Source organism: Pseudomonas sp. SJZ077 (assembly GCF_007993905.1).
Lineage (GTDB): Bacteria > Pseudomonadota > Gammaproteobacteria > Pseudomonadales > Pseudomonadaceae > Aquipseudomonas > Aquipseudomonas mandelii.
This window is the reverse complement of the sequence record NZ_VIUJ01000024.1, coordinates 1-57,671: the sequence shown is the minus strand read 5'-3', so window position 1 is coordinate 57,671 and position 57,671 is coordinate 1. Positions and strand designations below refer to the sequence as shown.

Below are 57,671 nucleotides of genomic sequence, written 5' to 3'. Positions count from 1 at the left end.
AGGCTGTCCCGGTGGAAAACAGCTTTCCGAGAATTCGACAAAGTTGCGCTTCAGATGCACATAGGGCGATTCAAACCGGTAACGGCACGCTTCCAGTAAATCTGTAGAAAGCGGCTGACTGCTATAGGTCAGCGCATTGCGGGTTTCTTCCCACGCGGGGGATTGATTGAAATCCAGCGTTGGCCGGGCCAGCACCTCGACCGTAAGCCGGGCGTTGACCAGCAATTCATCATGCGGCCGCTCAAACGCCAACCGGGTGAGCGGATTGCCAAACACATCCAATTCATCCCGGCGTGAGGTCGGGTCGGGACTGATCTGCAAGTGTTGTTCGGTGCAGCGCTGCCAGGCACAGGCCCGTGGCCACAGGTGCGCGAGTTGCTGTGCCAGGGACACCGGGCTGTCGTAGTGATAATGGGTGTCGTGGAGAATCTGGTAACGGGCGCTCATCAGACGGACACCGTGCGCTGGCTGACATCATCGACATGGGCGAAATGGCGCAAGGCCAGACGATCCGACACTTGCCCGCTGGCATCGGCGATCTCTTGCAGCAGATCGGCCAGACCGTTGATGGCGGCGCGAACGCTGGCTTCGCCGAACAACGAATTCTCCAGGCAACCCAGATCGAACCGCGTCAGACGCTCTACCAGTTGCGGCAGACCGGCTTCGCGAGGCACGCCAAAATCATCGTTCAAGCGTTTCAGGGTGCGGGTCACCAGTTTTAACTGGAACAGCACCGCATGAGGGTTTTGCTCGTCGAGTAGCAAAAGGTCGAGCACCGGAATCAACTGCGCCACCGCCAGGTACCGCGAGCGGTATGTGATGCTGCTGTTGCCCAGTTCCAGCAGCCATTCCAGCCCAGCCTGATCGAAGGCACCGGCACCGCGCAGAAACGCCGCCAGGCTGGCGCTGAGAAATTGCAGACGCTCGATCCGCCGACCGATCATCAGAAAACGCCAGCCTTCATCTCGGGTCATGTCGTCCAGGGCAAAACCGGACAGTGCCGCCAGGGACATCACCAGCCGGTTGAGGAAGTCCAGCAACTCACCGAAATCCGGCTCTTCGGTTTCCAGCTCCATGGCTTCGCGCTGCAATTCCACCAGCGCCTGCCAGTTTTCCCGCGAGAGCTTGCCGCGCACTTGCGAGGCGGCCCACTGCAAGCGCTGCAAATTGGAGCGCAGGCTGAAGGGCCAATCATCGCCGAGTAACGCCGCCAACAACCGCTCGGGCAACTCACCTTCGTCTGGCAACAGATTGAGGCGCTCGCCGAGGTCGACCGCCGCTTCCAGGGCCTGCGGGTCATCGCCATCGACGTAGCGCGCCAGCATGATCCGCAGCAATCGCGCGCTGTCATCACAGCGTTCGCAATAGCGGCCAAACCAGAACAGGTTCTCGACCACCCGCGACGGCAGGTACGGATCGCGCCGAACCAGATCATGCACACCGATCGTGCGCTGGGTTTTCCATTGCTCGCCGCTCGGCGGACGATCCCCCAATACCCAGGTGTCCTTACTCGCACCACCGCGCTGCATCGACACCACTTCCGCATCCGCTTCGGCGGCCACCCGGGTCAATCCGTCCGGCAACACCCGATAACCGTCTTGACTGGCCACTGCATACATACGCATCCCAATGGCTCGCGGTTGCAGCTGACCGTCCTCGGCCTGCCAGATCGGTGCCTGGGACAATTGCGCCAACTCTTGCGCAACATACGCATAAGGCCGCGCCTGCATGCGCTCAGCCAAGGCCTGACGCTGTTTTTCACTCAAATCGCGGCCAAATACAGGGGCGAAGCTTTGCGACGGGAAGGCGGGTTTGATCAGCAATTCCGGGAGTTTCTCCAGCGCCTGGGCAAGCACCGGCGCTTCGCCACACCACCACGTCGCAATGGACGGAAGGATCAGTTCTTCGCCGAACAGGAATTGATTGATCTTTGGCAAAAAGCCGAGCAACCCCGGCGACTCGAGTACTCCGCTGCCGAGGGCATTGGCCACCAGCACGCGCCCCTGCCGCACGGCTTCGAGCAAGCCCGGCACACCGAGTGCCGAGTCGGTACGCAGTTCCAGCGGATCGCAGAAGTCATCGTCGAGCCGACGCATGATCGCGTGAACCCGACGCAGGCCACTGAGGGTCTTCAGGTAGACCGTGGCATCGCGCACCGTGAGGTCGCCGCCTTCCACCAGTGGATAACCGAGCTGACGCGCCAGATAGAGATGTTCGAAATAGCTTTCGTTGAAACGTCCCGGCGTCAGCAGCACGATCAGTGGCGCGTCTTCATCGTTTGGCGCCTGGCGGACGAGGGTTTCCTGGAGCGTGCGGAAGAACCCGGCCAGATGCTGCACCTTCAGGTCGCGATACAACTCGGGAAAGGCTCGGGACACGATGGTGCGGTTTTCCAGCGCATAACCGGCACCGGAAGGCGCTTGAGTCCGGTCCGCCGTCACCCACCAGCGGCCATCCGGCGTGCGCGCCAGATCCACGGCGTACAAATGCAGAAAAGCCCCGTCCGGCGGCGTAATGCCCTGACAGGGCCAGAGGAAATTGTTGTGGCCAAATACCAGTTCCGCCGGCAACAGCCCTTCGGCAATCAATCGCTGCGGGCCATAAAGGTCTGCCAGCACGGCGTTCAACAGCCGAGCTCGCTGGGCAATCCCGGCCGATAACTGCTGCCACTCATCTGCCGCAATCACATGCGGCAGCAGGTCAAGCTCCCACGGCCGATCCGCGCCCTTGGGGTCGGCGTAGACGTTGTAGGTCACGCCGTTTTCCTGGATCTGCCGGGTCAACAAAGCCTGACGCTGCACCAATTGCGCTGGCGTGCTGCGTTGCAATTGGTCGAACAACCGGCGCCAGTGGGGGCGCACGGCGCCGCTGTCGTCGAGCAGTTCGTGATAAGTGCCCGCCGTCAGCGGGTAGCGGTCAAGCAGGTCAGGCATGGAAAGCTCGGCAGACAGCAAAGAACGGTCAGACTAACGCAGGCTCATGACGCCCGGATAGACGAAAAATCCGAGCGTCGTGTACGGTTTAGAAACGTCGTAAATCGAGCGTCATCGGCAGCTCGTCATTAATTTCCAGAATCGGTATCGGAAGTTTCCCCGGGCTGTGTCCGATGCGGAAGAAACGCGCCATCCGTCGGCTCTCGGCCTCATTGGCATTCACCGGCAAGCTGTCGTAATTACGCCCGCCCGGATGGGCGACGTGGTATTGACAGCCCCCCAGCGAACGCTGCATCCAGGTGTCGAGCAGGTCGAACACCAACGGCGCGTGGACCGGGATGGTCGGTTGCAGACAGTTGGCCGGTTGCCAGGCGCGGAAACGCACGCCGGCAACGAACTCGCCGACGCGGCCGGTCGGCTGCAACGGCACAGGAACGCCATTGCACGTCAGCAAATAACGCTGCGGTGCCAGACCGGTGAGCTTCACCTGCAAGCGTTCCAGCGACGAATCCACGTAGCGCACCGTGCCGCCGACCGCGCCCTCCTCACCCAGCACATGCCAAGGCTCCAGCGCCTGACGCACTTCCAGTTCGATGCCACTGACCGCGTAATCGCCAACCTTGGGAAAACGAAATTCCAGATGCGCGGCGAACCACTCTGCGCGCACGGGATAACCGGCGGCATTGAGATCGACGATCACATCGGCGAAATCCTGCTCGATAAAGTGCGGCAGCAGGAACCGGTCATGCAGCTCAGTGCCCCAGCGCGCCAGTTTCGGCGGCGCATACGGCTCGCGCCAGAACCGCGCCACCAGCGCCCGCAGCAGCAACTGTTGCGCCAGGCTCATGCGCGCATGCGGTGGCATTTCAAAGGCGCGCAACTCAAGCAATCCAAGCCGCCCCGTCGCGCCATCCGGCGAATAGAGCTTGTCGATGCAGAACTCGGCGCGGTGCGTATTGCCGGTCACGTCGATCAGCAAGTTGCGCAGCAACCGGTCGACCAGCCACGGCGCACACTCCTCGCCCGGCTCCGGCATCTGGGCGAAGGCGATTTCCAGTTCGTACAAGGCATCGTTGCGCGCTTCATCGACACGCGGCGCCTGGGACGTCGGGCCGATGAACAAGCCGGAAAACAGGTAGGACAAGGAAGGGTGGTTATGCCAGTAACTGATCAGGCTGCGCAGCAGGTCGGGACGGCGCAGAAACGGTGAGTCAGCCGGCGTCGCGCCACCCAGGACGAAATGGTTGCCGCCGCCGGTGCCGGTGTGCCGGCCGTCGATCATGAATTTCTCGGTGGTCAGTCGGGTCTGGCGCGCTTCTTCGTAGAGGAACTCGGTGCGCTCGACCAGCTCGTCCCACGTGGCGGACGGCTGCACATTGACCTCGATCACGCCCGGGTCAGGGGTGATACGGAAGTTGCTCAAGCGCGGATCGCTCGGCGGCTCGTAGCCTTCCAGCAGCACCGGGCAATGCAGTTCCTGCGCCGTGGCCTCGATCGCGGTGACCAGTTCCAGATAATCTTCGACCCGTTCCAGCGGCGGCATGAACAGGTACAACCGACCTTCCCGTGCCTCGGCGCAGAATGCGGTGCGGGTCAGCCAGTCGGCGGATTCATCGACTTTCAGTTCCCGCTCGACCGCTTCGGCCGGTGCTCCCGGACTGTTCAACTGCTGAGTGTCTGGTAGCGAGGGGAATGCCTGATTCGGATCGTTAGGATGGATGAACGGATACTCCGCCGCTTTTACCCATGGCTGCGAGCCCAACGGAAGCCGATAGCCCAACGGTGAATCACCGGGCACCAGTCGGCAGTGCTCGTCACGCAGGTACCAGCGACCGCTCTGCCATTGATCACCCTTGGCGGTGCGCGCCAGCGGCAGGACCTGACCGATCACCTTGTCCAGGCCCTGGCTGAAGACTTTACGCAGGCGGGCCCGCTCCAGCGGTTCTTCAAGACGCGAGTCTTCGGCGCTGACGTTCAGCGGCAACGTGCCTTCGCGCCAGAGGTAATAGAAATTGTCTTCGTAGGCGGGGAAAACAAAGCGTGTCGGAATTTTCAGGCGTTCGGCGACACTCGACAGAAAACGCCCGGCCAGTTCGCCATCGGCGCCGTAGTCTTCCTGCTCATCGGCAATCAGTGCGCTGTTGTGCCAGATCGGCACGCCATCGCGCCGCCAGTAGCAGTTCAGCGACCAGCGTGGCAGTTGTTCGCCGGGATACCACTTGCCCTGACCGAAATGCACCAGGCCTTTGGGCGCGTAGTGTTTGCGCATGCGCTGGAACAGCTCGGCGGACAGCCGACGCTTGTCCGGGCCAAGTGCGGCGGTGTTCCACTCGGCGCCGTCCGGATCGTCAATGGAAACAAACGTCGGCTCGCCGCCCATGGTCAGGCGCACGTCGCCCTCCAGCAGGTCGGCATCGATCTGCCGCCCCAGCGCCTGGATCGCCAACCACTGATCTTCGGTATAGGGCTTTGTTACTCGCGGCGCTTCCCAGATCCGCTCCACGGACATTTCGTGGGTGAACTCGCACTCGCACGGTTCCACCAGGCCACTGATCGGTGCCGCAGAGCCCGGATCGGGGCTGCACGCCAACGGAATGTGTCCTTCACCGGCAAACAGCCCTGACGTCGCGTCCAGGCCGATCCAGCCGGCGCCGGGCAAATAGACCTCGCACCAGGCGTGCAAGTCGGTGAAGTCCACTTCCGTGCCCGAGGGACCGTCGAGGCTTTTGACGTCGGCGGTCAGCTGGATCAGATAACCAGAGACGAAGCGCGCCGCCAGCCCGAGGTTACGCAGCAACTGCACCAGCAACCACGCCGAGTCACGGCAGGAACCGGACGCATGTTCAAGGGTGTGCTCAGGGGTTTGCACCCCCGGCTCCATGCGGATCAGGTAGCCGATGTCTTCGCTCAGGCGCTGATTGAGCGCCACGAGGAAGTCGACGCTCGGCAGCGGCGTGCGGTCGATGCCGTCCAGATAGGCCTTGAACTTCGGCGTCAGGGGCAAGGTTTCCAGGTACGGCGCCAGTTCCTTGCGCTCATCCGAGGCGTAGGTGAACGGGATCTTTTCCGCGTAGGGCTCAAGGAAGAAGTCGAACGGATTGAACACCGCCATCTCCGCCAGCAGATCGACCTCGATGCGCAGCTCAGCGGTTTTCTCCGGGAACACCAACCGCGCCAGGTAATTGCCCTGGGGGTCCTGCTGCCAGTTGATGAAATGCTGCTCGGGGGAGACTTTCAGCGCATAGGACAGAATCCGCGTGCGACTGTGGGCGGCCGGGCGCAGGCGAACGATCTGCGGACCGAGCTCGACGGCGCGGTCGTAGCGGTAATGCGTGACGTGGTGCAATGCGACATGAATCGACACGGCGTGCCTCCTGCGAGCCTTAAGCGTATTGGGAAAGCGCGCAAGACTTATGCCATCCAGCAGCGCTGGCGCTTTCTTCGATTGCTTGAGGCAGTACAGCACCAAAATCGGGCGATGCGGGAAATTGGTTTGAGAGGATTGCACGCAAATGTGGCGAGATACCTGCGATCGTTCCCACGCTCTACGTGGGAATGCAGTCCGTGACGCTCCGCGTCACTGGACGCGGAGCGTCCCTTGAGGCATTGCCACGCAGCGCGTGGGAACGATCAGCAGACAATAAAAAACGCCAACCCGAAGGTTGGCGTTCTGTTATCAGCGGTCAGCGTTTAGCGCGGCACTACCGGCTTACGCGCAGGCTTCGGCCCCTTGCCTTTGGCCGCGTCCTTGCGATCTTTGGCCGCCTGTTGGTTGCGGGCGAATGCCGCCGCCTTGGCCTGTTCACGCTTGTCCCACGGATTGCCGCCATCGCTGGCACGTGGTGGCAGGCCGGTGTGCTGGGTCAGGATCTTGGTGGTCTTTTCCCCTGCAACCTTGTGACTGCCGGCCGGCGTCGAGTTCTTGCGACGGGCGCTCTGGTAGCTGTCGGTCGCCGGCTGATGCAGCGGGATCAACTGGTTCTTGCCCGGCCCGATCAGGTCGGCGCGGCCCATGCGGGTCAACGCTTCACGCAGCATCGGCCAGCCTTTCGGGTCGTGGTAACGCAAGAACGCCTTGTGCAGGCGACGCTGCTCTTCGCTCTTGACGATGGTCACGGCGTCGCTCTTGTAAGTGACCTTGCGCAGCGGGTTCTTGCCCGAATGGTACATCGCGGTGGCGGTGGCCATCGGCGACGGGTAGAACGCCTGCACCTGGTCGGCGCGGAAGCCGTTGCCCTTGAGCCACAGGGCCAGGTTCATCATGTCTTCGTCGGTGGTGCCCGGGTGGGCGGCGATGAAGTACGGAATCAGGTACTGCTCTTTCCCGGCTTCCTTGGAGTACTTCTCGAACATGCGCTTGAACTTGTCATAGCTGCCGATGCCCGGTTTCATCATCTGGTTGAGCGGACCTTCCTCGGTGTGTTCCGGGGCGATCTTCAGGTAACCGCCGACGTGGTGGGTCACCAGCTCTTTGACGTATTCCGGCGACTCGACCGCGAGGTCGTAGCGCAGGCCGGACGCGATCAGGATCTTCTTCACACCCGGCAAGGCACGGGCGCTGCGGTACAGTTGAATCAGCGATGAGTGATCGGTGTTCAGGTTCGGGCAGATGCCCGGGAACACGCACGACGGCTTGCGGCACGCGGATTCGATTTCCGGGCTCTTGCAGGCGATGCGGTACATGTTCGCAGTCGGGCCACCGAGGTCGGAAATCACGCCGGTGAAGCCTGGGACCTTGTCGCGGATCTCTTCGATTTCGCGAATGATCGACTCTTCGGAACGGTTCTGGATGATCCGGCCTTCGTGCTCGGTGATGGAGCAGAAGGTGCAGCCACCGAAGCAGCCACGCATGATGTTCACCGAGAAGCGGATCATGTCGTAGGCAGGAATTTTTTCCTTGCCATACGCCGGGTGCGGAACCCGTGCGTAAGGCATGCCGAACACGTAGTCCATTTCTTCAGTGGTCATCGGAATCGGCGGCGGGTTGAACCAGACGTCGACTTCGCCATGCTTCTGCACCAGGGCGCGGGCGTTGCCCGGGTTGGTTTCCAGGTGAAGCACGCGGTTGGCGTGAGCGTACAGAACCGCATCGCCACGGACTTTCTCGACCGAAGGCAGACGAATCACGGTTTTGTCGCGGGTCATTTTCGGGCTGGCCAGGATCTGCACGACCTTGGCTTCGCTCGGGTCTTCAACCGGACCTTTTTCCTGCTCGATCGCGCAGGCCTGGGTGTCCTGGGTGTTCACGTACGGGTTGATGATCTTGTCGACCTTGCCCGGACGGTCGATGCGCGTGGAATCGACTTCGTACCAGTCCTTCGGCGTGTCACGACGGATGAACGCGGTGCCGCGCACGTCGGTGATGTCTTCGATCTTGTGACCGAAGGACAGACGCTGGGCGACTTCGACGATCGCACGCTCGGCGTTGCCGTAGAGCAGGATGTCGGCGCAGGCGTCGATCAGGATCGAGTTGCGCACCCGGTCCTGCCAGTAATCGTAGTGGGCGATGCGACGCAGGGAAGCTTCGATGCCGCCGAGCACGATCGGTACATTCTTGTAGGCTTCCTTGCAGCGCTGGCTGTAAACCAGGCTCGCGCGGTCCGGACGTTTACCCGCCAGGCCACCCGGGGTGTAGGCGTCATCGGAACGGATTTTCTTGTCGGCGGTGTAGCGGTTGATCATCGAATCCATGTTGCCGGCCGCGACACCGAAGAACAGGTTCGGCTCGCCGAGCTTCATGAAGTCGTCTTTGGACTGCCAGTTTGGCTGGGCAATGATCCCGACGCGGAAGCCTTGCGACTCCAGCAGCCGGCCGATGATTGCCATGCCGAACGACGGATGGTCAACGTACGCATCACCGGTGACGATGATGATGTCGCAGGAATCCCAGCCAAGCTGATCCATCTCCTCCCTGCTCATCGGCAGGAATGGCGCCGGGCCGAAACATTCGGCCCAGTACTTGGGATAGTCAAATAACGGCTTGGCTGTTTGCATGACGATGACCGGTGTTGAGATGAAAAATCGCGGGCGCGGAATATAGCACAAAAAACAACCAATTCCGACGGCTATGGTCGGAAATTGCGGCGCCCGTTTCGCGCAAAGATCCAGAGGCCAGGCGCAACCCTTGTGGCGAGGGAGCTTGCTCCCGCTGGGCAGCGAAGCGGCCCCAAAACCTTCGACCGAATTTTTCCAGACGGACCGCATTCCTCAGCTTTGCGACTGCTGCGCAGCCGAGCGGGAGCAAGCTCCCTCGCCACAGGCAAGCGTCCTGCCTGGGCGTTACTCGTCGTCGAAGTTGTAGCTGCCCGGTGCGAGGTTTTCGAAGCGGGTGTACTTGCCGATGAACGCCAGCCGCGACGTGCCGATCGGGCCGTTCCGCTGCTTGCCGATGATGATCTCGGCGATGCCTTTGTGCTCGGTTTCCGGGTGGTACACCTCGTCCCGGTAAACGAACATGATCACGTCAGCATCCTGCTCGATCGCTCCGGATTCCCGGAGGTCGGAGTTGATCGGGCGTTTGTTCGGTCGCTGCTCCAGGGAGCGGTTGAGCTGGGACAACGCCACCACCGGGCAGTTGAATTCCTTGGCCAGGGCCTTCAAGGAACGGGAGATCTCGGAAATCTCGTTGGTCCGGTTGTCACCGCCCGAACCCGGGATCTGCATCAATTGCAGGTAGTCGATCATGATCAGGGCGATGTCGCCGTGCTCACGCACCAGGCGTCGGGTACGCGCACGCATTTCCGACGGGCTGATGCCGGCCGTATCGTCGATGAACAGTTTGCGATCATTGAGCAGGTTGACCGCCGAGGTCAGGCGCGGCCAATCGTCGTCGTCCAGGCGACCGGCACGGACCTTGGTCTGGTCGATACGGCCGAGGGACGACAGCATACGCATGATCAGCGATTCGCCTGGCATCTCGAGCGAGTAGACCAGTACGCACTTGTCGCTGCGCAACACGGCGTTTTCCACCAGGTTCATCGCAAAGGTGGTTTTACCCATGGATGGACGGCCGGCGACGATGATCAGGTCAGACGGTTGCAAGCCACTGGTCATTCCGTCGAGGTCGGTGTAACCGGTGGAAAGGCCGGTAATGGCGTTGTCGGTGTTGAACAAGGTGTCGATGCGGTCGATAGCCTTGGTCAACAGGTCATTCACACTCACCGGGCCGCCGGTCTTTGGCCGGGCCTCAGCGATCTGGAAGATCTGGCGCTCGGCTTCGTCGAGAATCTCTTCAGCGGTACGGCCTTCCGGGTTGAAGGCACTGTCGGCAATTTCGGAGGCAATGCCAATCAGTTGGCGCAAGGTTGCCCGCGCACGAACAATCTGGGCATAAGCCTTGATGTTGGCGACGGACGGCGTGTTTTTCGCCAGCTCACCCAGGTAACCGAGACCACCGACCTGCGAGGTCTGACCTTCCTTGTCCAATTGCTCGGCAAGGGTCACGACGTCGATGGGGGAGTTCTGGTCGGCGAGCTTGGCGATCGCGCGGAAGATCAAACGGTGGTCATGCCGATAGAAATCGCCGTCCGACACTTGATCCAACACGCGTTCCCAGGCGTTGTTGTCCAGCATCAAACCACCGAGCACGGCCTGTTCGGCCTCGATGGAATGCGGCGGCACCTTCAGGGCAGCGGTTTGCAGATCGTATTGCTCGGGAGCGGAGATATCGTTCATGGCCACTAGAAATTGGGGGTTTCAGAAAGACAAAGGGCACGACCTGTAAACAGGATCGTGCCCGATGTTACCGGCAAGCACCCGAGGGTGCCAGCCGACAAGTGCTGCTTAAGCTGCTACCACGACAACGCGTACGGTGGCTTCAACTTCGGCGTGCAGGTGCACGGCTACGTCGAATTCGCCTACGTTGCGGATGGTGCCGTTCGGCAGACGAACTTCGCTTTTTGCCACTTCAACGCCAGAGGCGGTCAGTGCATCAGCGATGTCGTGAGTACCGATCGAACCGAACAGCTTGCCTTCGTCACCAGCGGTGGCAGTGATAGTCACTTCCAGCTCAGCCAGTTGGGCGGCACGGCTTTCAGCCGAAGTTTTACGGTCTGCTGCGGCTTTTTCCAGCTCAGCGCGACGCTCTTCGAACGCAGCCAGGTTGGCAGCGGTCGCAGCGGTAGCTTTGCCGTAAGGCAGCAGGTAGTTACGACCGTAACCAGCCTTAACGTTTACTTTGTCACCCAGGTTGCCCAGGTTGGTGACTTTTTCCAGAAGGATCAGTTGCATGTGAAAATCCTCTTAACTTTTAACCTTCACCGTTCGCGCTATCGACGTCTTTCGGCGTCGAACGACCGCGAAAATCAATCAGGCTGTCGACGATGGCCAAGACCACCAGCAACGGATAGATCAGCTGCATGAACAGCAACAGCGTGACGTACAACCCCACCAGCCAGAACCTGGCCAGTCGCTTTTGCGCCACCAGCCCGTGAATCAGGGCCAGCCCGGCGAACACCAGCGGTACGCTGCACAACGGCGTCAACATGGCCATCTGTGGACCGATATTCGGTCCCAGAAGCATGAACGCCAGCAGCAACATCGCTGGTAAAAGCGGGAATCGGATGGCGCGAAACTCGCGACCAAAACCACCCGGGTTGTACAACAACGCCTGCCAGTAGCGCCCGACAATCAGGCTCAGCACACTGACGATTTGCAACAAGGCCGCAATCAGGCCGGTCAGGACCGGTGCAATCAGGGACGCAAAATGCGCTTGCTCGTCTACCGACAACTTCTGGTAGACATCACCGAGTAGCGACGGCATGACTTTTATCAAAGCCTGCGCCAGCATCTCGATTTGGGGAGCAAAAACTGTCCCCAGCACCACTGCAAACACCACTCCCATCGCTATGCTGACCAGCAGCACGCGGTTCCAGGACTCGCTTGCGCGCAAAACCAACGCAAGGCTCGAAGACCCCAGCAGCACCAGAAGTGCCCGTGGGTCATCGGAGTAAAGCCACCAGATCAACGCCGGCAGCAGCCCCAGAGCAAGTACGCCAATGGCGTCCTTCAATCCGCGCCGCAGGAGCACAAGGCATCCGGCGGCAGCACCCAACCAATACAACAACGGCAGTATTGCGCATCCAGCCACTACCAGAGTGGCCTGCATACGGCCGCGCATGATGAACTCAGCTAAGGCGCGCATGCATTCAATCCTTTGCTACGTGTCGACTGCCCGGTCTCAGCGGCCGTGGCTGTCGGTGTAGGCCAGCAGGGCCAGGAAGCGGGCGCGCTTGATAGCGGTGGCCAGCTGACGCTGATAACGAGCTTTGGTACCGGTGATGCGGCTTGGAACGATTTTGCCGGTCTCGGATACATAGGCTTTCAGAGTGTTGAGATCTTTGTAATCGATCTCTTTCACGTCTTCAGCGGTGAAGCGGCAGAATTTACGACGACGGAAGAAACGTGCCATTTGATAGGCTCCTTAAAAGGTCCGTGGATTACTCGTCAGCGTTATCGCTGTTGTCGCTGTCATCACTATCAGCGCTTTCAGCGCCTTCGTGCTCAGGACGGTCGCGACGCTCACGGCGCTCACTGCGGTTTTCTTCAGCCTTGAGCATCTCGGATTGGCCGGTAACGGCTTCTTCGCGACGGATGACCAGGTTACGGATCACTGCATCGTTGTAGCGGAAGTTGTCTTCCAGCTCGGCCAGGGCCTTGCCAGTGCACTCAACGTTCAGCATCACGTAGTGAGCCTTGTGAACATTGTTGATTGCGTAGGCCAGTTGACGACGGCCCCAATCTTCCAGACGGTGGATTTTGCCGCCGTCTTCTTCGATCAGCTTGGTGTAACGCTCAACCATGCCGCCGACTTGCTCGCTTTGATCCGGGTGGACCAAAAAGATGATTTCGTAATGACGCATGAATGCTCCTTACGGGTTGTAGCCTGCCGTTCAAAAACGGTCAGACAAGGAGTGAATGACACTTATGGACTTGCTTGCGATAGACACGTGAGTGCCTGCCGTCACAGCAAGGGGCGCAATTGTAGAGAAGGGATAGAAGAGGTGCAAGGCAATTGGTGATTATTTGAACAGTTCGTTCGCACCGCAACTTTTCGCCCTGACACAAACCACTGTGGGAGCGAGCCTGCTCGCGAAGGGTGCATGACATTCAACATTGATGCTGAATGTTACTCCGCTTTCGCGAGCAGGTTCGCTCCCACAGGGATTACAACCGGCTTAAGACTTCTTGCCGCCCGCCGCCGCTTTGACGCTGCGCTGGCGCTGGGCCTCGAACAGGCAAACGCCAGTCGCCACAGACACGTTGAGACTGCTGACGCTGCCCGTCATCGGCAGATGCACGAGGTAGTCGCAAAGATCGCGAGTCAGGCGACGCATGCCACTGCCTTCCGCGCCCATGATCAGGATGGTCGGGCCGGTCATGTCTTGCTGATACAGACTCTGCTCAGCCTCGCCCGCCGTACCGACAACCCACAAGCCACGCTGCTTGAGTTTTTCCAGGGTTCGCGCCAGGTTGGTCACGGCGACCAACGGAATCACTTCCGCCGCACCACAAGCCACCTTCCGTACCGTCGGGGTCAGGGTGGCTGACTTGTCCTTCGGCACGATCACCGCCAGCGCACCGGCCGCATCGGCCGAACGCAGGCAAGCGCCCAGATTATGCGGATCGGTCACGCCGTCGAGCACCAGCAGCAGCGGCGCGCCTTCGGTGCGATCGAGCAACTCGTCGAGCATCGCTTCGCCCCAGACCTGGCTCGGGCTCACATCCGCCACGACGCCCTGGTGCACGCCCTCAACCCAGGCATCCAGCTCACGGCGCTCGGCCTGGCCGACGGCCACGCGATTTTCCGCAGCCAGGGCGATCAGAGTCTGAACCCGCGGATCACTGCGGCCTTCAGCCAGCCAGATTTGCTTGACGCGTTTCGGGTGGTGACGCAGCAATGCTTCTACAGCGTGCACGCCGTAGATCTTTTCCAGATTACTCATGACTTGGCCTTAGGTTTACGCGCACCGCCGCTTTTGGCTGGGGCCGAACCCGCTTTCGGCGGGCCTTTACGGTGTTTGCTTGGCTTGCTGCCGGGGGCCTTGTCAGGCGCCGACCGTCCGGTCTTTCCCCCAGACGCCGCTTTACCGCCGCTTTTTGCTTCAGACAGTAACGCCTGTTTCAATTCACGGCTTTTACGCAGCTCGGCATTTTTCGCCGCAGCATCGCTTGGGCGATAGGCTTCGACAGCCTTTTCCTTGGCAGGACGACGACCGGTTTTTGCCGGTGCCGGTTCTGCTGCGGTTTTGGCCGATGTCTTGGCGGCTGGCTCGGTCTTTTCAGTTCCGCGCTTTTTGCGGCCGATCGGCGCGCTGATGGTTTTTTCCGCCATCTCGAAGTCGATCTTGCGCTCATCGAGGTCAACGCGCATCACGCGCACTTCAACGGTGTCGCCAAGGCGGAAGCTGCGACCGGTACGCTCACCGGCGAGGCGGTGGTGCACAGGGTCGAAGTGGTAGTAATCGCCCGGCAGCGCGGTGACGTGCACCAGGCCTTCGACGTAGATGTCGGTCAGCTCGACAAACAGACCAAAACCGGTCACTGCGGTGATCACACCCGGGAACGATTCGCCCACACGGTCTTTCATGAACTCGCACTTGAGCCAGTTCACCACGTCGCGAGTGGCTTCGTCGGCACGGCGTTCGCTCATCGAGCATTGCTCACCGAGCTGTTCCAGCGCCGCTTCGTCGTATGGATAGATGCGCGCTTTCGGAATAGTCATCGCGCCGGCACGGCGAACGTGCGGGGTGTTCTGCTTGGAATGGATGACGCTGCGGATCGCCCGGTGCGTGAGCAAGTCCGGGTAGCGGCGGATCGGCGAGGTGAAGTGGGTATAGGCTTCGTAATTCAGGCCGAAGTGGCCCTGGTTATCGGCACTGTACACCGCCTGGCTCAACGAGCGCAGCATGACGGTCTGGATCAAGTGGAAATCCGGACGGTCCTTGATGCTGGCCAGCAAGGCCTGGTAATCCTTCGGCGACGGGCCGTCCTTGCCTTTGTGCAAGGACAGGCCGAGCTCGCCAAGGAAGGCGCGCAGTTTTTCCAGACGCTCCGGTGGCGGACCGTCGTGGACGCGATACAGCGCAGGGATTTCGTGCTTTTTCAGGAATTCGGCGGTGGCCACGTTGGCCGCCAGCATGCATTCCTCGATCAGCTTGTGCGCATCGTTACGCACGGTCGGACGGATTTCGGCAATCTTGCGCTCGGTACCGAAGATGATCCGGGTTTCCTGCGTTTCGAAATCGATCGCGCCACGCACGTGACGAGCAGCCAGCAGCACTTTGTACAGTGCGTAAAGCTGCTTGAGGTGTGGCAGGACGTCGGTGTACTCGCCACGCAGCTGACGCGCTTCTGTGAGTTTCGGCGTTTCCAGCATCGCGCTGACCTTGTTGTAGGTCAGGCGGGCGTGGGAGTGAATCACCGCTTCATAGAAGCAGTAGTCGGTCATCTCACCGGTTTTGGAGATGGTCATCTCGCAAACCATGGCCAGGCGATCGACGTGCGGGTTCAGCGAGCACAGGCCGTTGGACAGCTGCTCCGGCAGCATCGGCACGACGCGCTCGGGGAAGTACACCGAGTTGCCGCGAACCTGGGATTCGTTATCCAGTGCCGAACCGATCTTCACGTAGCTGGAAACGTCGGCAATCGCCACGTACAACTTCCAGCCGCCGGAGAACAGGCGCAGCTTGCCAGGCTTGGCTTCGCAGTAAACCGCGTCATCGAAGTCGCGCGCATCTTCACCGTCGATGGTCACGAACGGCAGATGACGCAGGTCGATGCGCTTCTCTTTGTCTTTCTCTTCAACTTCAGGCTTGAGCTTGGCGGCTTCTTTGAGCACCGCCTCAGGCCAGACGTGAGGAATATCGTAGGTGCGCAGGGCAACGTCGATTTCCATGCCCGGCGCCATGTAGTTGCCCACGACCTCGACCACGTCGCCTTGCGGCTGGAAGCGTGGGGTCGGCCAGTGCGTGATCTTCACTTCGACGAATTGACCGATCTGCGCGTTGGCGTTACGACCCGGAGTGACCAGCACTTCTTGCTGGATCTTCGGATTGTCCGCCACCACGAAGCCGATACCGCCTTCTTCGAAGTAGCGACCGACGATGGTCTCGTGGGCACGGGACACCACTTCGACGATCATGCCTTCGCGACGACCGCGACGGTCGAGGCCAGACACACGGGCCAGGGCTCGGTCACCATCGAACACCAGGCGCATTTGCGCCGGGCTCATGAACAGGTCATCGCTGCCGTCGTCCGGGACCAGGAAGCCGAAGCCGTCACGGTGACCGCTGATGCGGCCCAGGATCAGGTCGAGCTTATCCACAGGCGCATAGGTGCCGCGACGGGTATAGATCAGTTGAGCGTCGCGCTCCATGGCGCGCAGGCGGCGACGCAGGGCTTCGATCTGGTCTTCCGTGGTCAGACCAAACTCTTCCACCAACTGCTCGCGGTTAGCAGGCGAACCCCGATCAGCAAGGTGCTGAAGGATCAGTTCGCGGCTAGGAATAGGGTTTTCATATTTTTCCGCTTCACGAGCGGCCTCGGGATCGAGGGACTGCCAATCGGCCATTAGAGAGTTTTCACCTTGTCTATATGCGGGTTAGTTTGGCATAGGCGTAATGAAACGGGAAATTTCAGGCTGCGACAGCCTATCTAAAGCCTTATATCGACAGCGCAAAGCTGATTTAAATGCCGCTGGTAAAATTTTCCAGGTTTTTTTGATGCCAGGGGTTTACAGTTAAAAAGACGCTCCGTATAGTGCGCGCCATCGACGACGCACTAGCGTTGCCGATACTGCCCAGATGGTGAAATTGGTAGACACGCCAGCTTCAGGTGCTGGTGACCGCAAGGTCGTGGAAGTTCGAGTCTTCTTCTGGGCACCAATTACGAGCTTGAGATTAGATCAATTTCAAGGCTCACACAAAAACCCGCGAAAGCGGGTTTTTTGCATTCTAAACATCTGATTTATTAAATCTAAATCAGGGGTTTACAGATCAAAACGCTCTCCGTATAGTGCGCCACATCAACAGCGGCGACGCTGAAGATTATGCCCAGATGGTGAAATTGGTAGACACGCCAGCTTCAGGTGCTGGTGACCGCAAGGTCGTGGAAGTTCGAGTCTTCTTCTGGGCACCAATTCAAATTCAAGGTTTCGATCTTGGATTTCACAGAAACCCGCGAAAGCGGGTTTTTGCGTTTCTGGCATTCAAAAACTTCAAGCCATTACTCCTCCCTCGCCAAAGAGATCGCACCCCCTCTAGCAAAACCCTCTGCGCCCCGCAAGGCGCACTTGAGAAACAATATCGTTTATCATTGTTTCAAGTTTTTGCAATGCGACAGTGAGGAACCCTGCGAATGATGTTTCGAAATACCCTGCGCCGCGGCCTGACCTTCACCCTGCTCGGCCTGGCACTCGCCACTCCCCTCACCCAGGCTGCTGATCCAGTTTCCCTGACCCTCTACAACGGCCAACACAAGGAAGTCGGTGACGCCATCGCCAAAGCCTTCGAGGCCAAGACCGGCATTCACGTCAACGTGCGCAAAGGCAGCAGCAATCAGCTCGCCAGCCAGGTCGTCGAAGAAGGCGACCGCTCTCCCGCCGATGTGATCTACACAGAAGAATCGCCTCCGCTGAACAAACTCGGCGAACAGGGCCTGCTGGCCCAGACCGACGCCGCCACCCTCGCCGTACTGCCGAAAGACTACGTCGCCGGTAATGGCACCTGGATCGGCATCACCGCCCGGGTCCGCGTGGTCGCTTTCAACCCGAAACTGATCGATGAAAAAGACCTGCCCAAGTCGGTGATGGAATTCTCCGATCCGAAATGGCAAGGCAAGGTCGGTTTCGTGCCTACCAGCGGCGCATTCCAGGAACAGGCCGTGGCAATCATCAAAGTGCATGGCATGGACGCGGCCGAAGAATGGCTGACCGGCCTGCGCGCGTTCGGCAAGACTTACAGCAACAACATGGTTGCGCTGAAAGCGGTGGAAAACGGCGAAGTCGCCACCGTGCTGGTGAACAACTACTACTGGTTCGCTTTGCAACGGGAAAAAGGCCAGCTCGACTCGAAACTGCATTACTTCACCGGCGGCGACGTCGGCGGCTTGATCACTGTTTCCAGCGCCGCCGTGCTGAAATCCAGCAAGCACCCAAAAGAAGCCCAGCAATTTCTCGCCTACATGGCCAGCGAAGAAGGTCAGCGCGTGATCACCCAGACCACCGCCGAATACCCGCTGCACAAAGGCATGGAATCGGATCGCGGTCTCAAGCCGTTCAGCGAACTGGAGGCACCGAAAGTCACCCCGGCCGACCTCGGCAACGCCGAAGAAGCCCTGGACCTGGAACGTGACGTTGGCTTGAACTGATGAGCGCATCGTTATCCGCCCCCGCCTCGCGCGGGGGTTACGTGCCACGGCGCAAGCGGCCGTCGATCTGGCTGCTGCTGCCGGTTTTGCTGCTGGTGGTGCTCAGCCTTTTACCGCTGGTGTATGTCGGGCTCAAGACCTGGCAGGCCGGCTGGGCCGAGGCGCTGCATTTGCTGTGGCGGCCTTATGTTTTCGGGCTGCTGCGCAATACGTTGGCGCTGATGATCGGCGTGACCGTCGCCTGCGGCGTGATCGGTTTGTCCCTTGCCTGGCTGCTGGAACGCAGCAATCTGCCGGGACGGCGAGTGTGGGGCGTTATCCTGTGCTTGCCGTTCGCCGTGCCGGCGTTCGTCAGCAGTTTTACCTGGGTATCCCTGAGCGCGCATTTCGAAGGCCTGGGCGGGGCGATCCTGGTGATGACCCTGTCCAAGTACCCGCTGATCTTTCTGCCCGTTGCAGCAACCCTGCGCAACCTCGATCCGTCCCTGGAAGAGTCAGCCCGCACGCTGGGACAGAATCGGTGGGGCGTGTTTTTCAGGATCACCCTCCCCCTGCTTTGGCCGTCCCTGCTTGCAGGTTCGCTGTTGATTGCCCTGCACATGCTGGTGGAGTTCGGCGCCCTGTCGATCATCGGCCTGCAAACCTTTACCACCGCGATTTATCAGCAGTTCGAACTGGAATTCAGCAACGCCAACGCGGCGATGCTGTCGGCGGTGCTTCTGGCGCTGTGCCTGGTGCTGTTGTGGCTTGAGTTGCGAGTACGCGGCAAAGGCCGGCACGTGCGCACCGGCCAGGGCGCAGCGCGGCAGGCGGAACAGGTTCGACTGGGGCCGTGGACGGTTGCCGGACAGGTTTACTGCCTGGCATTGGCAATCATCGGCAGCGGCATTCCGCTGGGGATGCTGGCGTACTGGCTGGCGGTAGGTTCGTCGGCAGCATTCCCGGTGGCAGCAATCAGCGAAGCGCTACTGTCGTCCCTGGCGTTGTCGCTGGGTGGCGCTGCACTGTGCCTGGTGCTGGCGGTGCCGGTGGGATTGCTGGTGGTGCGGCACAAAGGCCGGCTGGCGATCTGGGCCGAGCGCTTGCCCTATCTGCTGCACGCGCTGCCAGGCTTGGTGATTGCGCTGACGCTGGTGTATTTCGCCCTGCATTACGTGCCGGTGCTGTACCAGACTTCGGCACTGCTGCTGATCGCTTATGCGCTACTGTTTTTGCCATTGGCGCAGGCACCGATTCGCACGGCGCTGAACAAGGCCGCGCCGCAACTGGAAGAGGCGGCACGCACGCTGGGGGCATCGTCTTTCAGTGCGTTTTGCCGGGTGACGCTGCCGATCATCTTTCCAGCACTGGGTGCAGCGTTTGCGCTGGTGTTTCTGGATGCGATGAAGGAGCTGACGGCGACGCTGCTGTTGAGTCCGACCGGGCTCAATACGCTGGCGACTGAGGTTTGGGCGCATACCGCGAACGTGGAGTTCGCGGCAGCGGCGCCTTATGCGGCGTTGTTGATTCTGGTGTCGGGGCTGCCGGTTTATTTACTGACAACACGGATGTATTTGAGCCGATAAGACCGCCATCGCGAGCAGGCTCACCCCCACATTTGATCTGAGGTGGTCACAAATTCTGTGCCCACCCACAATCCCGTGGGAGCGAGCCTGCTCGCGATGACGTCAGCTCAACCAATACAAATCTTACGCCCTGAACTGCCCCAGGCTTGCCTTCAGCTGCGCCGCCAACCCATCCAGCACCTTGCCGCTGGCCGTGGTTTCCACCACCGCCTGAGCCGCTTTCTCAGCCTGCGCATGAATCGTCTCAACCCGACCGCGCACCGCTTGTGCACCTTGCGCCTGATGCGCCGCTGCCTGGGTCGCCAGACCAATCGCCGCATGCACCTGCTCGACCGATGCCTGCACCGATTGCTGCAACCGTGCGCTGTCACGCAATACCAGCAAACCTTCATTGGCCTGACGCCCGGCCTGGCCGATCGCTGCCACCGCTTCACGCGCACCTTGCTGCAAGGCCACGATGTGCGCCTGGATGTCGCCGGTGGAGCTTTGAGTCTTGCTCGCCAACGCCCGGACTTCGTCCGCCACCACCGCAAAGCCGCGACCGGTTTCGCCGGCACGCGCCGCTTCGATGGCGGCGTTCAGTGCCAGCAGGTTGGTTTGCTCGGCGATCCCGTGAATCACCGTCAGCACCACTTCAATCTGCTCGCTCTGCTGCGCCAGACGCTCGATGACTTTCGCCCCGGTATCGACCTGCCCGGCCAACGCCTCGATCAGGCTGCCGACCTTCGCCGAAGTTCGAGTGTTCTCATCGGTGGCCGAACGAATGTCCACCACTTGCTGCAACGCAGCCTGCATGGCGTGGCTTTCCGACTGGGCTTCATCGGCCATCTGCGATAACGCGCGCAGGCTCTCAGCCACTTCATCACGCTGCATGCCCGCCGCCGCATCAGCTCCGGCATTGCGCAGGGTCATGGCGCCGATTTCCACACCGGTACGCTGGGCCACATCGCCCGCTTCGCGCACGATCGGCTGCAACTTATCCACAAAGCGGTTGACCGCTGCGGCCATATCGCCGATCTCATCTTTGCTATTGATCTGCACGCGCTTGGTCAGGTCGCCCTCACCCGCCGCCAGGTCATCCATGGCGGCGATGAGCATTTTCAAGCGATTGACCACACGACGGCCCAGCACCACTGCGAGCAACAGCAGCACACCGCAACCGACCAGCGCCAGGAACATCCCGATGCGCCAGCGCAATGTCGACGCCGCTTCCTGCACGGTGCTGGTGGTGTTGGCTTTCATTTCAGAGGCCGTAACCTGCGCAGACGTCAGACGCGCACGCATCGCCGTAGCGCTGTCGGCGGCCGCGCCTTTGAGGCTGTCGCCAACCAGTTGATCTCCGCTGGCGATCAGCGCCGCAAAACGTTTATCCAGGGCCGCCAGATCAGTTTCCACCGAGGCGGTCGAGACACCCATCAAGACCTTGCCGATTTCCACACCGTTGGGGTTGATCGATGCTTCGAGGTAGTAGACCGATGGATCGTTCTTCGCCGCGTCCAGCACTTTGTCCAGCGCACGCTCGCCCTGGCCTTTCTCCAGCAGCGCCTTGTTGATCGGGTTTTCGCGGTTGAGGTAGCGCGTCAGGTGCTGACCCGTCGCGTCGTCATACACCACGAACAACACGTTGGGATTGCGCTGGGCCCGGCGGGCAAATTCGGACAGGGTTGGAACGTCGCTGTCCCACATGGCACGCGGAGCGACCGAGGCCAGCAGTTGCGCCATGTCGTTGGCCGAATCCTTGAGATCCTTTTCCAACGTTGCACGCAATTGCACCTGCTCGTCTTTCAATCGCGTAGACAAGCCGGCGGTGAGTCGCTGACGGGTGCTGGTAGAGAGGTTGTCCAGGCTCGACGTGACTTCACGCCCCGCCTGCTCAAGCTCTCCAGACAGTTTTTGGCTGTCGACACCCAGACGCACACCAAGATCAGCCTCAAGCGCAGTCACCGTGCTCCGAGTCAGAGCAACAGCCACCAGCACCTGCACCAAAAGGGCGATACCAAGGGTAACGAACACAGGCCGCAACAAACGGCTTTGTAACAATGAGAGAACGGCCGACACTTGGAATCCCTCTGCTTTGGCGCCATTAAATTGATGGCGCACTGGAAGCGATGCTTTTATTCAACATCACAGCAAAGGTCATGCCGTCCGGCAGGTATAAACGACAAAGGGCCCAATCAAGGGCCCTTTGCTTTCTACATCAACAACTTATTAAGCGAACGGGTGACGCAAAACGATGGTTTCGTTGCGGTCCGGGCCCGTCGAAATAATGTCAATCGGCGCACCGACCAACTCTTCGACGCGCTTGATGTAGTTGCGAGCAGCTTGCGGCAGCTCTTCCAGCGTCTTGGCACCGACGGTGGATTCAGTCCAGCCTGGCATCTCTTCGTACACCGGCTCCAGGCCGATGTAGCTGTCGGCGTCAGTCGGCGCGTCGATCACTGCACCATCCTGGTTCTTGTAGCCAACACAGATGTTGATGGTTTCCAGACCGTCCAGAACGTCCAGCTTGGTCAGGCACAGGCCCGAGATGCTGTTGACGTCGATAGCGCGACGCAGGATGACGGCATCGAACCAGCCGCAACGACGGGCACGGCCGGTGGTAGCGCCGAACTCGTGGCCACGCTTGGCCAGGAATGCACCCACGTCGTCAAACAGCTCAGTCGGAAACGGACCCGAACCCACGCGAGTGGTGTACGCCTTGGTGATGCCCAGGATGTAATCCAGGTACATCGGACCAAAACCCGAACCGGTAGCGATGCCGCCCGCGGTGGTGTTGGAGCTGGTGACGTACGGGTAGGTACCGTGGTCGATGTCCAGCAGGGAGCCTTGGGCGCCTTCGAACATGATGTCTTTGCCAGCGCGACGCAACTCGTGCAGCTCGGCGGTGACGTCGAGCATCATCGGCTTCAGCAGCTCGGCGTATTCCATGCACTCGTCGAGTGTTTTCTGGAAGTCGATCGCAGGCTCTTTGTAGTAATTGACCAGGACGAAGTTGTGGTAATCCAGCAACTCACCCAGCTTGGCGGCGAAACGCTCACGGTGGAACAGGTCACCGATGCGCAGACCGCGACGTGCAACCTTGTCTTCATAAGCCGGGCCGATGCCGCGACCGGTGGTACCGATCTTCAGCTCGCCACGGGCCTTTTCACGGGCCTGGTCCAGCGCGACGTGGTAGGACAGGATCAGCGGGCAGGACGGGCTGATACGCAGGCGCTCACGCACCGGTACGCCTTTCTCTTCCAGCTTGATGATTTCCCGCAGCAGAGCGTCGGGTGCAACCACCACGCCGTTGCCGATCAGGCACTGCACGCCTTCGCGCAACACGCCCGACGGAATCAGGTGCAAGACGGTTTTTTCGCCGTCGATCACCAGGGTGTGACCCGCGTTGTGGCCACCCTGGTAGCGCACTACGGCGGCAGCATGTTCGGTCAGCAGATCAACGATCTTGCCTTTGCCCTCATCACCCCATTGGGTGCCCAGGACTACGACATTCTTACCCATAACACTTGTCCTCATTCGCGCAAACTTGGTGCCGGCCGCAGCCGACAGGAAAACTCAAGAAGCCAGTGGCGATACTTGCCAAAGCCCGTTCTGCTGAATCAATTGCCGGTCGCAGTCCGCTTCACGGGCGGCGGCCAAAGGTTGTCCAGGCAACGCCTGAACGACACGCTGACCCTCACTGCGCAACTGACAAACCTGCTGCCAGAGTGCCGCATCCGTACTGTCAGGCATCCAGATACCGCCAGACGGTAGCTTGATCTCAGCACGCCCCAGGGTCACCAGGGTTTTCAAATCGGTGGAGAAGCCGGTTGCCGGACGAGCGCGACCGAAGTCGGCGCCGATGTCGTCGTAACGACCGCCCTGGGCAATGGACTGGCCAACACCCGGTACGAACACCGCGAACACCACACCGGTGTGGTAGTGGTAGCCGCGCAACTCGCCCAGGTCGAAATAAAGCGGTAACTCCGGGAAACGCGTGGACAGACGCTCGGCAATCGCCAGCAAATCGTCCAGCGCCGCCAGAACCGGCGCTGGCGCATGCGCCAGACGCTCGCGAGCAGCGCTCAATACTTCACGGCCGCCACACAGATCGACCAACGCGCGCAACATGCCCGACAGATCGGCAGGCAAGCCTTCGGTCAAGGTAATGACCTCGTCGATGGCCTTGCGTTGCAACGCATCGAACAACTGCTGCTCAACTTCGCCAGACAGACCGGCCGCACGGGCCAGGCCGCGGTAGATGCCGACATGACCGAGGTCCATGTGCACATCCGGCACATCGGCCAGTTGCAGCATGGCCAGCATCAGGCTGATGACTTCCACGTCGCTGCTCGGGCTGGCATCGCCATACAACTCGGCGCCCAGCTGGATCGGGCTGCGTGAGGACGACAGGGCGCGCGGCTGGGCATGCAGCACGCTGCCGGCATAGCACAGGCGGCTCGGGCCTTCACGGCGCAGGGTGTGCGCATCGATGCGCGCCACTTGCGGCGTGATGTCGGCACGGAAACCCATCTGCCGGCCCGATTGCGGGTCGATGACCTTGAAGGTCCGCAGATCGAGGTCCGAGCCCGCGCCGGTCAGCAGGGATTCCAGGTACTCGATATGGGGAGTCACGACAAACTCGTAACCCCAGCTCTGGAACAGATCCAACACCTGACGACGCGCGACTTCAATGCGCGCCGCCTCTGGTGGCAGTACTTCTTCGATGCCATCTGGCAGCAGCCAGCGGTCTACCGTTGCCATTACGCCATTCCCCTATGATCCGGGCGGCCAGCCGTTGGGCGAGCCTTGAGTGAAGCAGAAAATGGTCGGCGCATGTGCAAACCACGCGCATAAACAACGTGGCGAAAAGCCTGAAACCGGCTTCGCCAACCACTTTCCTCGAAAAACCTGTCGAGTCATTCAACTCGGGCGCCCGCTAAAAACAGCAATCAAACGTGCAGACGCAAAAAAGCCGGGAATTTCCCGGCTGCCGCATCATACACACGTTTTCCCAAAGGATCACCCCGCCCGAGGCTTTAGCCGCCAGGCGGGGGATGATTCAGGTCAACGTCGTATCAAGGCTTGGCTTTTTCCAGGTAACGGAAGAAGTCGCTGCTTGGGTCCAGGACCATGACGTCGGATTTGTTCGCGAAGCTTTCACGGTAGGCGCGCAGGCTACGGTAGAAACCGTAGAACTCCTGATCCTGGCCGTAGGCCTTGGAGTAGATCGCAGCGGCCTGGGCATCACCATCACCGCGAACCTCTTCAGATTCACGATAGGCTTCAGCCAGCAGCACGCGGCGTTGACGATCGGCGTCGGCACGGATGCCTTCTGCCAGCTCGTTACCCTTGGCGCGGTGCTCGCGAGCTTCACGCTCACGCTCGGAGCTCATACGCTCGAACACACTGCGGTTTACTTCTTTCGGCAGATCGATGGCCTTGACCCGAACATCGACAACTTCGATGCCCAGCTCTTTTTCCGCCATCAAGTTTAACGAAGAAGTGATATCGGACATCAACGCGTCACGTTCACCAGAAACCACCTCGTGCAGCGTGCGCTTACCGAATTGGTCACGTAGACCCGATTCCAGACGACGGGAAAGACGCTCGTCGGCAATCTGCTTGAGGCCGGAAGTCGCGGTGTAGAAGCGCTCGGCATCTTTCACGCGCCACTTGGCGTAGGCATCGACCATCACGGCCTTCTTTTCCAGCGTCAGGAAGCGCTGCGTCGGCGCATCCAGCGTCATCAGGCGTGCGTCGAACTTGCGCACCTGGTTAACGTAAGGCACTTTCACATGCAGGCCCGGCTGAACATCGGCCTGAACCACGCGACCGAACTGCAGCAACACCGCACGCTCGGTCTGAGCCACGATGTAGAAGCAGTTCCAGGCAGCGATGGCCACGACGACGCCGACAATAAGGGCGATCAGCGATTTATTGCTCATCAGCGACTCTCCCTGGTACGAGATGGCTGTTGCTGCAGATCAGCTGCCGCACGCGCATTCGCTTCATTGCTGGTGGCTGCCGCACCGCTCACCGGAGTGCTGGTGTTGCGACCACTTTCGACCATCTTGTCCAGCGGCAAGTACAGCAGATTGCTCTGGCCATTCTTGTTGCCGGTCACGAGGACCTTGCTGGTGTTGGTGAAGACTTCCTGCATGGTGTCCAGGTACAGACGCTCGCGGGTGACTTCGGGGGCCTTGCGATACTCGGCAACCAGTTTGGTGAAGCGATCAGCCTCACCCTTGGCGCGCGAGACGGTTTCGTCGCGGTAACCATTGGCATCTTCAAGGATACGCTGGGCCTGGCCACGAGCTTCCGGCACGACGCCGTTGGCGTAGGTTTCAGCCTGGTTGCGCGAACGCTGCTCGTCTTCACGGGCACGAATCACGTCGTCGAAGGCTTCCTGTACTTCGCGCGGCGCAGCTGCGTTCTGTACGTTGACCTGAGTGATGGTGATACCGGTGCGATAGGTATCCATGAAGCGTTGCAGACGCTCCTTGATTTCGCTGGCCATCAACTCACGACCTTCGGTCAGCACCTGGTCCATCGCGGTGGAACCCACCACATGGCGCAAGGCACTTTCGGTCGCGTGCTGCAGGCTGATTTCCGGCGCATCGACGTTCAGCACGAAGTCCTGCAGGTTGCTGATCTTGTACTGCACGGTCAGCGGCACTTCGACGATGTTCTCGTCTTCAGTGAGCATTTGACCCTGCTTGGTATAGGCACGCTCGCGCGTGACGTTTTCCAGGTACTTGCGATCAATCGGCGGGAAGTAGATGTTCAGGCCCGGACCGACGGTTTCGTAGTACTTGCCGAAGCGCAGCACCACGGCTTGCTCCTGCTCGTCGACTACGTAGACCGCGCTGTACAGCCATACGGCCGCCAACACGACCAGGCCGATGCCGAGCAGGCCGCCGAAGCCGCCACTCTTGCCCGAACCACCGCCGTCATCACCGCGTTTCTTACCACCACCGAACAACCCGTTCAGGCTTTCCTGCAGCTTTCGGAAGGCCTCGTCGAGATCCGGTGGCCCCTTGCGGTCGCCGTTATTGCGGCGCTTGCCACCCCAAGGATCCTGATTATTCGAGTTGCCACCCGGCTCATTCCAAGCCATAGCGCTCTCCATCTGATAAAGCAAAGACGCACCCACGGCGCGCCGACCAATGCTACAGAATGCCTGTCACCGCGGCACAACCGCTTTTTCAGGCTTTTATTGCAAAGTGTGTTGTTCGATGAATTCCATCGGTTGCAGACCTTCGCGACTCACCAGTCGATTCAACTCAACCCGTGGCAAGCGAACGGCCAGCAGGCAGATGCCTTCTTCGTCGTGTTCTTCTTTCTGCACCGCACCGAGTTCGAAAAACTGCGCACGCAGTCGAGCAAAACGTTGCGGCAAGCGCAAGGTGCCAATAAACAAATCACCGCCCAGCAACTCGGCAATGGCTTGCTCAAGCAATTCCAGACCACTGCCATCACGCGCCGACAGCCAGACCCGTTGGGGCTTGCCGTTTTCGTCGCGCTGAATTTGTGGCTCAACGCCTTCAAGCAAATCGAGTTTGTTATAGACCTCGAGGATCGGCAAGTCCTGGGCACCGATCTCGCCCAGCACCACCATCACCTGCTCGATCTGCAACATGCGATCCGGTTCGGCCGCATCGATCACGTGCAACAGCAGGTCTGAGTTGCTCGACTCTTCGAGCGTAGACCGAAATGCCTCAACCAGCTTGTGAGGCAAGTGGCGTATGAAACCCACCGTATCGGCCAGGACAATCGGCCCCAGGTCGTCGAGCTCCAGACGGCGCAAGGTCGGGTCCAGCGTGGCAAACAACTGGTCAGCCGCGTACACGTCGGATTTCGTCACGTTATTGAAGAGCGTGGATTTGCCGGCGTTGGTATAGCCCACAAGGGACACGGTAGGAATATCCGCACGCGAACGGCCGCGTCGCGACTGCTCACGCTGACTGCGCACTTTTTCCAGTCGGCCCTTGATCTGTCGCAGGCGTACCCGCAGCAAACGGCGGTCGGTTTCCAGCTGGGTTTCACCCGGGCCACGCATGCCGATACCGCCACCTTGACGCTCAAGGTGAGTCCAGCCACGGACCAGCCGGGTGCTCATGTGGTCAAGCTGGGCCAGTTCTACCTGGAGCTTGCCTTCATGGGTACGGGCGCGCTGGGCGAAAATATCGAGAATCAGACCCGTGCGGTCGATCACGCGACACTCGAAAACACGTTCGAGGTTACGTTCCTGACTGGGCGTGAGGATGTGATTGAAGATCACCAGATCTGCCTTCTCGGCATGGACCAGGTCGCGAAGTTCCTCGACCTTGCCGCTGCCAATCAGGAATTTGGCGGTTGGCCGATGACGCGGCACGTTAAAAAACGCAACGGTCTCGGCGCCAGCCGAATTAGCCAACTCCTGAAACTCCTGCGGATCTTCGCGCGCCTCAGGGTCCTGTCCATCCAAGTGAACGAGGATCACTCGCTCACCACCACCGTGGCGCTCAAAGAACAAAGGAGACTCCTATCAGGCGTTACCTGGCTCAGCGTCACCTGCTTCGGATTCGGTTGCGCTAGGCAGACGAATTGGACGAACCGGCACCACTGTAGAGATAGCGTGTTTGTAAACCATCTGGCTGACGGTGTTTTTCAGCAGGATAACGAACTGGTCGAAAGACTCGATCGTGCCTTGCAGTTTGATCCCGTTCACCAGGTAGATGGACACCCCAACTTTCTCTTTACGTAAAGTATTCAAGTAAGGGTCTTGTAGCGAATGCCCTTTTGACATGTGCCGCACTCCTTTAAGGATTCAATATAAAAAATAGGTAAACAGATGGCTTGTGGCCGTCACACCCCCAAGGATAGACGGCAATTGCAAGGACTCAGCTCAATATGGAGATGGCCCCAAGGTATTTCAAGGCGCGCGGCAGATTGTCGCAATCCAGGCTGTCCAACCAGTGTAAATCAGCCCAGCTGCGCAGCCAGGTGAACTGACGTTTTGCCAATTGGCGCGTGGCAATGATTCCACGCTCCTGCATCTCGGCTTGGGTCAGCTTGCCATCCAGGTAGTCCCAGACTTGTCGGTAGCCTACCGCACGTATAGACGGCAACCCGGAATGCAGGTCACTTCGCTTACGCAGGGCTACGACCTCGTCAATGAATCCCTGTTCCAACATAACTGTGAATCTTTGTTTAATTCGCTCGTGCAGTACCTGGCGATTTGCCGGAGCAATGGCCAAGTTCGCGACAGTATAGGGCAATTGTTGCAGTCCCGAAGCGGCTGCTTCAGTACTTTGCGCACTTTGTCTCAGCCGCAGCTCGGTCATGCTCTGACCGCTGACGCGATAAACTTCCAGCGCTCGACTGAGTCGCTGCGGATCGTTCGGATGAATTCGCGCCGCCGAAACCGGATCTACGAGCGCTAATTGTTCGTGCAGGGCTTGCCAGCCAAGGCGTGCAGCCTCTTCTTCGATCTGCGCACGAACCTCGGGATCCGCCGCCGGCATTTCTGCCAGTCCTTCGACCAAAGCCTTGTAGTAGAGCATCGTGCCGCCTACAAGCAGCGGAATTTTGCCGCGCGAAGTGATCTCGGCCATCGCCTCCAGCGCATCACGGCGAAAATCCGCCGCCGAATAGCTCTCGGCCGGGTCAAGAATATCGATCAAACGGTGCGGAAACTCGGCCAGAATCTCTTTCGAAGGCTTGGCGGTGCCGATGTCCATGCCGCGGTAGACCAGCGCCGAATCGACACTGATCAGCTCGCAAGGCAGCACTTTGGTCAGTTCGATGGCCAGATCAGTCTTGCCCGCTGCGGTCGGGCCCATCAGGAAAATCGCAGGTGGGAGCTGGCTCATCAACGACCGCGCAAGAACAGTTTGTCCAGATCGTCCAGGCCCAATTGGGTCCAGGTCGGTCGGCCATGGTTGCATTGACCGCTGCGCTCGGTGTTTTCCATGTCCCGCAGCAGACCGTTCATTTCCGGCAGCGCCAGACGCCGGTTTGCCCGAATAGCGCCGTGGCAGGCCATGGTGCCAAGCAGTTCGTTGAGGTGCGCCTGGATACGGTCGCTGGTGCCGTATTCCATCAGATCGGCCAACACATCACTCACCAATCGATTCGCTTCAGCTTGCTTGAGCAAGGCTGGAATCTGCCGGATCGCCAGTGTTTCCGGGCCGAGGCGCTGCAGTTCAAAGCCCAGACGCTGGAACCACGCGACGTTTTCTTCGGCGCAATCGCCTTCGCGCTCGCTAACCGCCAACGATTCCGGCACCAACAGCGGCTGGCCGCTCAGGCCTTCGCTGGCCATCGCGATTTTCAGGCGCTCGTACATGATCCGTTCGTGGGCGGCGTGCATGTCCACCAGCACTAGGCCTTGGGCGTTTTCCGAGAGAATGTAGATACCCTTGAGCTGCGCCAATGCGTAGCCCAATGGAGGAATATCATCCTGACCGGCCGGGAGCGCGACGGCATTTGCCTCTGGCAAAGGTGCAAAAAACTCCCGGTACGCCGCCTGGGCTTCAGCCGCTGGCACGCCGGACTGAGGACGCGGCGTGTATTGATACTGATAACCGGCGCCAGCACCCGAACCTGCCGTCGTGTTGAACGACGGCTGCGCCTGAGGTTGCTCCAGCAGGGCATTGGCCGCCAGGCGCATTTCACCCTGGGGACCGAATTCACCGGCGTCTATGCCGGTCGGCCGAACGATCGCCGTCGCCACCGGCGCAGCCAGATGATCATCCGGTCGCACATCGCCCAAGGCGCGGTGCAAGGTGCCGTAGAGAAAGTCGTGGACCATACGCCCGTCACGGAAGCGCACTTCGTGTTTGGTCGGGTGCACGTTGACGTCGACACCGGCCGGATCGACCTCGAAAAACAGCACGAACGTCGGGTGCCGACCATTGAACAGCACGTCGCGATACGCCTGGCGCACCGCGTGGGCCACCAGTTTGTCGCGCACGGCACGGCCGTTCACAAAAAAATACTGCAAGTCCGCCTGGCTGCGGTTGAACGTCGGCAACCCGACCCAACCCCACAAATGCAGGCCATTGCGTTCGATTTCGATCGGCAGCGCCTGCTCCAGGAAACCTGAACCGCAAATCGCTGCCACTCGCCGCGCACGGGCCGCGTCGTCATGGGCTTCGTGCAGGCTTAGGATGGTTTTGCCGTTGTGACGCAAATGAAACGCCACGTCGAAACGCGCCAGCGCCAGACGCTTGATCACTTCTTGCAGGTGATCGAATTCGGTTTTTTCAGTCTTGAGGAATTTGCGCCGCGCGGGGGTGTTGAAGAACAGATCGCGCACTTCAACCGAGGTGCCCACCGGGTGGGCAGCGGGTTGAACCCGGGGGGCCATGTCCCGGCCTTCGGTCTCGACCTGCCAGGCCTGGTCGGCATCCTTGGTCCGGGACGTCAGGGTCAGACGCGCCACGGAGCTGATCGAGGCGAGGGCTTCACCGCGAAACCCGAGGCTCATGACCTGTTCAAGGTCTTCCAGGTTGCGAATCTTGCTGGTGGCGTGTCGCGCCAGGGCCAGCGGCAGGTCATCGGCCGAAATGCCGCTGCCGTCATCGCGCACCCGCAACAGCTTGACGCCACCCTGCTCCACATCGACGTCGATGCGTTTGGCGCCGGAGTCGAGGCTGTTTTCCAGCAACTCCTTGATCACCGAGGCCGGGCGCTCAACCACCTCACCGGCGGCAATCTGGTTCGCCAGTCGCGGGCTGAGCAGCTCGATGCGAGCCGTATGGGTCAACACCTGATTCATTCTTTGGACGCCAGTTCTGTGCCGGGAATGGTCAGGGTCTGACCGATTTTCAGCTCGTCGCTTTTCAGGTTATTGGCGCTGCGTAATGTGGTCGGAGACACTTGGTAACGCACGGCAATCATCGCCAGCGTCTCACCCGGGTTTACCCGGTGGTCACGTGGGCCTTGAGCGATCTTGCCGGAATCACGCAGCCAGGCAACGTAGGTGCCCGGCGGCGGGTTCTGCTGGAAGAACTGGCGCACGCCGCTACTGATCGAACGCGCCAGCGCCTGCTGGTGGTTGGCGGCAGCCAGCTTGGACGCTTCTTTGGCGTTGGAAATGAACCCGGTTTCCACCAGGATCGAAGGGATGTCCGGCGACTTTAATACCATGAACCCGGCCTGCTCCACGCGCTGTTTGTGCAGCGGCGTGACGCGGCCGATGTTGCTCAAGACTTTTTGGCCAACGTTCAGGCTGGACGTCAGGGAGGCAGTCATCGACAGATCGAGGAGCACGCCCGCGAGCATGCGGTCCTTGTCGTCGAGGCTGACGTTGCCGGCACCGCCGATCAAGTCGGAACGGTTTTCGCTATCGGCCAGCCAACGGGCCGTCTCCGAGGTGGCGCCGCGATCAGACAGGGCAAACACCGACGCACCGAACGCCGCAGCCGAAGGGGCGGCATCGGCGTGGATCGAGACGAACAGGTCGGCGCCTTTCTTGCGGGCGATTTCGGTACGGCCGCGCAATGGAATGAAGTAGTCGCCGGTGCGGGTCAGCTCGGCGCGGAAGCCTTTCATGCCGTTGACCTGGCGTTGCAGCTCGCGGGCGATGGCCAGCACCACGTCTTTTTCACGCTGACCGCGAGCCCCCGAGGCACCCGGGTCTTCGCCGCCGTGGCCGGCGTCGATCACCACGATGATGTCGCGTTTGCCGGCAGGCGCAGGCGGCAGCTTCACCGGAGGCTCTACCGGCGTGACCGGCACTGGCGCCACCGTCGCGACATTGGTCGGCGCCGGTATTGGCGCGGCATCGGCGGCGTTATCGAACAGGTCGACCACCAATCGATTGCCGTACTGGGCATTTGGCGCCAGGGTGAAGCTTTTTGGCGTAACAGCTTTTTTCAGGTCGATGACCACCCGCAAATCGGTCGGCGTGCGTTGGGCCGAGCGCATGGCGGTAATCGGGGTGTTCGAGGTGTTGACGTTCAGCGGCGAGCCAAGGGAGGCGCCATTGATGTCGATCACCAGCCGATCCGGGGAGGTCAGGGTGAAAACGCTGTGTTGCACCGGCCCGGTCAGGTCGAACACCAACCGTGTGTTATCCGGCGCCCGCCACAGGCGAACGCTGTTGACCTTAGTCTCGGCCACAGCGTCGACGGTCACCGCCAAAAACAACATCCCTACGGCAGCTACCATCGCGCGAAAGCGCATACCTGACCCCATCATTTAATTGGATTCCAATGCCAAAGCGGCACACCACGACTCGCCACGCGAGCCCTGGGACAAAATTTTCAGCGAACGCCCGCTGTCTTGCGGGCTAATGGTAATGGTCAGGTCGGGCTTTGGCAAAAAGCCTGCACCCTTCTGGGGCCATTCGATCAGGCACAGCGCGTCGTCTTCGAAGTAGTCGCGGATACCGAGGTACTCCAGTTCTTCCGGATCAACCAGTCGATAGAGGTCGAAATGGAAGGCCCGGATGTCGCCGATTTCGTAAGGCTCGACCAGGGTGAACGTCGGACTTTTTACCGCCCCCACATGCCCCAGGCCACGGATGATGCCCCGTGACAGCGTGGTTTTCCCCGCCCCCAGATCGCCTTCCAGAAAAATCAGACCGTGCCCTTGGGTGGTTTGTGCGATGCGTGCGCCAAATGCGGTCATCGCCTCTTCATCGGCCAGGTACAGGGTTACTTCAGACACGGTGCTTGCTCCTCCAACAACTGACGAATGGCTGGGATCAGATCACTGGCCGCCAGCCCGCGGCCCGATTTACCTTGTTGCTCGCCGGCATTGGCGTGCAGCCAGACCGCCAGACAAGCAGCGTTGAACGCGTCCATGCCCTGGGCCAGCAACGCGCCGACCAGACCGGCCAGCACATCACCCAAACCCGCGGTGGCCATGGCCGGATGCCCTTGATGAGACAACGCCAGGCGCCCGTCGGGGCTGGCGATCAGACTGCCGGCGCCTTTAAGAATCACAACAGCTGTATATTTTTTGCTCAATGCATGAGCTGCCGCCGGGCGATCAGCCTGGACTTCGGCGGTGCTGATCCCCAGCAACCGCGCCGCTTCACCCGGATGCGGCGTGATCACGCAGTCCTTGGGCAAGCTCACATGGTTTGAAGCCAGCAAATTCAACGCATCGGCATCCCAGACTTGCGGCAACGGCGCGTTGGCCGCCGCCGACAAAAGACTGCGCCCCCAGGCAGCCTGACCCAGGCCCGGGCCGACCACCAACACGGAAACCTTTTGCAGCAGTTCCATCAGTTGATTGGCCGAGGAAGTGCCCAACACCATCGCTTCAGGAATTCTCGCCAACGCTGCTGGCACATGTTCACTGCGTGTGGCCACGGACACCATGCCCGCACCACTGCGCAATGCGCTCTGCGCGCTCAGTAGAATGGCACCGCCGAAGCCACGATCACCGCCGATCAGCAAGACGTGACCGAATTTGCCTTTATGGGCGGTTGGCGCGCGACCTGCCAGACGCGGCAAATTACCGGCTGTCAGGCGCCGTGCATCAATGTCGACCCCGTTAAACGACTCGGCGCTGGCTTGCAGATCGTTGAACACCAGCTCGCCGACCACATCCGCCGCGTCACCCGTGAACAATCCTACCTTCAAGGCAATGTAGGTCACGGTCAGATCAGCTCGGACAGCCGTGCCCAATATGCGCCCCGTATCGGCGCACAAACCCGAAGGGATATCCACCGCCGCCACCGGCAGTCCACTGGCGTTGATTGCGGTGATCGCGCTGGCGAAGGGCTCTCGCACTTCGCCGGTCAAACCGGTACCGAGCAAGGCGTCGAGCACGATTCCACGCAATTCCGACTGCGCAGTGAAGGCTTGAACCGCAATCCCCTCGGACACCGCCGCGGCATGGGCCAGCGCCGCGTCCCCCTGCAAACGCTGGGGATCGCCAGCCGCCAAGACCCGGACATGCCAACCGGCACGCCGCGCCAGCACCGCCACCAGATAACCGTCACCGGCGTTATTGCCGCGACCGGCCACGACTGTCAATTCATTCGCCGACGGCCACTGACGGACGAGTCCACGCCAGGTCGCTCGCGCTGCACGCTGCATCAATTCGAAGCCCGGCGTGCCGGCCGCGATCAGATTCGCATCGAGGGCTCGCACGTGCGCGGCGCTGTACAGCGCGTCGGGTAAATCATCTTTAGTGTGCGGCATGCGTCTTCGGGCTCCGATGTCTGGCAGAATTATACGCACCTCAGCTCCGGTTTCTCTCGCCTCATGCCCGCTATTACTACAGACCTGCCCGCCCTCGCCCAATCCATCAAGGACTGGGGCCGCGAGCTTGGCTTTCAGCAAGTCGGCATCAGCGGCCTCGACCTGGCCGAGCATGAGCAGCACCTGGAGCGCTGGCTGGCGGCCGGCTACCACGGCGAAATGGATTACATGGGCGCCCACGGCAGCAAACGCTCGCATCCCGAAGAGCTTGTCCCCGGTACGTTGCGCGTAGTTTCCCTGCGCATGGACTACCTGCCCGGCGATACCCAAATGGCGCAATTGCTGGCCCAACCGGAAAAAGCCTACGTATCGCGTTATGCCTTGGGCCGCGATTACCACAAATTGATCCGTAAACGTGTGCAACAACTGGCAGAAAAAATTCAGGCGGTCATCGGGCCGTTCGGCTACCGCGCCTTCGTCGACAGCGCGCCGGTGCTGGAAAAGGCCATTGCAGAAAAGGCCGGCCTGGGCTGGATCGGCAAAAACACCCTGGTGTTGAATCGCAAGGCCGGCAGTTACTTCTTCCTCAGCGAACTCTTTGTCGATCTGCCGCTGCCGGTCGATCCACCGCACAGCACCGAACATTGCGGACGCTGCACTGCGTGCCTGGACATTTGTCCGACCAACGCCTTCGTCGGCCCCTATGTGCTGGACGCCCGGCGCTGCATTTCTTACCTGACCATCGAACTGAAAAGCGCGATCCCCGAAGACTTGCGCCCGTTGATCGGCAACCGGGTGTTCGGTTGCGATGACTGCCAGATCGTCTGCCCGTGGAACCGCTTCGCCCGCCCGTCCGGCGAAAGCGACTTCAAGCCACGGCATAACCTGGACAACGCCGAACTGGCCGAACTGTTCATGTGGGATGAGGAAAGGTTCCTCAGCAGCACCGAAGGTTCACCATTGCGCCGTGCCGGTTACGAGCGTTGGTTGCGTAACCTCGCCGTGGGGCTAGGGAACGCACCCTCGAGCATTCCGGTGCTGGAAGCGTTGAAAGCGCGGCGCGACTATCCGTCGGAGCTGGTGCGTGAACATGTCGAGTGGGCGCTGAAACAACACGCCGAGCGTCAGGCTTCGTCGTTATAAACGAATTTCGGCATTTCCCAGTGGAAACGAATCGCCAGCAACCGCAACAGGAAACCGCCAAACAACGTGATCAAAATCGCCTGTTCGCCGGGTAATTGCAGGTAAATGCAAAACATGTAGCACCACGCCGCAGCGAACGAGACGCTGGCGTAGAGTTCGCGGCGGAAGATCAGCGGGATGTCGTTGCAGAAGATGTCGCGCAGGATGCCGCCGAACACCCCGGTGATGACGCCGCTGACCGAGGCCACCAGCATGCCGTGTCCCATTTCCAGCGCGGTCATGCAGCCGATCAGGGTGAATGCCACCAGGCCCACGGCGTCGAGCACCAGAAACAGTGAACGCAAGTGACGCATCCAGCGCGCAGCGAAAACCGTGAACATGGCTGCAATCGATGTCAGCACCAGGTATTCCGGGTGTTTAACCCACGTCAGCGGGTAGTGACCGAGCAGAACGTCGCGCACCGAACCGCCGCCCAACGCCGTGATGCAGGCGATCAGCACCACACCAAACCAGTCCATGCCGCGACGACCAGCGGACAGCGCACCGGTCATGGCTTCGGCGGTGATGGCGATCAGGTAGAGCATCAGCAACATGGTGGCGGTCCTTGCAGAAAGGCGCGCAGTCTAGCCATTTAGTCCCGGCACCAAAAGAGGGCAAGAGAAAGCATCACACGCAGCCTGTGGCGAGGGAGCTCGCTCCCGCTGGAGCGCGAAGCGCTCCCCGGCATTCTTCCAGTCACACCGCATTTGCAGGTTTTACGACTGCTTCGCAGCCGAGCGGGAGCAAGCTCCCTCGCCACAAAGGCCCGACACCGTTCAGAACTTGATGAAATGCTTGCGGTAGTGCTGCAACTCGGCGATGGATTCGCGGATGTCGTCCAGGGCCAGGTGGGTGCTGCCTTTCTTGAAGCTGTCGCGCACGTCCGGTGCCCAGCGTGCGGCGAGCTCTTTCAGGGTCGACACGTCGAGGTTGCGGTAGTGGAAGTAGCTTTCCAGGGATTTCATGTGGGTATAAAGGAAGCGACGGTCCTGGCAGATGCTGTTGCCACAGATCGGCGACTTGCCCTTTGGCACCCATTTCTCCAGGAAGGCAATGGTCTCGGCTTCGGCTTCGGCCATGCTGATGCGGCTGTCGCGCACCCGTTGGGTCAGGCCCGAGCCGCCGTGTTGACGGGTGTTCCACTCGTCCATGCCGGCGAGGATCTCGTCGCTGTGGTGAATGGCGATCACCGGCCCTTCGGCCAAGGTGTTCAGGTCACTGTCGGTGACAATGGTCGCCATTTCGATGATGACGTCGGTATCCGGGTTCAGACCGGTCATTTCCAGGTCGATCCAGATCAGATTCTGCGGGTTTTGCATGTGTCGGCTCCTAGGCAATGCTGCGCAGTTTAGCCTAGGGCGGCGCCCGGGCGTGCTAAACTCGCGGCCGTTTTACCTAATCGCTGCATTCTTGATACGGAACACCCATGGCCAAACGCCAACTCAATCGTCGTCAAAACTGGCGCATCGAAAAGATCCAAGGTGAACGCGCTGCCCGCGCCGCCAAACGCGAGTCCTCGGCTGTCGAGGCACTTGAGGGCGGCGACCTGGGTCCGGAACAGACGGGCCTGGTGATCGCGCACTTCGGTGTGCAGGTCGAAGTCGAAGCCCTTGAGGGCGAACTGGCCGGCGAAGTGTTCCGCTGCCATTTGCGCGCCAACCTCCCGGCGCTGGTGACCGGTGATCAGGTGGTCTGGCGTGCCGGCAACCAAGGCATCGGGGTAATCGTGGCGCAACTGCCGCGTAAAACCGAACTTTGCCGTCCGGACAGCCGTGGCCAGCTCAAGCCCGTTGCAGCCAACGTCGATATGATCGTCATCGTCTTCGCCCCGCTGCCCGAGCCACACGCGAACCTGATCGACCGTTACCTGGTCGCTGCTGAGCACGCCGGGATTCGTCCGCTGCTGCTGCTCAACAAGTTCGACCTGATCGACGAGCAGAACGCCCCGGCGCTGAATGCCTTGCTGGCGGTTTACCGCACGCTGGGTTACCCGGTGCTGGAGGTCTCGGCGCACCACGGCAACGGCATGGAACAGCTGCAGAAGCAGCTGGACGGACGCATCAGCGTATTCGTCGGCCAGTCCGGCGTCGGCAAGTCCTCGCTGGTCAACAGCCTGCTGCCGGAAGTCGAAGCCCGTGTCGGCCCGCTGTCCGAGCTGTCCGGCCAGGGCACCCACACCACCACGACCGCGCGGTTGTTCCACTTCCCCGGTGGCGGTGAGTTGATCGACTCCCCGGGTATCCGCGAATTCGGTCTGGGCCACGTCAGCCGTGCCGACGTCGAAGCCGGTTTCATCGAGTTCAACGACTTGATCGGCACCTGCCGCTTCCGCGACTGCAAGCACGACCGCGAGCCGGGTTGCGCCCTGCTCAAAGCTCTCGAAGAAGGCCGCGTGCAGCAGCAGCGGATGAACAGCTATCGCTCGATCATCGCCAGCCTGCCCGAAACCAGTTATTAAGTAGCCGTGATCATGTTCGTGATGCCACGAACATGATCCATGGGCGGCCGTTACCGCAGAAACGGATATGTACACCGCCCTCCCCCCGTCGCCTGACACAAAGCCTTCGCGAGCAGGCTCGCTCCCACAGGGACCATGCCCACGCTAAAAATGCAGTGACGTCCAAACCCGTGAAAGCCGCACAAAAAAGCCGACATCTCTGTCGGCTTGATTGTTGTGGATCACTGCTTCGGCGGTTCCGCCGGTTTCGGTGCCGGGTCTTCGAAGATATTCAATCGCTCACGAAGCTCATGGGCCGGCAGCGGTTGTTTATCCGCCGGCAATGCGTTCGGATCGACCGGCGTGGCCGGCACTTCGCCCGGACCGCCCTGCCCTTGCGTTGGCGCAGGTGCCGGTTCAACGCCTTGCGAACCTTCGATGGCGCGTTGGGCCTTTTTGGTCAGCACCACGATGTCGATCCGGCGATTGACCGGGTTGAACGGGTTCTCGCGATCGAACAGCGCGGACGAGGCATAACCGACCACCCGCGCCACTTGCTGATCCGGATAGCTGCCGGCGACCAGGGCACGGCGGGCAGCGTTGGCACGGTTGGCTGAGAGTTCCCAGTTACCAAAATCACCGGTGCCCGAGTACGGCTTGGCATCGGTATGGCCGCTGATGCTGATCTTGTTCGGCACCGCTTTGATGGTGTCGGCCATGGCCAGCAGGATGTCTTCGAAATACGGTTTCAGACGCGCTGAGCCTGAGTCGAACATAGGCCGGTTTTCCGCGTCCATGATCTGGATGCGCAAGCCGTCCTGTGTGATTTCGAACAGGATCTGGTCCTTGAATTTTTGCAGCTGCGGGTTTTCATCAACCTTGTTCTGCAATTCTTGCAGCAACAGTTCCAGGCGTTCCTTCTCCACCTGTTCGGCCATGCCTTCGACCTGGTCGGTGTCGACGGTGACTCGGTCCGGCTGCGGCTGAGACTTCACCTCAGGGTTGAGGGTGTTCTCCGGCGCCAGGGTCGGGGAGCCGCCCAGATCGATGATGTATGGCGTGCCGCTTTCGGAAAAACCGACCGGGTCCTTGAAGTAACCGGCGATGGCAATCTTCTGTTCCGGCGTGGCGGTGGACAGCAACCACAGCACCAGGAAGAACGCCATCATCGCCGTCGCGAAGTCCGCGAAGGCGATTTTCCAGGAGCCCCCGTGATGTCCGGCCGCGTATTTTTTTACGCGTTTGATGATTATCGGCTGGTTGTTTTCCATGACTTAGCGACCGCGAACCGCTTGTTCCAGCTCAGCGAAGCTAGGACGGTGCGCCGGGTACAAAACCTTGCGGCCGAATTCCACTGCCAGCGATGGCGGCATGCCGGAAGCCGAAGCAACCAGCGAAGCCTTGATGGCTTCGTAGACGTTCAGCTCTTCCTTGGCTTCGTGGGCCAGGGCATGGGCCAGCGGGCCGAAGAAGCCGTAGGCGGCGAGAATACCGAAGAAAGTACCTACCAGTGCCGCACCCACGTGTAAGCCGATCATTTTCTGATCGCTTTCACCCAGGGAGGCCATGGTCACCACGATACCCAATACGGCCGCGACAATACCGAAGCCAGGCATGGCGTCGGCGATGCCGTTCACGGCGTGGGACGGGTGATCGAGGTCTTCCTTGAGGCTGGTCAGTTCCATGTCGAACAGACCTTCGAGCTCATGGGGCGCCATGTTGCCGGAGGACATGATGCGCAGGTAATCGCAGATGTAGGCGGTCATGCGGTCATCTTTCAGAACCGCAGGGTACTTGGCGAAGATCGGGCTCGCGGCGGCGTCTTCGATGTCGCCTTCGATCGCCATCATGCCTTCGCGGCGGCTCTTGTTGAGGATCTCGTAGATCAGGCCCAGCACTTCCAGATAGAACGTGTGGTTGAAGCGCGAACTGAACATTCCCAGCGCTTTCTTGAGAACGAGTTTGAACATGTGACCTGGGTTGGCCTGCAGGAATGCACCGAGGGCCGCACCACCGATAATCATCACCTCGAAAGGTTGAATCAGGGCGGCAATCTTGCCGTGGGAAAGCACGTATCCGCCGAGCACGCTCGCGAATACGACGATGATGCCGATTATTTTAGCCATAGGTAGGAGAGCACTTACTGAGTCGGGTTCAAGGTCATATTCGGAAGTTAAAAAATCTCTTCTTCTACTTATCGGCAAAACTGCGCCAGACTATAGCCAGTTCAAGCGAAAAGCTAATTTAGCCCTCTCTGGGCATAGGTAATGCAGACGATGATCACGTCCAACCATGGCTAACGAAACGAACACCCCTATCCCAAAACCAACCACTCTTGAAGGCTGGGTCAAGCTTCTCGATGGCGTGCGTCTGCCGGTTCCGCAAGACAGTCACGACCGTGTCTGCAAGGCCCTCGCCGACAACCGCAGCTCGATTCGCGACATAGCCGAATTGTTGCAGGACAGCCCGGCCCTGGCCTTGAGCGTGATTCGTGAAGCCAATCGTCATACCCACGGCAGCATGACCGACCCGGCGGAAAACCTTGAGGTGGCGATCAATCGTCTCGGGTTGAAACGCACCGAGGAATTGCTCGCCCGGTTGCCTGCCGAACCGCAATCACAGATCCCGGTGGCGTTGCGTCAGCTGCAGATGATCAGCCAGCACGCGACCCAACAGGCCAACGGTTTTTTTGCCGCTCGCCTGGCGCGGCTCTGGCAGGACATCCACTGGGGCAGCCTGCTGTTTCTCTCGCCGCTCTGGCCGATAGCGCTGACTCATCCGCAGTTGCTCGAAGAATGGGAACTGCGGGTCATTCATAAAGGCGAGTCAGCGCGCAAAGTCGAAAAGGACCTGTTCGGCGTTCGCCTGCTGGACATCTGCCAGGCGCTGGTGGACATCTGGCGCCTGCCAATCTGGGTGCAGCAAGGTTATCGCCTGCTGCTCAACGAGCAGCGCGAACTGGTCAAAGTCCTGCGCATTGCCCGGGACAGCGAGCATCCCTTGCGCCAGCAAAATCGCCTCGATGACGATCCGACCTTGCGTCGCTGGCTCAACCAACCGGCCAATACCGTGTTGCTGGCCAATGGGCTGGCACTGTCGGCGCAACAGGCCTGGGACAGCCCGCACAGCGAGCGCTGGCAATACCTGACCAGCCTTTACCTGCAAATGCCGATGAGCGACGTGCAGCAGCAACTGCATCAACAAGCCGTGAACAGCGCGCACCAGCACGCCATGCCGGACATCTGGCACCCCGCCGTAGCGTTGATCTGGCCCTCGGGCGTGAACCGCATTCACGCCGGGTTGTTGCCGGCACCGGCGCCGACCACCGAAAACCTGACGGCATGGCGTAAACAATGTGCTGAACTGCTGGTCGAGCCGAGCCGCTTCACCAATGCAATGCACTTGACCACGTCGGCCCGGGACGCACTGGTCGCATGCGGTATGCGTCGAGTGATGATTTTGATGGCTGACCGCACCCACGCCAATTTGCGTGCGCATCAAACGGCCGGGCTGGCGAAGGAAGCGGCGGGGCTAAACCTGGTCGTGAGTCAGAGCACCGTGCTGCAACGGTTGCTCTCGCAACAGGCCCAGGTGCGATTGACCCCGGCCAACAACGCCCAGTTCTCGGCGCTGCTACCCGCCAGCCTGCGTGCGCAGTTTCGCGGCGAACACCTGCTGCTGCGCTCGCTGGTCAACAATGGTCGGGTGATCATGGTCGTTGTGGCGGATCAGGGCGGCGGGCCATTCTCGGAAATCACCGTGCAAGCCTTCGGTAAAACCGCGCAGTGCATTGAAAAGGCACTCCATAGCTTTAGCCAGCGCGGTCAATGAATGCTGCGCTACAATCCTCCCTTTTGTGCTCTGGAGACCTCACATGTCTGACTTCTCTGGCTTGGCGCTGGTCATCGAGCCGAGCGACTTGCTCCCTCGCCTTGAGTCCCGCGAACTGATTCTGGTGGACCTGACCAGCAGTGCCCGCTATACCGAAGGGCATATTCCCGGTGCACGCTTTGTCGATCCCAAACGCACACAACTCGGCCAGGCGCCTGCGCCTGGGCTGATGCCACCGCAAGCGGCACTCGAAACGTTGTTCGGTGAGTTGGGACATAACGCCAATGCCACCTACGTGGTCTATGACGACGAAGGCGGCGGCTGGGCCGGGCGCTTTATCTGGCTGCTCGATGTCATCGGCCATCGCAACTACCACTATCTCGACGGTGGCCTGACAGCCTGGCTGGCAGAAGGCATGCCCATGTCGATCCAGATCCCGGCCCTCGCTGGCGGCCCGATTGCGTTGACCCTGCACGACGAGCCGACCGCCACCCGCGAATACCTGCAAAGCCGTCTCGGTGCCGCCGACCTGGCGATCTGGGACGCGCGTGGCCCACTGGAATACTCCGGCGAGAAAGTCCTGGCAGCCAAGGCCGGGCACATTCCCGGCGCGGTGAATTTCGAATGGACGGCCGGCATGGATCAAGCGCGCAACCTGCGCATCCGCACGGACATGCCGCAGATCCTGGAACAACTCGGTATCACCAAAGACAAAGAAGTCATTACCCACTGCCAGACTCACCATCGCTCTGGCTTCACTTATCTGGTGGCCAAATCCCTCGGTTATCCGCGGGTCAAAGGCTACGCCGGCTCCTGGGGCGAATGGGGCAACCACCCCGATACGCCCGTAGAGATTTAAGGTTTTTAAGGACAGTCCATGAATAAGCGTTTGTTTATCCTCAGCCAATACCTGCTGCCTCACCACTTGCTCTCGCGACTGGCCGGCTGCATTGCCGAATGCCGCGTGCGTTGGTTCAAGAATGCCTTTACCGCCTGGTTCGCCAAGCGCTATCAGGTGGACATGTCCCAGGCGCTGGTCGAAGACCTGACGGCTTACGAGCACTTCAACGCGTTCTTCACCCGCGCCTTGAAAGACGGCGCTCGCCCGCTCGATGAAACCCCGGGCGCCATTCTCAGCCCGGCCGACGGTGCGGTCAGCCAACTCGGCCCGATCGAACATGGCCGCGTGTTCCAGGCCAAGGGCCACAGTTTCAGCGTGCTGGAATTGCTGGGCGGTGATGCCGCCAATGCTGCGCCGTTCATGGGCGGCGACTTTGCGACGATTTACCTGTCACCGAAAGACTACCACCGCGTGCACATGCCGCTGGCCGGCACCCTGCGCGAGATGGTCTACATCCCGGGCCGGATTTTCTCGGTCAACCAGACCACCGCCGAAAACGTGCCGGAACTGTTTGCCCGCAACGAACGTGTGGCGTGCATTTTCGACACCGAGCGCGGGCCGATGGCCGTGGTGCTGGTGGGCGCGATGATCGTGGCGTCGATTGAAACCGTGTGGGCCGGGCTGGTGACGCCGCCGAAACGCGAGCTGAAAACCTTCCGTTACGACGAAGCCGCCCGCGCGCCAATCCATCTGGAAAAAGGTGCGGAACTGGGTCGCTTCAAGCTGGGTTCGACCGCTGTGGTGCTGTTCGGACCGGATCAGGTGAAGTGGGCTGAAGGGCTCGGCGCCCTGTCGCCAGTACAAATGGGCCAGGCACTGGGCCTGCCAACAGCCTGATTGGCTAATCCGCCCCGTCGAACGTCTTCGAAGGGGCGGACATTTCGGTAGCGCCGTTACTCTATCTGTCCACGAAAGCCGATCGGCCCTTCGTTGGCGTAGGTATTGGTGCCACTGAGGTTTTTCCCTCCATCACTGGAGGTGACGCTCAACGCCACAACGTTCTGATTATCACGGCCGCCGATGACCCACTTGCCACCCGGATGCCATGGAGCGTCGTTGCCGCCCCACTGATTTTCCACGTTGTACTGGTTCTGGCCCGTGCGCTGAGCCTTGAAGCCAATGGGACCTTCACCCGCGTAAGTCATGGTGCCGGTGAAGCTCTTCCCGCCATCGCCCGATTTGATCTCGATCGCGACCACGTTCTGGTTGTCCCTCGCACCCAACGTCCAGTCTCCGCCCGGATGCCAGGGTGCCGAACTACCGCCCCATTGATTTGCCACTACGTATCTAGACATGAACCTCATCTCCTTGAAGTTACAAGAGACCTGCCCTGCGTAGGCAGCAGGCCGCACGACCGTGCGTATCCAGTCGCACGTGTGTCAGATTAGTAGTACGCCCGGGCAGCACTCGACTGACAGACAAACGGTCGACATCCGTAACTGCTACAGTCAGATCATTCACTGCCCATTTCCCGGTTGGAGTTTTTCTACGGCATGAATGAAACCAGCCCTCACCTGCTGCTACGCGCCCCGATCCCGGCTCAATTGCGCCTGACATTCTGTGAACCGACGCCACGCGACCTCAAGCGCTGGATCGCCAACCTGCCCAAAGCAAACATCGGTGAAACCGCTCGCCTGCTCTATCAAGGCTTGAGCGAACTCAACCAGCTGCTCACCCCCAGCGACAATCGCCTGCAACTGCTCGAACTGTTGCGACCCGAGGTGTATTACGTCTGCAAACACCTGGAACGGCATTTCCTGCACCAGGCGATAGTGCTCGACGAGCGTTCGCGCAAGATCGCCAACCTCTGCCAGGCCCTGCAAAATCATTTGGCGATTGGTTACAAACAGATCGTCGTGCGCATCACCCCGCGCTTCAGCAAGGACCGAGCATCGCTGCTGACCCAAGCGTTGCAGCGGGCGATCCATTGCCTGAACGGGCCGCTGATTCGCTCGACTCAACTGTATTGCCCGGTACCGGAAGGGCTGTGGCTGGAGCTGCATCAGCTGTATCGGATCGCCTGCGCACTCAAACTCCAGCACCTGAGCCTGCGCGATGAGTTGGCCAGCCAGACCAAAACCCTGAGCGTCGAACAGACTTATGTAACCGCCCTGCTGCTGGGCGCCTCCCGCTGCAATCAACTGCGCCAGAACCAGATCGCCCGGCTCGCCGAGGTCTTGGAGCCCTGGAGCCAATGGATAAAGTTGCAACCCGGCCAACCCGCAGACGGATTGTTTGCCGTCGCGCCGGACCTCGACACCGGGCCGCGCTATCGTTCGAAATTCAGGGCCGAGCAGCAGGCCGGTTTGCTGGGGATTGATCCGCAGCCGCTGGTCGCCGCCATCGAAGCGCATCTGCAAGGCAATGACGGCACACCGCCGCTGCCGGTACCGACCGGGCTCAGCCTGGATACCCTGCAACACCTGCACGCTGCCTGGGGCCAGGCGGCCGAACGCAGTTTTCAGCGCACGGTTGGCCAAGGCACCTTGACCTTGTGTGTGGGCATGAGCGCATTGCACTTCTACCTGGGCGGGCAACGTTCGTTCAGCGATATTCTGAAAAACCCCGGTACTCGACTCGCGCAGTTCTCGGCAGCGTCCCCGACGAACCAGGGAAAGGACCAATGGCACCACGCGTTCGACGCCGCCCCCCACGGCAGCGCCGATACCTTGCTGCCCTACGAAGAAATTGAATACCCGCACCTCCAGAGCGACGACGGCCAGGAGGCGGCCGATAACAATCGGCACTTTCCGACTTACGCCCTGCCGGTCATCAACCACAGCCCCGGCGGTTATTGCCTGGCGTGGCCCGACGCGGTGCCCGCCGAGTTGCAGGCTGGCGAAATGATCGGCATCCAGGACTCTGCCAATCAGGGCTGGAGTATTGCGGTGGTGCGCTGGATTCGTCAGGTGCGCGGCGGCGGGACGCAAATGGGGATCGAGCAGGTCGCGCCTTACGCCGAGCCTTGCGGGCTGCAACTGGTGCGAACGCGGGACGACCACAGTCAATATCTGCGCGGCCTGTTGCTGCCGGAAATCAGCGCCATCGACCTGCCCGCCACGTTGCTCGCTCCGCGCCTGCCCTTTCAGGAAGGCAGCAAAGTGCTGATCAACACCAACGGCCAGGAACGCCGCGCCGGGCTGGATCGGCGGGTGGCGAGCACCAACAGCTTCAATCAGTTTGCCTACCGTTCGCTGGAGGCGAGCAGAAACGACAACGCCGCGGGGAGCGGCGTCGAGGAGGATTTCGATTCGTTGTGGAAGTCGCTCTGAGGGTGAATCCAATACCTGTGGCGAGGGAGCTTGCTCCCGTATGGACTGCGTAGCAGTCCTTTTTCGGGGCCGCTTCGCAGCCCAGCGGGACGGTGCGGCGATCCGACAAGCTCCCTCGCCACAAGCGCCTTTCAGCCCTGGGGAGACTCAGAGCTGCCCGTCGCGATCCCGAAAGCCCAGCAGATACAGCACGCCATCGAGCCCAAGGGTGGAAATCGCCTGCTTTGCCGACTGCTTCACCAGCGGCTTGGCGCGGAACGCCACGCCCAGGCCGGCAATTGCCAGCATCGGCAAATCGTTGGCACCGTCGCCGACCGCAATGGTCTGCTCCAGGCGCAAACCTTCCTTGTGCGCCAGCTCCTTCAGCAGATCCGCCTTGCGCTGCGCATCGACAATCGGCTCGACCGCCACACCGGTGACCTTGCCGTCGACCACTTCCAGCTCGTTGGCAAACACATAGTCGATGCCCAACTTGGCCTGCAATTGCTTGGCGAAGTAGGTGAAGCCGCCCGACAGAATCGCAGTCTTGTAGCCCAGGCGCTTTAGCTCGGCAAACAGGGTTTCGGCGCCTTCAGTCAGGCGCAACGAAGCACCGATCGAATCCAGCACGCTGACGTCCAGCCCCTTGAGCAAGGCCAGGCGTTCCTTGAAGCTCGCGCGAAAATCCAGTTCACCGGCCATCGCTCGCTCGGTGATTTCCGACACCTGATCGCCCACGCCCGCTGCCTTGGCCAGTTCGTCGATGACTTCGGCTTCGATCAGCGTCGAGTCCATGTCAAATACCGCCAGGCGGCGGTTACGGCGAAACAGCGAATCTTCCTGAAAGGCGATGTCGACGTTCAGTTCCTGGGCGACGCTGAGGAATTCAGCCCGCAGCGCCTGCGGGTCAGCCGCTTCGCCGCGCACGGAAAACTCGATGCAGCCCTTGCCCTTGTCGGCCGGGGTGTCCAGCGGCATGCGCCCGGACAAGCGATCGATGTGGTCGATGTTCAGGCCATATTTGGCGGTGATCGAGCTCACGGCCTGCAACTGTCCGGCGGTTACTTTGCGGGTCAACAGCGTCACGATGTGGCGCTTTTTGCCCTGATTGCCGACCCACTGCTGGTAATCCCCTTCGGACACCGGGGTGAATCGCACCTGCTGATCGAGCTCGTACCCCTTGAACAGGATGTCCTTGAGCACCGACTTGCCTTGCTCGGTATCAGGAATTTCAACCAGGATGCCGAACGACAGGGTGTCGTGGATCACCGCCTGACCAATGTCGAGAATGTTCACACCACCCTGGGCCAGAACGCCGGTAATGGCCGCAGTCAGACCCGGTCGGTCGACTCCCGTGATGTTTATCAGGACGATTTCGCGCAAGGCGCACCCCCGCAAGTGGAAAAAAACCGCATTCTACCCACTTTCAGTGACCATCGGGCACCGTGAGCGCTTTGCCGGTCTAGGGCCTGTCGCTATACTGCGCGTCAACTTCACGGACAAAAGAGCCGAGCTCAAGTGAACCGGCCCACGCCAGTAAAAACCGATAACTTCTTTCTGCTGATCTTCCGTGCACTGCGCCACCGCCGTGTACCGATTGCATTGCGCATCGCCAGCCATAACGTGATCCTGGTCGCTCTGGCCCTGGTGATCTACGCCTGCGTGATGGGTTTGCAGTTCAAGCAGGCCATGCACGAGCAGGCCGATGCGCTGGGTGAAAGCCTGACCACGCAGACTGCCACGTCCGCCACGGAGCTGTTGGTGTCCAACGACATCCTCAGCCTCAACGTGCTGCTCAACAACCTGACCAAAAACAAGCTGGTGGCCCACGCCGCCATTTACAGCGTGGATAACCGCATCCTCGCCGAAGCCGGTCAGCGCCCCAAGCACAGCCTGCTGGGCGAAGCCGAGGGCATGTACCAGAGCAAGATCACGTTCCAGGACGTCACCGCCGGGCAACTGCGCATCAGCCTGGACATGGATCAGTTCCAGCAGCCCATGACCATCAGCCTGCAAAGCATGGGCATTTTGAGTGCGATTCTGCTGGCCCTGTCCCTGGCCTTGAGCCTGCGCCTGGGCCGGCACATCTCCACGCCGCTGCTGCAACTGCGCGTGTGGCTGCGCAATATCGACGAATACACCCCGGCCACCGAGCGCCAGGACGAGATCGGCGACCTGGCCCGTCAGCTGCACGCCAACTTCGCGCCGGAGCCGGCCGAACCGGAACCCGTGCCGGAGCCGGAATACGACGACAGCGACTATGAAGACGCCGACGATAACGAGCCGTCCTTCGAAGTGCGCAACCTGCGGGATCCGAGTTTCGATGAAAGCAAACCTGTGGCTGGCCTCAAGCCAGCGCCACGGCGCAGTGTCAGCACCGTTGAAGACGACGATGACGACGATGCGTTTGCTGACTTGCGTGATGAATCGGCCGACGTTGCGCCTAAACCGCTCGCCAAACCGGCGATTTCGAACGTGCCGCAGCACAGCGCCGTACTGGCCGTGCAACTGGGCGCTCAAGATCAACTGCGTCGTCTGCCTCGCACCCGCCTGGAAGAACTGCTGAAACGCTATCGCGACTGCCTCGATCAGGCAGCTTCGCTCTATCAGAGCGAACTGCACACCCTGAACGATGGCAGCACGCTGATGCTGTTCCACACCGAAGACAGCGGCGACGATTACCTGACCAACGCAATCTGCTGCGGTGAATTGCTGCGAGCCTTGGGTCATCAGTTGCAGATTGAAGTTGCAGACAGCGGCATCACCCTGCAATTGCAGCTGGGCCTGACGCTGGGTGATGAGCTATTCGGTCTGAGCCAGATCGACCTGCTGCTGACCGAAGCCGCTCAGGATGCCCTGGCCTTGTCGCAACACAGCCGCAACCTGCTGCTGGTGGAGCGCAAGATCGGTGACGACGCGCTGATACGCCAGCGTGCGCGGATCCGCCCGATTGCCAGCCCTGAGGGTGCGTGCTGTGTGGAGCGGTTGATGGAGCCTTATCCGTCGATGCTGGAGCGACAACTGGCGCGGATGCATGAGCGTCGGGCGTAAGCCTTAAACCCCTGAAGTGAAGAAGCCCGCAGACGAGTGATCGTCTGCGGGCTTTTTTGTTGCCTGTGTCCCGGCCTCTTCGCGAGCAGGCTCGCTCCCACAGGCCCTGCGTCGTTCGCGCGATAGGTGTACGACACAAAACCTGTGGGAGCGAGCCTGCTCGCGAAGAGGCCAGGACAAGCGACAGATATCTGCCCCCTGCAGAAACAACAAAGCCCACATCACTGCGGGCTTTGTTCTTGGATCAATCCAGGCTTAGAACCTGAACACTTCCATATCGGTCCGGATCGGCGAGGCCATCGGGATCTTCGGCTGTTTCTCTTGCTCTGCCGCGGGAGCCACAGGCTTCGGAGCAGGCTTTTTGGGTGCTTCAGCGATCGGCGGTTGATTAGCCAGTGGCTTGAGCGCCACGGACAATTGCTCGGCCAGACGCTGCAGCAACACCCCTTGAGCCTGAACCTGAGCCGCCGTGCCGCCTGCGTGCTGCTCTTGCAGGTGAATGATGCGGTTATCGCGAACCTGGCCACGACGGTCGATCAGGCGCCATTGCGCATCCAGGATCGCCGGTTGCGATTCGCCCGAGTCCAGACGAGTAATCGTCAGCAGCACCTGGACATCCGGCGTGAAGCCGAGGGTCGCAGGCGCCAGCACAACCCGCTGACTGTCCAGATGGCCCGCCACCTGACGCAGCAACAGCTGATCAACGTCCGACGACAGGCTTCCAGCCCAACGACCGTCGGTCGACGCCTGAAGGCTGCCATCCGGCTGTCGCTGCAACAAGGTTTCGCGTTGCAGGTAATCCGCAAGCGTTACCGGGCCGAGTAATACCGCCATGCCGGCGCTTTGCGCAGGCTGAACCGGACTTCCGCTGTCCAGTTGATACAGCGACACCGGCTGGTGAACGCTGCAACCCGCCAGGCCAAGAACGCCAGCGAGCATCAAAATAAAAGGAAGGCGCAGAGCAGTCATCGTCCCATCCAGGTGGTTGCCACAAGGCTAACCACAGTGAAAATACTCAATAAATATGAAGAACGCTCGGCCACGCCGGCGCTTGAAAGGCCATATCATCCGTGAATATGCGTTCCGACTCCAGCGGCAAAGCGTCGATCTACGCGTTAAATCGCAGATCGAGCGCTCTAGGCCGCTTAATTGAGGTTTTCGACGAGCAGCGCATCGACCCGCTGGAAGCCACGTGGCAGTTTGTTGCCACGACGACCACGCTCACCTTTGTAGTGTTCGAGGTCGTCCGCTTTCAGGGACAACGTACGTTTTCCGGCCTGAAGCACCAACGTGGCGCCCTCCGGCAGTACGGCGATGTCCGTGACATATTCTTCGCGACTGGCCACACGCTCACCGTTGATCCCGATGATTTTGTTGCCTTTGCCCTTACCTAATTGTGGCAGATCACTGATCTTGAAGATCAGCAGGCGACCTTCGGTGGTCACCGAGGCCAGCCAATTGTTCTCGCGATCGGTCACCGGGCGCGGAAGAATGACCTTCGAGTTGTTCGGCAAGCTCAACAACGCCTTGCCCGCCTTGTTCTTGGCTTGCAGGTCTTCACCCTTGACCACGAAGCCGTATCCGGCATCGGAGGCGATCACGTACAGCGAATCGTCTTCCGGCATCAGCACGCATTCGAAACTCGCCCCTGGCGGCGGCGTCAGACGGCCGGTCAACGGCTCGCCCTGGCCACGGGCCGATGGCAGCGTGTGGGCCGCCACCGAATAACTGCGACCGGTGGAGTCGATAAACACCGCAAACTGGTTGGAGCGACCCGGTGCCAACGCCTTGAAACCATCCCCGGCCTTGTAGGAAAGCCCGGTGGCGTCGATCTCGTGGCCTTTGGCAGAACGCACCCAGCCTTTTTCCGACAGCACGACTGTCACTTTCTCGTTCGGCAGCAGATCGTGCTCGGTCAGGGCCTTGGCTTCGGTGCGCTCGACGATGGGCGAACGACGGTCGTCGCCGTAGGTTTCGGCGTCCTTGATCAGCTCGGTACGTACCAGTTTTTTCAGCTTGGCTTCGCTGCTCAGCAGGGCTTGCAGCTTGGCTTGTTCCTTGAGCAGTTCATCCTGCTCGGCGCGCAGCTTCATCTCTTCCAGTCGCGCCAACTGACGCAAACGGGTGTCGAGGATGTAGTCGGCCTGGATTTCGCTCAGGGCGAACCGTGCGATCAGCGCGGCTTTCGGGTGTTCCTCGGTACGGATGATGTGAATCACTTCATCCAGGTTGAGGTAGGCAATCAACAAACCGTCCAACAGGTGCAGGCGACGCTCGACCTTGTCGAGGCGGAATTGCAGACGACGACGCACGGTTTGAACGCGGAATTCCAGCCACTCCACCAGCAGCGCACGCAGGTTCTTCAGCTGCGGTTTGCCGTCCAGGCCAATGATGTTGATGTTGACCCGGTAGCTCGACTCCAGCTCGGTGCTGGCGAACAGGTGTTGCATCAGCGCATCGTGGTCGAAATTCTTCCGCGCGCCCGGAATGATCACGATCCGGCACGGGTTCTCGTGGTCGGATTCGTCGCGCAGGTCAGCGATCTGCGGGGCTTTGGACGGTTTGGCCTGCATCATCGCCGCGATCTGCTCCAGCACCTTGGCGCCCGAGACTTGATGCGGCAGCGCGGTGACGATGATGTCGCCGTCTTCAATGTGGTACACGGCGCGCATGCGCACCGACCCCTTGCCGGTTTCGTACATTTTCAGCAGATCGGCACGAGGCGTGATGATTTCCGCTTCGGTCGGGTAATCCGGGCCCTGGATGTGCTCGCAGAGCTGCTCGACCGTGGCTTTGGGTTCATCGAGCAAGCGCACGCAGGCTGTCGCGACTTCGCGCAGGTTGTGCGGCGGTACGTCGGTGGCCATGCCCACGGCGATGCCGGTGGTGCCGTTGAGCAGGATGTTCGGCAAACGCGCCGGCAACACCAGCGGCTCGTCGAGTGTACCGTCGAAATTCGGCCCCCAGTCCGCCGTGCCCTGGCCCAGTTCGCTGAGCAGCACTTCGGAATAACGCGACAGCCGCGCCTCGGTGTAACGCATGGCGGCGAAGGACTTGGGATCATCCGGCGCACCCCAGTTGCCCTGGCCGTCGACCAGCGTGTAGCGATAGCTGAACGGCTGGGCCATCAGGACCATGGCTTCGTAGCAGGCCGAATCGCCGTGCGGGTGGAATTTACCGAGCACGTCACCGACGGTACGCGCCGATTTCTTGTGCTTGGAGTCGGCGTCCAGCCCCAACTCGCTCATCGCATAGATGATGCGCCGCTGTACCGGTTTCAGGCCGTCGCCGATATGCGGCAAGGCACGGTCCATGATCACGTACATGGAGTAGTTGAGGTAGGCATTTTCGGTGAAGTCAGCCAGTGACCGGCGTTCTACACCGTCCAGGCTGAGATCAAGGGAGTCGCTCATGCGGGCCTCATCGGTTCGTTGTCTGGCGCAGCAGCATGGTGCCACCGCGCTGGGTAAATTCAAGTTTGTTCAGCGCGCTCATACCGAGCAGCACTTGCTTGCCATCCAGGCCTGGCACGACGATGGCGCGCACATCACGCAGCACAATGTCGCCCAGTTGCAGCCGGTCGACGCGGGTTCGATAACCCTCGGTACGACCGTTGGCGGTGCTCAGGGTCACCCCGAAGCCTTGTTCCAGTTTCAGCCGTTCGGCCATTTGCGCCGGGATTGCCACATCGGTTGCCCCGGTATCCAGCATGAAATCCACCGGCTGGCCATTGATCTGGCCGCTGGCGACGAAGTGCCCCTGGGTGTTGCTGGCCAGTTTCACTTCAATAAAACCTTCGCCCTGCTCCGAGCTGACGACCACATTGGGATTTTGCTGCCGATCCTCCCACTGGCCGAAAAACCGCGTCGCCAGGAACAGGGCCGCGCACCAGGCCAGCACCATGAACACCCGACCGGCACGCTTTCCCGGCGTTTGCTGGCTCACGGCTTGGCACTCCAGCCACCTTCAGGCGCGGCGAAGCGCCAAACGACCGGGCGAACCTCGCCATCGGCGCGGGCATCGTTGTTGTTGTCGGTGCCGACCCAGGCACCCTCGGCGTCGACCATCAACGCTTCAGTCAGACCAAACGGATTTTGATAGCGGCGGTGTTCCTGCAAGGCTTCATCGGCAAATGACCAGCAGCGCTCGACCTTGGCCGTCTCCGGGTCGCGGCGGCAGATCTGGTAAGCGTTGCGTTCAAGGGTAAACAGCTTGCCGTTGAACAGCGATACATCGGCAAAGTCCCGAGTCACGGCTTTGGCCTGTGGAAACTGTGCCGGCTGCATTTCTTTCCCCGCCTCGCTCAGCAGCACGCAGCCACCGTCGCAATCCCACACCGTCTGTTTGCGCTTGATCAGCAACAAGCCACGGCTTTGACGCTCGGCGGCGAGCCACAATTGATCGCCCGCCGGATTGATCGCCAGCCCCTCGAACAGCGCATTGAACTGCAACAGCATGCCACTGGCCCGAGCTTCGCGAACCAGCATCGGCGAGATCTTCAGCCAGGACGACGGCCCAACGGGCGGCACTTGCAGGATCGCGGCATGGGACTCGCTGACGATGTAGCGATTACCCGCGCTGTCGCAAGTGATGCCTTCAAAATCCAGGTCCCCGCCCCGTACAAACGCCGCGACCCAGGCCCGCGAACGCAACCCCCAGGGCAAACCGCTGTCCGGCACCGCCGGCACGCCGATGCCCACGGTTTCGGCCTGCCAGACCGTGTCGCGGGTATCGAGACGGTAGATCTGGTCATCGTCGCGATCGGAGACCGTCCACAAGTCTTTGCCGCACTGGGCCAACCCCGACAGATTGCCGCCGCGCATGCCGTCGACGGGATGCTCGGACAACAGGCGCAACTGCGGTGCCGGTTCGGAAAGCGCCGAAACGGAGGTCAGAAGTAACGCACACGCCAGGGCAAAGCCAGCCCGCATCAGCCAAGAACCTCGGCGAGGTTGCCTTTGGATTCCAGCCAGGATTTGCGGTCACCGGCGCGTTTCTTCGCCAGCAGCATATCCATCATCTCCGAGGTCGCTTCGAAATCGTCCAGCGTCAACTGCACCAGACGCCGCGTGTTCGGGTCCATGGTGGTTTCGCGCAGTTGCGGCGGGTTCATTTCACCCAGGCCTTTGAATCGGGTGACCTGCGGCTTGCCGCGTTTCTTCTCGGCCACCAGGCGATCGAGAATGCCATCGCGCTCGGCTTCATCGAGGGCGTAGTAAATCTCTTTGCCCAGGTCGATGCGGTACAGCGGCGGCATCGCGACGTAAACGTGACCGGCATCCACCAGCGGGCGGAAATGCTGGACGAACAAGGCGCAAAGCAAGGTGGCGATGTGCAGGCCGTCGGAGTCGGCGTCGGCGAGAATGCAGATCTTGCCGTAACGCAGCTGGCTCATGTCCGCCGCGCCCGGATCGACACCGATGGCCACGGCGATGTTGTGCACTTCCTGACTGGCCAGCACTTCGCTGCCGTCGACTTCCCAGGTGTTCAGAATCTTGCCGCGCAACGGCAGGATCGCCTGGAATTCCTTGTCCCGCGCTTGTTTGGCCGAACCGCCGGCGGAATCACCTTCCACCAGGAACAGCTCGGAACGCATCGGGTCTTGCCCGGCGCAGTCGGCGAGTTTGCCCGGCAATGCCGGCCCGGCGGTGATGCGCTTGCGCTCGACCTTCTTGCTGGCCTTGAGACGACGGCCGGCGTTGTTGATCGCCAGTTCCGCCAGCAGCATGCCGGTTTCCGGATGAGCGTTGAGCCACAGGCTGAACGCATCCTTGACCACACCGGAAACGAACGCCGCCGCTTCACGGGACGACAGACGTTCCTTGGTCTGGCCGGAGAACTGCGGTTCCTGCATTTTCATCGACAGCACGAACGCAATGCGTTCCCAGACGTCTTCCGGCGCCAGCTTCACACCGCGCGGCAACAGGCTGCGGAATTCGCAGAACTCGCGCATCGCATCGAGCAAGCCCTGACGCAGACCGTTGACGTGAGTGCCGCCCTGCGCCGTCGGGATCAGGTTGACGTAGCTTTCCTGCACGCTGTCGCCACCTTCCGGTAACCACAGCAGCGCCCAATCGACCGCTTCCTTGTTACCGGCCAGGCTGCCGCAGAACGGCTCGTCCGGCAGGCGTTCGAATTCGCTGACGGCGTCAACCAGGTAGGAGCGCAGGCCGTCTTCGTAATGCCATTCGACTTTCTCGCCGGTGGCCTTGTCTTCAAAACTGACCAGTAGCCCCGGGCACAGAACGGCCTTGGCCTTGAGCACGTGCTTGAGGCGGCTGATGGAGAATTTCGGTGAATCGAAGTACTTCGGGTCCGGGGCGAAGAACACGCTGGTGCCAGTGTTGCGCTTGCCGACGGTGCCGATCACTTCCAGCTCGGTTTTCTTGTAACCGTCGGCGAAAGTCATCTGGTATTCGTTGCCGTCGCGCTTCACGCGCACCCGGACTTCGGTCGACAAAGCGTTGACCACCGAAATACCCACCCCGTGCAGACCGCCGGAGAACTGGTAGTTCTTGTTGGAAAACTTGCCACCCGCATGAAGCTTGGTGAGGATCAGCTCGACGCCCGACACACCTTCTTCCGGGTGAATGTCCACCGGCATGCCACGGCCGTCATCGCTGACTTCCAGGGAGTGATCGGCGTGCAGGATGACCTGCACCGACGTTGCGTGCCCGGCCAAGGCTTCGTCGACGCTGTTGTCGATGACTTCCTGGGCGAGGTGGTTCGGCCGACTGGTGTCGGTGTACATGCCGGGGCGTTTGCGCACCGGGTCGAGGCCCGAGAGGACTTCGATGGCGTCTGCGTTATAAGAGCTAGCGCTGGGAGTGGCCATGGGGTCTCGTCGTCCGCCTGTCAAAAAAGTGTTCTGTGAAAAAGAGACGACGACTCACAGTGCTGTGAAATCGATCGCCTGATACAAATCTGCGCCGATACCGGCAAAACTCAGCATTGCCGGCAGTTGCGCGGCAAAACCCTGGAAACTATGGTCGCCGCCGGCCTGGATGCGCAAGGCACAGGCGCGGTAATACTGCTGGGCGAGGCGATAGTCCAGCGTTTCGTCGCCGGTCTGCAACCACACCTGATACCGCTGCGGATCCTGGGGCGCCGGCACTTCCAGCTCGGCCAGGGCCGTCACGTGGTCGTGGGTCAATTCCCAGGCCTCATCGGTATACAGGTTTTTCTGCGTCCCCAGATACCCGTCAAACATCCGGTGCGGACTGACGGCAGGGTTGATCAACAGGGCCTTGAGGCCATGGCGCTCGGCCAAGTGAGTCGCATAGTAGCCGCCGAGTGAGCTGCCTACCAGCAGTGGCCGCCCAAGCTCTTCAATCGCCTTGTTCAGCTGACCGATGGCTTCGCGCGGGTGGTGATGCAAGGCAGGAACGCGCAACTGATCGCTCAAACCCAGGCGGTCCATCACTTGCACCAACTGCGTGGCCTTTTTTGACGAAGGCGCGCTGTTGAAGCCGTGGATATAAAGGATCGAACCGGACATTTGAGCTCCCTGTGCGTCGGTAAAGAACGCAGAGTTTACAGGGAGTCGAGGGGATCGGGATATGCATGGCGGGCATGGGGGTCTGGGTAGAAGCCATCGCGGGCAGTCTTGCTCCTACAGGGGAATGTGGGTACCTGCAAGAGATTGGTCGGCTGTCAGGCCGTCTTCGCGGGCAGCCTCGCTCCTACAGTGGAATGGGTGTACCTGTAAAAGAGATTGGTCGGCTGTCAGGCCGTCTTCGCGGGCAAGCCTCGCTCCTACAGTGGAATGTGGGTACTTGCAAAAGAGATTGGTCGGCTGTCAGGCCGCCTTCGCGGGCAAGCCTCGCTCCTACAGTGGAATGTGGGTACCTGAAAAGAGATTGGTCGGCTGTCAGGCCGCCTTCGCGGGCAAGCCTCGCTCCTACAAGGGGTTCGCTGTACACGCTTCGCTCTTCACCACTCATCAGGCCGAGCGTTAGCTCGCCTGCAGCTCTTGATCTTGATCTACCCGCCCCTTTCGGGAGGCTGAGTGGAGGTGTTCATCCGG

Annotated in this window: 44 protein-coding genes and 2 tRNA genes (1 of these 46 running past the window's edge); 11 read left to right on the top strand and 35 right to left on the bottom strand. The window is 60.6% G+C overall.

Features of this window, described 5'->3' with window-relative positions:
* From FBY01_RS27135 to rnr, 11 genes are all read right to left on the bottom strand, one after another.
* Positions 1-447: the 5' portion of a transglutaminase family protein gene (locus FBY01_RS27135; RefSeq protein ID WP_010464171.1), read on the bottom strand. The gene continues 444 nt to the left of window position 1, outside the view; the window shows 447 of its 891 coding nt (coding positions 1-447); its start codon is at positions 445-447; its stop codon lies beyond the left edge, outside the window.
* The gene (locus FBY01_RS27130) at positions 447-2,933 is read right to left on the bottom strand and encodes a circularly permuted type 2 ATP-grasp protein (protein WP_145310246.1); all 2,487 of its coding nucleotides are present in this window, start codon (positions 2,931-2,933) and stop codon (positions 447-449) included. The genes FBY01_RS27135 and FBY01_RS27130 overlap by 1 nt, the downstream gene beginning before the upstream one ends.
* 88 nt (positions 2,934-3,021) lie before the next feature.
* Positions 3,022-6,297, bottom strand: coding sequence for a DUF2126 domain-containing protein (locus tag FBY01_RS27125; RefSeq protein ID WP_145310244.1), 3,276 nt, complete (start codon positions 6,295-6,297; stop codon positions 3,022-3,024).
* A gap of 326 nt (positions 6,298-6,623) precedes the next feature.
* Positions 6,624-8,927, bottom strand: coding sequence for a YgiQ family radical SAM protein (locus tag FBY01_RS27120; RefSeq protein ID WP_077748929.1), 2,304 nt, complete (start codon positions 8,925-8,927; stop codon positions 6,624-6,626).
* Positions 8,928-9,212: 285 nt separating this feature from the next.
* On the bottom strand, positions 9,213-10,607 hold the full coding sequence (gene dnaB / locus FBY01_RS27110; RefSeq protein ID WP_010464182.1) for a replicative DNA helicase: 1,395 nt from the start codon (positions 10,605-10,607) through the stop codon (positions 9,213-9,215).
* A gap of 108 nt (positions 10,608-10,715) precedes the next feature.
* The gene (gene rplI, locus FBY01_RS27105; RefSeq protein ID WP_003197251.1) at positions 10,716-11,162 is read right to left on the bottom strand and encodes a 50S ribosomal protein L9; all 447 of its coding nucleotides are present in this window, start codon (positions 11,160-11,162) and stop codon (positions 10,716-10,718) included.
* A gap of 19 nt (positions 11,163-11,181) precedes the next feature.
* Positions 11,182-12,075, bottom strand: a complete 894-nt coding sequence (locus FBY01_RS27100) for a hypothetical protein (RefSeq protein ID WP_010464187.1) — start codon at positions 12,073-12,075, stop codon at positions 11,182-11,184.
* 36 nt (positions 12,076-12,111) lie between these two features.
* A complete protein-coding gene (rpsR, locus tag FBY01_RS27095) occupies positions 12,112-12,342 on the bottom strand; it encodes a 30S ribosomal protein S18 (protein WP_002551829.1) in 231 nt (76 codons plus the stop codon).
* Between the two features lie 28 nt (positions 12,343-12,370).
* Complete coding sequence (gene rpsF, locus FBY01_RS27090; protein ID WP_003217491.1) at positions 12,371-12,793, bottom strand: 30S ribosomal protein S6; 423 nt, start codon at positions 12,791-12,793, stop codon at positions 12,371-12,373.
* A gap of 315 nt (positions 12,794-13,108) precedes the next feature.
* Positions 13,109-13,876 carry a 23S rRNA (guanosine(2251)-2'-O)-methyltransferase RlmB gene (rlmB, locus tag FBY01_RS27085; protein ID WP_010464188.1) on the bottom strand — a complete coding sequence of 256 codons (768 nt, stop codon included), beginning with the start codon at positions 13,874-13,876 and terminating at the stop codon, positions 13,109-13,111.
* Positions 13,873-16,503 (bottom strand): ribonuclease R, encoded by a 2,631-nt coding sequence (gene rnr / locus FBY01_RS27080; RefSeq protein ID WP_010464189.1) that lies wholly within the window; start codon positions 16,501-16,503, stop codon positions 13,873-13,875. Before rnr ends, rlmB begins: the two co-directional genes overlap by 4 nt.
* A gap of 226 nt (positions 16,504-16,729) precedes the next feature.
* Between rnr and FBY01_RS27075 the strand changes: the two genes are divergently transcribed.
* The 4 genes from FBY01_RS27075 to FBY01_RS27060 all read left to right on the top strand — a co-directional run bounded on the left by FBY01_RS27075 (position 16,730) and on the right by FBY01_RS27060 (position 19,864).
* A tRNA-Leu gene (locus tag FBY01_RS27075) sits at positions 16,730-16,816 on the top strand.
* Positions 16,817-16,982: 166 nt separating this feature from the next.
* Positions 16,983-17,069 (top strand) — tRNA-Leu (locus tag FBY01_RS27070).
* A 219-nt stretch (positions 17,070-17,288) separates the two neighbouring features.
* Positions 17,289-18,299, top strand: coding sequence for an extracellular solute-binding protein (locus FBY01_RS27065; protein ID WP_145310242.1), 1,011 nt, complete (start codon positions 17,289-17,291; stop codon positions 18,297-18,299).
* Positions 18,299-19,864, top strand: coding sequence for an iron ABC transporter permease (locus FBY01_RS27060; protein WP_077750242.1), 1,566 nt, complete (start codon positions 18,299-18,301; stop codon positions 19,862-19,864). The genes FBY01_RS27065 and FBY01_RS27060 overlap by 1 nt, the downstream gene beginning before the upstream one ends.
* Before the next feature lie 123 nt (positions 19,865-19,987).
* On the opposite strand, the gene FBY01_RS27055 is transcribed toward FBY01_RS27060, so the two are convergent.
* From FBY01_RS27055 to FBY01_RS27000, 12 genes are all read right to left on the bottom strand, one after another.
* Positions 19,988-21,922, bottom strand: coding sequence for a methyl-accepting chemotaxis protein (locus tag FBY01_RS27055; RefSeq protein WP_145310239.1), 1,935 nt, complete (start codon positions 21,920-21,922; stop codon positions 19,988-19,990).
* A 150-nt stretch (positions 21,923-22,072) separates the two neighbouring features.
* Positions 22,073-23,365 carry an adenylosuccinate synthase gene (locus FBY01_RS27050; RefSeq protein WP_010464193.1) on the bottom strand — a complete coding sequence of 431 codons (1,293 nt, stop codon included), beginning with the start codon at positions 23,363-23,365 and terminating at the stop codon, positions 22,073-22,075.
* Positions 23,366-23,419: 54 nt separating this feature from the next.
* The gene (locus FBY01_RS27045) at positions 23,420-24,607 is read right to left on the bottom strand and encodes an ATP phosphoribosyltransferase regulatory subunit (protein WP_010464194.1); all 1,188 of its coding nucleotides are present in this window, start codon (positions 24,605-24,607) and stop codon (positions 23,420-23,422) included.
* Between the two features lie 314 nt (positions 24,608-24,921).
* Complete coding sequence (hflC, locus tag FBY01_RS27040; RefSeq protein ID WP_145310237.1) at positions 24,922-25,791, bottom strand: protease modulator HflC; 870 nt, start codon at positions 25,789-25,791, stop codon at positions 24,922-24,924.
* Positions 25,791-26,963: an FtsH protease activity modulator HflK gene (gene hflK / locus FBY01_RS27035; RefSeq protein WP_145310235.1), complete on the bottom strand. Its 1,173-nt coding sequence runs from the start codon at positions 26,961-26,963 to the stop codon at positions 25,791-25,793. Before hflK ends, hflC begins: the two co-directional genes overlap by 1 nt.
* A 96-nt stretch (positions 26,964-27,059) precedes the next feature.
* Positions 27,060-28,361 (bottom strand): ribosome rescue GTPase HflX, encoded by a 1,302-nt coding sequence (hflX, locus tag FBY01_RS27030; RefSeq protein ID WP_145310233.1) that lies wholly within the window; start codon positions 28,359-28,361, stop codon positions 27,060-27,062.
* Positions 28,362-28,373: 12 nt separating this feature from the next.
* On the bottom strand, positions 28,374-28,634 hold the full coding sequence (gene hfq, locus FBY01_RS27025) for an RNA chaperone Hfq (RefSeq protein WP_007902656.1): 261 nt from the start codon (positions 28,632-28,634) through the stop codon (positions 28,374-28,376).
* 94 nt (positions 28,635-28,728) lie between these two features.
* On the bottom strand, positions 28,729-29,700 hold the full coding sequence (miaA, locus tag FBY01_RS27020; RefSeq protein ID WP_145310231.1) for a tRNA (adenosine(37)-N6)-dimethylallyltransferase MiaA: 972 nt from the start codon (positions 29,698-29,700) through the stop codon (positions 28,729-28,731).
* A complete protein-coding gene (mutL, locus tag FBY01_RS27015) occupies positions 29,700-31,610 on the bottom strand; it encodes a DNA mismatch repair endonuclease MutL (protein WP_145310228.1) in 1,911 nt (636 codons plus the stop codon). The genes miaA and mutL overlap by 1 nt, the downstream gene beginning before the upstream one ends.
* Entirely contained in the window at positions 31,607-32,986 is a 1,380-nt protein-coding gene (locus FBY01_RS27010; RefSeq protein WP_372241901.1) for an N-acetylmuramoyl-L-alanine amidase, read from the bottom strand. Before FBY01_RS27010 ends, mutL begins: the two co-directional genes overlap by 4 nt.
* Positions 32,987-33,034: 48 nt before the next feature.
* Positions 33,035-33,505 carry a tRNA (adenosine(37)-N6)-threonylcarbamoyltransferase complex ATPase subunit type 1 TsaE gene (gene tsaE / locus FBY01_RS27005; protein WP_077750238.1) on the bottom strand — a complete coding sequence of 157 codons (471 nt, stop codon included), beginning with the start codon at positions 33,503-33,505 and terminating at the stop codon, positions 33,035-33,037.
* Positions 33,493-34,992: an NAD(P)H-hydrate dehydratase gene (locus FBY01_RS27000; protein WP_145310224.1), complete on the bottom strand. Its 1,500-nt coding sequence runs from the start codon at positions 34,990-34,992 to the stop codon at positions 33,493-33,495. Before FBY01_RS27000 ends, tsaE begins: the two co-directional genes overlap by 13 nt.
* A gap of 63 nt (positions 34,993-35,055) precedes the next feature.
* Between FBY01_RS27000 and queG the strand changes: the two genes are divergently transcribed.
* Entirely contained in the window at positions 35,056-36,135 is a 1,080-nt protein-coding gene (queG, locus tag FBY01_RS26995) for a tRNA epoxyqueuosine(34) reductase QueG (RefSeq protein WP_145310222.1), read from the top strand.
* Here queG and FBY01_RS26990 read toward each other — a convergent pair.
* On the bottom strand, positions 36,117-36,728 hold the full coding sequence (locus FBY01_RS26990; RefSeq protein WP_145310220.1) for a trimeric intracellular cation channel family protein: 612 nt from the start codon (positions 36,726-36,728) through the stop codon (positions 36,117-36,119). The genes queG and FBY01_RS26990 overlap by 19 nt on opposite strands.
* A 222-nt stretch (positions 36,729-36,950) precedes the next feature.
* The gene (gene orn / locus FBY01_RS26980; RefSeq protein WP_007995036.1) at positions 36,951-37,493 is read right to left on the bottom strand and encodes an oligoribonuclease; all 543 of its coding nucleotides are present in this window, start codon (positions 37,491-37,493) and stop codon (positions 36,951-36,953) included.
* 107 nt (positions 37,494-37,600) lie between these two features.
* On the opposite strand from orn, the gene rsgA reads away from it, so the two are divergent.
* The gene (gene rsgA / locus FBY01_RS26975) at positions 37,601-38,632 is read left to right on the top strand and encodes a small ribosomal subunit biogenesis GTPase RsgA (RefSeq protein ID WP_010464204.1); all 1,032 of its coding nucleotides are present in this window, start codon (positions 37,601-37,603) and stop codon (positions 38,630-38,632) included.
* Between the two features lie 221 nt (positions 38,633-38,853).
* On the opposite strand, the gene motB is transcribed toward rsgA, so the two are convergent.
* Together motB and motA are read right to left on the bottom strand one after the other, a co-directional pair.
* Positions 38,854-39,882 carry a flagellar motor protein MotB gene (motB, locus tag FBY01_RS26970; RefSeq protein ID WP_145310216.1) on the bottom strand — a complete coding sequence of 343 codons (1,029 nt, stop codon included), beginning with the start codon at positions 39,880-39,882 and terminating at the stop codon, positions 38,854-38,856.
* Between the two features lie 3 nt (positions 39,883-39,885).
* Positions 39,886-40,737 carry a flagellar motor stator protein MotA gene (gene motA, locus FBY01_RS26965; RefSeq protein WP_010464213.1) on the bottom strand — a complete coding sequence of 284 codons (852 nt, stop codon included), beginning with the start codon at positions 40,735-40,737 and terminating at the stop codon, positions 39,886-39,888.
* A 166-nt stretch (positions 40,738-40,903) separates the two neighbouring features.
* Between motA and FBY01_RS26960 the strand changes: the two genes are divergently transcribed.
* The 3 genes from FBY01_RS26960 to asd are packed head-to-tail and all read left to right on the top strand — an operon-like array spanning position 40,904 to position 44,180.
* Positions 40,904-42,442 carry an HDOD domain-containing protein gene (locus FBY01_RS26960; RefSeq protein WP_145310213.1) on the top strand — a complete coding sequence of 513 codons (1,539 nt, stop codon included), beginning with the start codon at positions 40,904-40,906 and terminating at the stop codon, positions 42,440-42,442.
* A gap of 43 nt (positions 42,443-42,485) precedes the next feature.
* Positions 42,486-43,301: a rhodanese-like domain-containing protein gene (locus FBY01_RS26955; protein ID WP_145310211.1), complete on the top strand. Its 816-nt coding sequence runs from the start codon at positions 42,486-42,488 to the stop codon at positions 43,299-43,301.
* 18 nt (positions 43,302-43,319) lie between these two features.
* Complete coding sequence (gene asd, locus FBY01_RS26950; protein ID WP_083375180.1) at positions 43,320-44,180, top strand: archaetidylserine decarboxylase; 861 nt, start codon at positions 43,320-43,322, stop codon at positions 44,178-44,180.
* Positions 44,181-44,236: 56 nt separating this feature from the next.
* Here asd and FBY01_RS26945 read toward each other — a convergent pair whose 3' ends face one another.
* On the bottom strand, positions 44,237-44,638 hold the full coding sequence (locus tag FBY01_RS26945; protein ID WP_042932429.1) for a hypothetical protein: 402 nt from the start codon (positions 44,636-44,638) through the stop codon (positions 44,237-44,239).
* A gap of 198 nt (positions 44,639-44,836) precedes the next feature.
* On the opposite strand from FBY01_RS26945, the gene FBY01_RS26940 reads away from it, so the two are divergent.
* Positions 44,837-46,615 carry a molecular chaperone gene (locus FBY01_RS26940; RefSeq protein ID WP_145310209.1) on the top strand — a complete coding sequence of 593 codons (1,779 nt, stop codon included), beginning with the start codon at positions 44,837-44,839 and terminating at the stop codon, positions 46,613-46,615.
* Positions 46,616-46,762: 147 nt separating this feature from the next.
* Here FBY01_RS26940 and serB read toward each other — a convergent pair whose 3' ends face one another.
* Complete coding sequence (serB, locus tag FBY01_RS26935; RefSeq protein WP_010464223.1) at positions 46,763-47,977, bottom strand: phosphoserine phosphatase SerB; 1,215 nt, start codon at positions 47,975-47,977, stop codon at positions 46,763-46,765.
* 135 nt (positions 47,978-48,112) lie between these two features.
* On the opposite strand from serB, the gene FBY01_RS26930 reads away from it, so the two are divergent.
* Positions 48,113-49,645, top strand: a complete 1,533-nt coding sequence (locus tag FBY01_RS26930) for an AhpA/YtjB family protein (RefSeq protein ID WP_077750230.1) — start codon at positions 48,113-48,115, stop codon at positions 49,643-49,645.
* Between the two features lie 255 nt (positions 49,646-49,900).
* On the opposite strand, the gene FBY01_RS26925 is transcribed toward FBY01_RS26930, so the two are convergent.
* The 6 genes from FBY01_RS26925 to FBY01_RS26900 form a co-directional block, all read right to left on the bottom strand.
* The gene (locus FBY01_RS26925; protein WP_010464228.1) at positions 49,901-50,614 is read right to left on the bottom strand and encodes a membrane integrity-associated transporter subunit PqiC; all 714 of its coding nucleotides are present in this window, start codon (positions 50,612-50,614) and stop codon (positions 49,901-49,903) included.
* 176 nt (positions 50,615-50,790) lie between these two features.
* Positions 50,791-53,058 carry a DNA topoisomerase IV subunit A gene (parC, locus tag FBY01_RS26920; RefSeq protein WP_010464231.1) on the bottom strand — a complete coding sequence of 756 codons (2,268 nt, stop codon included), beginning with the start codon at positions 53,056-53,058 and terminating at the stop codon, positions 50,791-50,793.
* A 7-nt stretch (positions 53,059-53,065) separates the two neighbouring features.
* The gene (locus FBY01_RS26915; protein WP_077750229.1) at positions 53,066-53,590 is read right to left on the bottom strand and encodes a TIGR02281 family clan AA aspartic protease; all 525 of its coding nucleotides are present in this window, start codon (positions 53,588-53,590) and stop codon (positions 53,066-53,068) included.
* The gene (locus FBY01_RS26910; RefSeq protein ID WP_145310207.1) at positions 53,587-54,576 is read right to left on the bottom strand and encodes an esterase-like activity of phytase family protein; all 990 of its coding nucleotides are present in this window, start codon (positions 54,574-54,576) and stop codon (positions 53,587-53,589) included. The genes FBY01_RS26915 and FBY01_RS26910 overlap by 4 nt, the downstream gene beginning before the upstream one ends.
* Positions 54,576-56,480, bottom strand: a complete 1,905-nt coding sequence (gene parE / locus FBY01_RS26905) for a DNA topoisomerase IV subunit B (RefSeq protein WP_010464236.1) — start codon at positions 56,478-56,480, stop codon at positions 54,576-54,578. Before parE ends, FBY01_RS26910 begins: the two co-directional genes overlap by 1 nt.
* Positions 56,481-56,534: 54 nt before the next feature.
* Positions 56,535-57,143, bottom strand: coding sequence for a YqiA/YcfP family alpha/beta fold hydrolase (locus tag FBY01_RS26900; RefSeq protein ID WP_083375184.1), 609 nt, complete (start codon positions 57,141-57,143; stop codon positions 56,535-56,537).
* Positions 57,144-57,671: the final 528 nt, after the last annotated feature.

What these genes read in the sequence shown, in the direction of transcription:
- hfq (WP_007902656.1), bottom strand. Translation starts at nt 28,634, where the DNA reads ATGTCAAAAGGGCATTCGCTACAAGACCCTTACTTGAATACTTTACGT.
- FBY01_RS26910 (WP_145310207.1), bottom strand. Translation starts at nt 54,576, where the DNA reads ATGCGGGCTGGCTTTGCCCTGGCGTGTGCGTTACTTCTGACCTCCGTT.
- FBY01_RS27120 (WP_077748929.1), bottom strand. Translation starts at nt 8,927, where the DNA reads ATGCAAACAGCCAAGCCGTTATTTGACTATCCCAAGTACTGGGCCGAA.
- queG (WP_145310222.1), top strand. Translation starts at nt 35,056, where the DNA reads ATGCCCGCTATTACTACAGACCTGCCCGCCCTCGCCCAATCCATCAAG.
- hflK (WP_145310235.1), bottom strand. Translation starts at nt 26,963, where the DNA reads ATGGCTTGGAATGAGCCGGGTGGCAACTCGAATAATCAGGATCCTTGG.
- motB (WP_145310216.1), bottom strand. Translation starts at nt 39,882, where the DNA reads ATGGAAAACAACCAGCCGATAATCATCAAACGCGTAAAAAAATACGCG.
- FBY01_RS27045 (WP_010464194.1), bottom strand. Translation starts at nt 24,607, where the DNA reads ATGGCAACGGTAGACCGCTGGCTGCTGCCAGATGGCATCGAAGAAGTA.
- FBY01_RS27065 (WP_145310242.1), top strand. Translation starts at nt 17,289, where the DNA reads ATGATGTTTCGAAATACCCTGCGCCGCGGCCTGACCTTCACCCTGCTC.
- rlmB (WP_010464188.1), bottom strand. Translation starts at nt 13,876, where the DNA reads ATGAGTAATCTGGAAAAGATCTACGGCGTGCACGCTGTAGAAGCATTG.
- rplI (WP_003197251.1), bottom strand. Translation starts at nt 11,162, where the DNA reads ATGCAACTGATCCTTCTGGAAAAAGTCACCAACCTGGGCAACCTGGGT.
- FBY01_RS27050 (WP_010464193.1), bottom strand. Translation starts at nt 23,365, where the DNA reads ATGGGTAAGAATGTCGTAGTCCTGGGCACCCAATGGGGTGATGAGGGC.
- parC (WP_010464231.1), bottom strand. Translation starts at nt 53,058, where the DNA reads ATGAGCGACTCCCTTGATCTCAGCCTGGACGGTGTAGAACGCCGGTCA.
- dnaB (WP_010464182.1), bottom strand. Translation starts at nt 10,607, where the DNA reads ATGAACGATATCTCCGCTCCCGAGCAATACGATCTGCAAACCGCTGCC.
- rnr (WP_010464189.1), bottom strand. Translation starts at nt 16,503, where the DNA reads ATGGCCGATTGGCAGTCCCTCGATCCCGAGGCCGCTCGTGAAGCGGAA.
- FBY01_RS26925 (WP_010464228.1), bottom strand. Translation starts at nt 50,614, where the DNA reads ATGACTGCTCTGCGCCTTCCTTTTATTTTGATGCTCGCTGGCGTTCTT.
- FBY01_RS26960 (WP_145310213.1), top strand. Translation starts at nt 40,904, where the DNA reads ATGGCTAACGAAACGAACACCCCTATCCCAAAACCAACCACTCTTGAA.
- FBY01_RS27100 (WP_010464187.1), bottom strand. Translation starts at nt 12,075, where the DNA reads ATGCGCGCCTTAGCTGAGTTCATCATGCGCGGCCGTATGCAGGCCACT.
- hflC (WP_145310237.1), bottom strand. Translation starts at nt 25,791, where the DNA reads ATGAGCAATAAATCGCTGATCGCCCTTATTGTCGGCGTCGTCGTGGCC.
- FBY01_RS27010 (WP_372241901.1), bottom strand. Translation starts at nt 32,986, where the DNA reads ATGTTGTTTTTGGCGGTGACCGTCGACGCTGTGGCCGAGACTAAGGTC.
- FBY01_RS26955 (WP_145310211.1), top strand. Translation starts at nt 42,486, where the DNA reads ATGTCTGACTTCTCTGGCTTGGCGCTGGTCATCGAGCCGAGCGACTTG.
- orn (WP_007995036.1), bottom strand. Translation starts at nt 37,493, where the DNA reads ATGCAAAACCCGCAGAATCTGATCTGGATCGACCTGGAAATGACCGGT.
- asd (WP_083375180.1), top strand. Translation starts at nt 43,320, where the DNA reads ATGAATAAGCGTTTGTTTATCCTCAGCCAATACCTGCTGCCTCACCAC.
- motA (WP_010464213.1), bottom strand. Translation starts at nt 40,737, where the DNA reads ATGGCTAAAATAATCGGCATCATCGTCGTATTCGCGAGCGTGCTCGGC.
- FBY01_RS26940 (WP_145310209.1), top strand. Translation starts at nt 44,837, where the DNA reads ATGAATGAAACCAGCCCTCACCTGCTGCTACGCGCCCCGATCCCGGCT.
- rpsR (WP_002551829.1), bottom strand. Translation starts at nt 12,342, where the DNA reads ATGGCACGTTTCTTCCGTCGTCGTAAATTCTGCCGCTTCACCGCTGAA.
- rsgA (WP_010464204.1), top strand. Translation starts at nt 37,601, where the DNA reads ATGGCCAAACGCCAACTCAATCGTCGTCAAAACTGGCGCATCGAAAAG.
- parE (WP_010464236.1), bottom strand. Translation starts at nt 56,480, where the DNA reads ATGGCCACTCCCAGCGCTAGCTCTTATAACGCAGACGCCATCGAAGTC.
- rpsF (WP_003217491.1), bottom strand. Translation starts at nt 12,793, where the DNA reads ATGCGTCATTACGAAATCATCTTTTTGGTCCACCCGGATCAAAGCGAG.
- miaA (WP_145310231.1), bottom strand. Translation starts at nt 29,700, where the DNA reads ATGAGCCAGCTCCCACCTGCGATTTTCCTGATGGGCCCGACCGCAGCG.
- FBY01_RS27000 (WP_145310224.1), bottom strand. Translation starts at nt 34,992, where the DNA reads ATGCCGCACACTAAAGATGATTTACCCGACGCGCTGTACAGCGCCGCG.
- FBY01_RS26945 (WP_042932429.1), bottom strand. Translation starts at nt 44,638, where the DNA reads ATGTCTAGATACGTAGTGGCAAATCAATGGGGCGGTAGTTCGGCACCC.
- mutL (WP_145310228.1), bottom strand. Translation starts at nt 31,610, where the DNA reads ATGAATCAGGTGTTGACCCATACGGCTCGCATCGAGCTGCTCAGCCCG.
- FBY01_RS26900 (WP_083375184.1), bottom strand. Translation starts at nt 57,143, where the DNA reads ATGTCCGGTTCGATCCTTTATATCCACGGCTTCAACAGCGCGCCTTCG.
- FBY01_RS26990 (WP_145310220.1), bottom strand. Translation starts at nt 36,728, where the DNA reads ATGTTGCTGATGCTCTACCTGATCGCCATCACCGCCGAAGCCATGACC.
- FBY01_RS27130 (WP_145310246.1), bottom strand. Translation starts at nt 2,933, where the DNA reads ATGCCTGACCTGCTTGACCGCTACCCGCTGACGGCGGGCACTTATCAC.
- FBY01_RS27060 (WP_077750242.1), top strand. Translation starts at nt 18,299, where the DNA reads ATGAGCGCATCGTTATCCGCCCCCGCCTCGCGCGGGGGTTACGTGCCA.